The organism is Nocardia sp. NPDC051570 (genome assembly GCF_044454005.1).
GTDB lineage: Bacteria > Actinomycetota > Actinomycetes > Mycobacteriales > Mycobacteriaceae > Nocardia.
This window is the reverse complement of the sequence record NZ_JBITDI010000014.1, coordinates 168,641-213,027: the sequence shown is the minus strand read 5'-3', so window position 1 is coordinate 213,027 and position 44,387 is coordinate 168,641. Positions and strand designations below refer to the sequence as shown.

Here is a 44,387-nt window from a genome sequence, read left to right as displayed (position 1 = left end):
CCTCCGGCGGGCTGCCCTCTTGGCTCGCTCCGCCGCCCCGGCGCCCAGGGCCGCGCGCCGTCGCTCGCCCTGGGGCTCGCTCCCTTGTGGGTGCGATACGACAGACCGTTTTGTTCCGGAGCGGCATTCTGGGGCTGCTTGGGGTGCTCGGGCGTCGACTTGGGGGGCTCGGGGGGCGAAGTGGTTTCGCGGATCGAGGTGATTGCGCGTAGTTCTGCGTTCACGCGGTCTGTGTCTCGGTCGGGGACGTTGCTCGAGCCGAGTAGGGGGAGGGTGAGGTTGTGGCGCAGGAAGACGGCGGGGGCGACCAGGGTGAGGATTATGGCCGCTGCGGCTACCAGGAGGAGCAGGGAAGTGGTCATGGCGGTAAGTTTGCGCTCATCTACTTACAGACAACAGTGGCAGCTCTGACATTGTTCGTCGATATTCGGCCACGTAGACTTTGGGCATGCTCTCGAAGGTTGCGGTCGTGCTCAATGACCGGCTTGCCATGTTCGAATTCGGTGTCGTCTGTGAGGTATTCGGGCTCGACCGCAGTGAGGACGGGCTGCCGACGTTCGATTTCCGGGTGTGCGGGGCCGAGCCGGGGAAGGCGCTGAGTTCGTCGACGCCGGGGATTTCGGTGACTCCCGAATACGATCTGACCGAGCTGCGGGACGCGGATCTGGTGGCCATTCCGGCCTTTCCGGCGGGGGATCGGGCGAGTATCGACTCCCGGGTGGTCGAGGCGGTGCGGGATGCGGCGGCTCGGGGGGCGACCGTGCTGACGGTGTGCTCGGGTGTGTTTCTCGCGGGGGCCGCGGGGCTGCTCGACGGGCGCAGATGCACGACGCACTGGCGTTATGCGGACGCCCTCGCCGCGATGTATCCAGCCGCGATCGTCGATGCCGATGTGCTGTTCGTCGACGAGGGTTCGCTGATCACCAGCGCGGGCACCGCGGCGGGTATCGATGCCTGTTTACATCTGGTCCGGCGGGAGCTGGGCAGTGCGGTCGCCAACAAGCTCGCCCGGCGCATGGTGGTGCCGCCGCAGCGCGACGGCGGGCAGCGCCAGTTCATCGAACAGCCCGTCCCGGAATGCAATTCCGACAGCCTGCGCAGCACGCTGGAATGGATGAACGAACATCTGGACTTCCCGCATTCGGTGGAGGATCTGGCCGCCCGCGCGGCCATGTCGACTCGTACCTTCGCCCGGCGCTTCGTCGCCGAGACGGGGACGACGCCGGTCAAATGGCTGACCAATCAGCGCATCCTGCTGGCAAAGCAGCTGCTCGAGGACACCGGCCTCGACCTCGAGACCATCGCGGGGCGCTGCGGCTTCGGATCGGGCGCGCTGCTGCGCCATCACTTCCAGCGGGTGGTCGGCATCGCCCCTACCGAATACCGGCGTCGGTTCGGCCAGCAGATCGCTACAGCGATCGCGCCATGACGATGTCGTCGACGTAGCGGCCCGCGATCCGGAACTCGTTGCGCAGCACGCCCTCCACGACGAAACCCTCCCGCTCGTAGAGGCGGCGCGCGGTGGCGTTGGTGGACAGCACCCGCAGCGTGAGCCGGGTGCCGCCCTGGCGTCGCGCCTCGGCGCACGCCTCGTCCAGCAGGGCGCGGGCGATCCCGCGCCTGCGCACGGTCTCATCGACCGCCAGGCCCTGGATCTGGCGCACATGGGCGCCGCTGGGCAGCGGAATCGGTTGTACCAGCCGCAGATAGCCGACCACGCGAGCGTCGAGCTCGGCGACCAGATAGAACTCGGCGTCGGCCGGATCGGCGAAGAAGGTGGCCTCCGGCGCTGGACGCGGGATGACATCGGAGATCGGGGACCAGACGCGCCGGTTCAGATCGGCGAGCGCGGGCTCGTCGGCGGGCACGGCATTGCGGATCGTCACATCACTCACGAGCACCAGTGTGGTCGACGCCGGGACGACCCACAGGTGTGCGGGGATCGGGCGTGAGGTTGGTACCGTGCTGACGTGTTGAACGATGCTGCGAGCGGGCGGGGACTGCGAACGCTGATACTCGGCGGGATCCGGTCGGGGAAATCGGCGTTCGCCGAGGAGCTGGCCGGGCGGGCGGGGGTCGTGCGGTATGTGGCGACGGCCGCGGTGGATCCCGGTGATGCCGATTTCACCGACCGCGTTGCGGCACACCGGGTTCGGCGTCCCGGGCAGTGGACGGTCGTGGAGGGTGATCCGGTGGCGGCGCTGGCCGATCCGGTGCGCATGACCCTGGTCGACGATATCGGGACCTGGCTGACCGGGCGGATCGATGCGCGGGCCGCGTGGGAGGCACCGCGGGGGACGGTCGCGGCCGATACCGATGCGCTGGTGGCGGCGGTGACCGGATATCAGCAGGGGCTGGTGCTGGTGAGCCCGGAGGTCGGGCTGGGCGTGGTGCCCGCGACGCGATCGGGTCGGCTGTTCGCCGATGAGATCGGGGAGCTGAATCAGCGGCTCGCGCGGGTGTGTGACGAGGTGTATCTGGTCGTCGCGGGGGTGGCTACGCGGATCAAGTCCGCGGATGTGGCCGGGCCCGCGGATGTTTCGGCTCCGGCCGACGAGAAGGTCTCCGGCGCGGCCGTTTCCGCCGCGACGGCACCCTCCGGGACCGATCCGGTGGCGACCGGCCTGACGGCCGTGGCCCTCGACAGCGCCGCCGTGCCTACCGATTCGGACTCGCCGGACGCGTCCGTGGGTGACGAAACCGTCCACGACGCACCGATTTTCGCGACGATTCCGGCACTCGATGCTCATATCCGGGCCGAGGCCGAGGCGCGGCAGCTGCGATTGACCAAACCCGCGGGTGCGCTGGGACGGCTGGAGGTGCTGGGGAACTGGGTGGCCGCCTGCCAGGGCGTCTGCCCGCCCAAGCAGTTCGAGCGGGCCCGGGTGGTGATCTTCGCCGGGGATCACGGCGTGGCGCGGCACGGGGTTTCGGCGTATCCGAGTGCGGTGACCGCGCAGATGGTCGCCAACTTCCTGGCCGGTGGCGCCGCGGTGAACGTGTTGGCGCGGTTGGCCGATGCGACCGTGCGGGTGGTGGATATCGCGGTCGACGGCGAGACCGATCCGACCGTCTCCGGCTACAAGATCCGCCGTTCGAGCGGTTCGATCGACCGGGAGGATGCCCTCACCGAAGGACAGGTCAACGCCGCGCTGGCCGCGGGCCGGGCGATCGCCGACGAGGAGATCGACGGCGGCGCGGATCTGCTGATCGCGGGCGATATGGGCATCGGGAATACCACGCCCGCAACGGTTCTCATCGCCTCGCTGACCGATACCGAACCGGTGCTCGCGGTGGGCCGCGGCACCGGGGTCGACGATGCGGGCTGGATGCGCAAGACCGCCGCGGTCCGCGACGCCATGTGGCGCGCCCGTCCGCATCTGAAGGATCCGATCGCGCTGCTGCGCGTGGCCGCGGGCGCGGATCTGGCCGCCGCCGCGGGCTATCTGGCCCAGGCCGCCGCCCGGCGCACCCCGGTCATCCTCGACGGCGTGGTGATCACCGCGGCCGCCCTGCTGGCCGAGATGCTCGCCCCCGGCGCCAAGGACTGGTGGATCCCCGGCCACCGCTCCACCGAACCGGCCCACCAGATGGCCCTCACCAAACTGGGCCTGCAACCCCTCCTGGACCTCGATATGCGCCTCGGCGAGGGCTCGGGAGCGCTGACGGCCCTGCCGATCCTGCGCGCGGCGGTCGCGGCGCTGAGCGAGATGGCGACCTTCGGCGAGGCCGGGGTGAGCACCGCCGAGACCCCGAGCGAGGTCGTCTCCTGACCGCGCCCGGGAGAGTTCGGCGCGGCCCGAAAGTGGCCGGATCCCAGGGGGATTCGGCCCGATGATCCGGTCGCGGTGGTGGGTGCGGCCCGAGGGTGCCCGGCCGCTGTCGGTGTGGTGGCGGCGATGAAGGCTGTGCGACTGGCGTTTTCGTGGTTGAGCGTGTTGCCGGTGCGGGGGCCCGAGGCCATCGATCGGGAGGTGGCGGGGCGGGCGATCGCGTCGGCGCCCCTCGTCGGCCTGGTGCTGGGGTTGGCGGCGGCCGCGTCGATGCGGGTATTCGACGCGGCCGGAACGAGTTCCGCGCTGGGTGGGGTGCTGGTTGTCGGGGGATTGGCGTTGCTCACGCGCGGGATGCATCTGGATGGGCTGGCCGATACCGCGGACGGGCTGGGGTGTTATGGGCCGCCCGAGCGGGCGCGGGAGGTCATGAAGAGTGGTGGGGTCGGGGCGTTCGGGGCCGCGGCCCTGGTGTTCGCCATCGGGGTGCAGGCGTTGTCGTTCGCGGCGCTGGCCGATGCCCATCGGTGGTGGGCGATCGCGGTCGCGGTGACGGTGGGGCGGGTGGCCGTGGTGTGGGCCTGCCGGGGAGCCGCGGCGGCCCCGGGCACGGGATTCGGTGCGTTGGTGGCGGGCACACAGGGCCGTGCGGCGCCCGTCGCCTGGGCGGTATTCGCCGTGGCGGCAGCGTATTTCGCGGCACCGGACCCGTTCTGGCTGGGTCCGGTGGCCGTTGTCCTGGCGTTGGTCGTCACCCGCGTCGTCGTTCGCCACTGCGTCCGCCGTTTCGAGGGGCTGGGCGGTGATGTGCTCGGCGCGGCCGTCGAGATCGCCGTCGCGGTGACGGCCGCGGTGCTGTCGTCGCGTCCCTAGCGATCCGAGCGGGGACGGGTGAGGGTGAAGCTGTCCACGGCCTTCAGCTCGCTGGTGGGGCCGACCAGGGCGTAGTACGTGGCCTTGATCGTGGTGTCACCGCCGGGGTGGCCCGGATCGACGTCGAAGGCGCAGAAGCCGTACGGGTGTTCGGCATCCTTGAAGGCCGACCAGGGTGCCTGCTCCAGGACGTAGACCGGTGTCTTCTTCCCGGTCGCCGGGTCGACGTCGCCGACGGCGGTGATGACGCGGCACTGGTGTCCGGGGAAGAACAGGGCATTGGACGGGGCCGAGGTGCCGCCGCCGCCGATCACCAGATGCACAGTGCCCTTGCTGGTGTCGATCACATCGGTGCGGGTGTCGACCGGTTTGGGGGTGAGGGTGTCGGTGCCGAGGGTGCCGCGCACGGGATGTGAACGCTCGTAATGATGTTCATGCCCGCACAGCACCAGATCGACCTGATACCTGTCGAACAGCGGCAGCCATTCCTCGCGGATGCCACGGTCGGCGCCGTTGAACTTGTCGGCGGAGGAGATCGCGGTCTGGTGCATGAACACCACCACCCAGTCGATGCCGCGGTCGGCGCGCGCGGCCGCCAATTCGGCCTCCAGCCAACGTTTCTGGGCGCCGCCGGAATAGCCGCGCACATAGGTGTTGCCCGCATCCTGATAGCAGATGTCGTCGTTGGCCACCGCGATCACCCGCATACCGCCGACGGTGAACGAGTACCACAGGCCGTGCGACAGCTCCTCGCTGTGATTGTCCGGGACGGTGAAATACGTTTGGAAGGCGTCGTATCCGATCGGGCCGTTACCGAGTTCGTTCTCGTGGTTGCCGGGGGCGGGCATCCACGGCCGGTAGCGGGCCGAGCGAGAGTTGTTGGCCCACCAGTCGTTCCAGGTGCGGATCCGGTCGGTGGACAGGTTGGCGTAGCACAGATCGCCGTTGACGAGGTTGAACAGCGGCGCCAGCCGCTCGATCCCGGCGGTGACGTCCCCGGCGAACGGGGAGCCGAGGTTGTCGTTGACGTACTTGCCGTTGTCGAGCTTGCCGACGGTCGGCGTGCCCTGATCGCCGAAGCTGGTGAACCGGAACGCCGCCCGGCCCGCGGGCGCGGTGCGCAGCGTGCCCAGCTCCGGCGGCGCGCCGTCGTGCCCGGCGGAGTAGACGTAGTCGGTATCGGGGGTGAGCCCGGTCAGCACGGCATGATGGGCCGCAACCTCGATGCCGGACTTGGCATCCCGATAGGTCCGGGTGCGCGCCTGCACGACGGTGCCGAAACCGTCGGTGGCCGTGCCGAATCGGATCTTCGGATCGCTCACCGACCCGACCGTATGCCACGAGATCACCGCCTCCCGCGCGGCATCCGCCCCGAACTGCAGATGAATCCCCGAAACCCGCGGCGCCGCACTGCCATCCGGCCCGGTGATCAGCTCCGCCGACCGCGGCCAGTATTCCTGACCGCCACCGTTGTCCTCGCGCAACGCCGCGGTGGCGCCGGCGCCCACGGCCAGCCCGGCGATAGCAGCCGCCCCGGAAGCTCCGAACAGCCATCGCCTGCTCACACCGCGTTCCGGAGTCGCCTCGGTGCTCTCGGATCCCTCGTGCTCGGTCATGCCCACAGCTAACCTGCCCTCGGTTCTCGGATTGCCACGACACGGCGAACGAGAGGTAAACGACCCCGCCGCCCGGCCTGGCGGCCGGGCGGCGGGGACAGGAGGGCTTGGCGGCCGGGCGGCGGGACAGGAGGGCCTGCGGCGTGCGGCGGGGACGGGAGCGTGCTCCGTTCCCGGCATGCCTTCGGCCGGGAACTACAGCCGCACCGGGTAGGTCGGTTCCTGGATGTCCGGCTTGATGCGGTTCTCCACGAAGATGCCGTGCCAGATCATGAAGATCAGCAGGGTCCACAGGCGGCGGCTGTGGTCGGCGGCGCCGGTGCGGTGGGCGTCGAGCATGGCCTTGATCGCGGACTTGTCCAGCAGGTGGTCGGTCTGGGATTCGGCGATCTGGGTGGCGGCCCAGTCGTAGAGTTCGGGGCCGCGCAGCCAGTGCCGCAAGGGGACCGGGAAGCCCAGTTTGGGGCGATGCAGGACGTGCGGGGGGACGATCGTCTCGAGGGCCCGGCGCAGGGCGTACTTGGTGGTGTCCTTGGTGATCTTCTGGTCGACGGGGATCTGCTCGGCGATCTTGAAGACCTCCGGATCCAGGAACGGCACCCGCAGCTCGAGGGAGTTGGCCATGGTCACCTTGTCGGCCTTGACCAGGATGTCGCCGCGCAGCCAGGTGAACAGGTCCAGATGCTGCATGCGTGCCACCGGATCCCAGCCCCGCGAGCGCGCGTAGATCGGCGCGGTCACGTCCCGATGAGTCCACTCCGGGCGGAAATCGCGCAGCACCGAACGTAATTGGGCATCGTTGAAGCTGCGGGCGTTGCCGTAGTAGCGCTCCTCGAGGGTCAGCGAACCCCGATGCAGCAGGCTTTTGCCGCGCGTACCCTCCGGAATCCGATCCGACAGCTTGCCCGCCAGCGTGCGCACGCCCTGCGGTAGATACTCGAAGGGCTTCAGCGACAACGGCTCCCGGTAGATGGTGTACCCACCGAACAGCTCGTCGGCGCCCTCGCCCGACAGCACCACCTTGACGTGCTTACGGGCCTCCTTGGCCACGAAGTACAGCGGTACCAGCGCCGGATCGGCCACCGGATCGTCGAGATACCAGACGATCTCGGGAATCGCGTTCGCGAAATCCTCCGGGCTCACCATCCGGATGTAATGCTTGGCCCCGATCGCCGCGGCGGTCTCGGCGGCCACATCGGCCTCGGAGTAGCCCTGCCGCTCGAAGGCGGAGGTGAAGGTCAGCAGGTCCGGATTGTGCCGAATGGCCAGCGCCGCGATCGCGGTCGAGTCGATGCCGCCGGACAGGAACGAGCCGACGGTCACATCGGCGCGCATATGCTTGGCGACCGAATCCTCGAGCACCGCGGCGATCTCGCGGTAGCGGCGCTCCGCACCGTTCGGCGCGAACGGCCGCACCCGGAAGGTCGGCTCGAAATACCGCGTGCTGCGGGGCTTTTCACCGGGCGTCAGCGTCGCGTAGCAGCCGGACTCCAGCCGCCGGATGTTCGCGTGCAGCGATTCCGGCTCCGGCACGTACTGCAGCACCGTGTAGTGCTCCAGCGCCCGCATATCCAGCTCGTCCGAAAGCCCCAGCGCCGGAAGCAGTTCCAGCAGGCTCTTCTTCTCGCTGGCATAGGCGGTGCCGTTCGGCCCGGTGGCCAGGAACAGCGGCTTGATGCCGAACGGGTCGCGGGCCAGCGTCATCTGCTTGGTCTCGCTGTCCCAGATGGCGAGGGCGAACATGCCGCGCAGCCGCGCGAACGCCTCGGTGCCCCAATGGTGATAGGCCGCGACGATCGACTCGCCGTCGCCCTCGGTGTGGAACTGCGCGCCGTGCTCGGCGGTCAGCTGCTCACGCAGCTCGAGGTAGTTGTAGATCTCGCCGTTGAACGCCAGTGCATAGCGCTGCGGATTCTCCGGCGGCCCCCAGAACAGCGGCTGATGCGAATGGTCGATATCGATGATCGACAGCCGGTTGAAGCCCAGAATGACGTGTTCGTCGTGCCAGGTGCCGCGCTCGTCGGGGCCCCGGTGCCGCCCGCATTGCAGCGCGTCGTAGACCTGTCGCACGACCTCGTCGGTCGCCACATCGGCGGTCAGAAATCCGAGCAGTCCACACACTGCGGGCAGAACCTCGTTTCCGGATTGGAGGGGTGAGCCGGGAGGCTTCCGAGTATGCCGTAGGCGCGGCTTTCCCGCTGGGCCCGGTGTGTCGAAATCGACCCGGTCACAACACAGCACCCGGTTTGGTCTACGCTGCGTAGTACTCGGGAACTCCCGGGGCGGATCGTGCGTTGCACCCGTCCGCCCGCGAGCGCCCCGAACGTGCTGAGTAGTGCGTCGTCCGTGCACCGGGCGGCGCCGAGTCGGATAGACGACCAGGAAGGCGTTGAGCGTGGCGCACAAGGCGAGCGAAGCGATAGGGGCACGACCCGGCGGAGGCGCAACCTCCGGCCGGGGCCGCATCCTTCGGCGGGCCGGGCTGGCGGTGTCCATGGGGATCACCGTGCTGCTCGTCTCGGGCTGCTCGATCGACAATCCCGTGCTTCGGTTCGGCTGGCCCACGGGTGTGACCCCGCAGGCGACCAAGATGCGGGAACTGTGGACGTGGTCGGTCGTCGCCGCCCTGCTGGTGGGTGTGCTGGTGTGGGGCCTGACCTTCTGGACGGTCGTCTTCCACCGCAAGAAGCCGAACTCCCCGGAGTTCCCCCGCCAGACGGGCTACAACGTGCCGCTGGAGCTGACCTACACGGCGATTCCGTTCGTGATCATCGCGGTGCTGTTCTACTTCACCGTGGTCGTGCAGAACTACGTGCACGAGAAGGTCGGCAATCCGGACGTGGTCGTCGATGTGACCGCCTTCCAGTGGAACTGGAAGTTCGGTTACCAGAAGGCCGTGCTGCCCGGCGGTCAGCTCTACGACGGTGTCGACAAGACCCGCCAGGGCCTCGATCAGCAGATCATCGAGGAGTACAAGGAGCGCAAGTCGCCCAGCGGCCACCCGCAGCCGGGCCCGCTGCACGGTAAGCCCGCCAACGACATCACCTACCTGAACTACGACAAGGTCGAGACGGTCGGCTCCAGCACCGAGATCCCGGTGCTCGTGCTGCCGACCAACAAGATCATCGAGTTCCAGCTGGCCTCGGCCGATGTGATCCACTCCTTCTGGGTGCCGGAGTTCCTGTTCAAGCGGGACGTCATGCCCAATCCGAAGGAGAACCACTCCGACAACATCTTCCAGATCACGAAGATCGAGCGGGAGGGCGCCTTCGTCGGTCGCTGCGCGGAGATGTGCGGTACTTTCCACTCGATGATGAACTTCGAGGTCCGCGCGGTCTCGCCGGAGAAGTTCGAGCAGTATCTGAAGGCCCGCGGGGTCGGTAAGACCAACGCCGAGGCGCTGGCGAGCATCGGCGAGTCCCCGGTGTCGGTCACGACCCACCCGTTCGATACCGCGCGCACCGCCCGCGGCGCGACCGTCGCCGAGAGCAAGTGAGGACTGATCTGACATGAAGGTCGAAGCACGCATCTTCGAGCTGCTCACGGTGTTCTTCATCATCGTGGCGGTCATCTATGCCTTCTTCACCGGCCAGTCGCGCACCGGCGTCGAATGGGCGGGCACCACCGCGATCGTGCTGACCGCGGGGCTGACCCTGATCGTCGGCACCTACTTCCGCTTCGTGGCGCGTCGTCTCGATCTGCGCCCCGAGGACTACGAGGATGCCGAGATCGTGGACGGCGCCGGCGATCTGGGCTTCTTCTCGCCCGGTAGCTTCTGGCCCATCCTGATCGCCGGGTCCGCGTCGGTGACCGCCATCGGCTTCGCGTTCTTCCAGCTGTGGCTGATCGCGATCGGCGTGATCTGCGTTCTGATCACGGTCGGCGGACTGGTGTTCGAGTACCATCTGGGCCCCGAGAAGCACTAGGGTAGCCAACGACGAACGCCCCGGCCGATATCGGCCGGGGCGTTCGTCGTTGTGTCACATGGCGATCGGGTCAGTCGATCGTGTCGTACAGCCGGGCCCGTTCGGCGCGGCAGATGTCGGCGATGCCGGAGTCGATGTCGCGCAACAGATCCGGTGTGCCCGGCTTGCCGGAATAGGTGCCGATGGGGCGCACCCGGCAGGTGAAGGAGATGAATCCGTGGTCCTCGCCGGACAATTCGTGCAGATAGGGCGAGCGCACGCCGTAGGTGAGGGCCGAGATGACGGTGAAGGCGCCGTTGCGTTCGCGGTGCTCGGTGAGCAGATCGTGCAGCTGATGGAAGACCGCGGTGTAGCTGGACAGCGGGGCGAAGACCGCGACCCGGTAGGCCGGTCCGCGCTCGGAGGAGGTGATCACCGTATCGGCGAGGTATTCCGCGTCGCGCAGGGTGAGCACCTTCGGGGCGAACATCAGCGCGCCGGCGGCGGCGTTGCGGACGGGCATCCCGGCCGGGCCCTTGGCGGCCGAGGCGATGGCGCCCAGCGATTTCCGGGCCCGGGCGCCGAGTTCGCGGCGGGCGCGCAGCGAGGGGGTGGCGGCGGTGGGGTGCAGGCTCGACCACTGACCGAAGCGCACGGTGCCCAGCTGGATGTTGCCGGTGCCGACGGGCCGTGAGACGCGCAGCGGCGCGGTGTCGACCCAGCGGCCGACCTGCAGCATGGCGTCACCGGGCTTGACGATCTCGGCGAGCGAATGCTCGACGAAGGTGTCGAAGTCCAGGAAGCGGTGCGCGTCCGAGGTCAGCCAGGTGCGATCCTTGTCGACCTCCACGGCCTCGAGGGTCAGCGCGGTGATGATGCCCGCGCGCCCGCCGCTGCCGAGAATGCGCCGGAACCGGTCGGCGTGATGGGTGCGCCCGCAGGTGCCGAATCTGCCCTCGGGATCGACGTATTCGAGCGAGACGACGTTATCGCTGAACATGCCGTACCGATGCGAGGCCCCGCTGAGCCCGCCCACGGCCGCGAAGCCGCCCGCGGTGATCTCGCGATGGTCCCCGACGATCGGCAGGCCCAGCCCGTGCACGGCCAGGGTGCGGTCGATATCGGACAGCCGCGCGCCGCCCTGCACCCGCACCAGCCGGGCGTCGGCGTCGACGGCCTGCACCCGGTTCATCCGGCGCAGCGACAGCACGACACGCCGGTCCGGCGGGCCGAGCTCATCCTCGGCGGTGGGCTCGCCGCCGTAGACGGTCAGTGTTTGTGGCCGTGAATCGCGAACTGTACGAACGACATCCGCGGTGTCGCGGGGTAGGAATTCCTCCGGCAGTGCGGCCAACGTCGTGCTCATGGCCCCACAGCTAACCACACCCCGGCCACTTCGTCTGCCCCCAATGCGTCGGCTCGACGACGGCCGTGGTGAGGGGCAGTCCGTGGCGCGAAAGCGCCACGTTTCACTTCCACTGGGACAACCAGATTCGGACTTCGGCGGCGGTGCGCAGCCGGATGATCCGCACCCCGGGATGGTCGGCCGCGAGCGCCTCGGTGCGTGCGCGGCGGTGCGCGTGCCGGGCCCAGGCCCAGCGGATGGGATGGTCGGGCGACGGCCAGTTCCGGAAGGATTCGCGATTGCCGTTCCAGAGTTCGCGGCGCAGCAGGGCGCGCAGGAACGAGCGGCGGATCACGCGGAACATCACCGTGCGGCGCGGCAGATCCAGCCAGACGACGGTATCGGCGCGGGTCCACAGCAGATCACCCAGGATCGCCTGGTACTGATCCTCGGTGATCCAGCGAGGGCCGATGCTGAAGCGCTCCACATCGGCCTCGAAGTCCGGGCGCCTGGTCCAGTTCGGCCCGTGATGCAGGGCGTCGAGCTCATGCCGAGGCACTCCGAGCCGATGCGCCAACGCCGTTGCCAGGGTGGTCTTTCCGGCTCCCGATATGCCGGATATCAGGATCCGTTCCACGGTGGCGAGCTTAGTCGGCGATCGCCTCGATATCGGCCCCCGGCGTCAGGGCGATCGTGCCGTGCCCGCGCGGTGATTCCAGCCCTCCCTCGACGCTAGGAGCTCAACTTTGCTCGAGGTCAATTCACGCGGCGGGGAAGTCCGTCGGGCATGGTGTGAGAGAGCGGCACAATGACTGAGACATGCTGTCTGCCAACAGAGTTCAGCCTTGCGTTGGGGCGGTGCGGCGAGGAGGATGGCCGGGAAGAACTACCATTCGGGAGGAATGTCGTGACGGCAACGGATCTCGGCAGTGCCTGGACCTCGATTCCGGGGCCCGACGGCGATGGGCTGGCCGAGATCGCGGCCGCGGGTGGATTGCACAACTATCAGTTGCGCCTGCATGCCGAGTACGGGTCCGTTGTCCGGTTCCCGCTGCCGGGCGTGCCGCGGGCGGTGTCGGTCGCCGATCCGGTGCTGCTCGAGCCGGTCGCGCGGATCGACGCCCGCCCGGACGCGCTGTTCGAATTCCTTGCCCCGCTGCAGGAATCGGGCAATCTGCAGACCATGGACGCCGCCGAACATGTGCCGTGGCGGCGGGTGCTGCTGTCGGTGCTGGCCGGACGGTCCTCGCACGAGCGGCATTTCGCGGAATTCGTGGCGTTGACCGAGGATGTGGCCGATCGCTGGGCGGCCGCGGGCGGCCCGATCGCCCTGCAGCAGGATCTCAGCGAGCTGTCGCTGCGGATGATCTGCGCCTACGCGCTGGGGGCCGGATGGCGATCGGGGGAGCGGGCGGGCCGGGTGGTCGCGGCGTTCGAGGAGGTGCTGACCGAATATCTGGGCCGGCTCTACGAGACCGACAGCGGCGACGGGGCCGGTGGTGTGCGCGCCGAGGGGGCCCTGGCCTATCTGCGCGCGACCGTCGACGACATCCTGGCCGCCCATCGCCGCGACGCGCGGATCCCCGGCGACGACAGCGATCTCATCGCCGCCCTGGCGGCCGCGGGACAGCCGCCCGCGCGTATCCGCGACACCGTGCTGATGATCATGCTGGCCGCGCATCACACCACGGGCGTCGCGGTCTCCTGGACCCTGTATCTGCTGGCGCAGCATCCCGCGATCGCCGACCGGGTGGCCGCCGAACTCGCCGAGGTCCTCGGCGACCGCACCCCCGAATACCGCGACCTCAAACGCCTGACCTATCTGCGCATGGTCCTGCAGGAGTCGATGCGGCTCTACACCCCCGGGCCCTACGGCGCCCGCGAGGCGACCGAGGATATGGCCGTCGGCCGCTACCCGATCCCGGCCGGAACGACGATCTTCCTCCCGTTCCGGGCCATCCACATGAACCCCGAATACTGGCCCGCCCCAGACCGATTCGACCCCGACCGCTTCGCTCCCGAGCCTTCCGCGGCCCGGCACCGCTACGCCTATCTCCCCTTCGGCCTCGGCCCCCGCGGCTGCGAGGGCGCGGCGCTGGCCATGGTGGAGGCGGAACTGGTCCTGGCCGTGCTCATCCGGCGTTTCCGCTTCGAACCCGTTGCGGGGCATCCGGTGACACCGATCGAACGATTCGTGCTGTGGGCGGCCGACGATATCCGGGTACACCTCACGCCCCGCACCCGCTGATTCAGCGAGCCATCTCGACGGCCTTCTCCGTATACACGCGGTAGCCGAAATTCGGTTTGTAGCCGTGGATTTCGGGGGTGTCGAGAGCCCGGATGAAATCCAGGACCGCGCGGCTGAACAGCTGGCCGGGCACCAGCACCGGAAAGCCTGGGGGATAGGGCGTGACGAAGGTCGCCGAGACGACGTCCACTCCGGCGTCCAGCCGTTCGTAAATCTGCTCGCCACTGAGGTATTCGCAGTTGGTGTCGTCATAGGACAGGTAGAACGCCCGGCGGACATCGCCCTCGGGTGTCGGCTCGCTCCCGCCGTGATCCAGGAATGCGGGATCGAAGCCGCCGAAATCGGGCAGAGGGACCGAGCGTTCGGTCAGCCGGTGTACCGCCTGCTCGAAATGCTCGCGCTCACCCAGGCTCATCTCGGAGATGTTCTGGTCGAGCTCGCGCGCGATCTCGACCAGAACCTCCACCAGGAAGGCGACCGAACTGCGCGTGGTGCCGATATTGGTCATGAACAGGACGCTGTTGCGCGAGGTCTTGTTGATCTGAATTCCGTAGCGGTCCATCAACTGCTGGCGTTTGAAGGTGTCGCCGTCATAGCCGGTGCGCCCGATCGACAGCGTGATTCTCGACGGGTCCAGAACGAATTCGTCCTGCCCCCACGCGGCCATCATGGTGCGCAAACCCGAGCGCAGGGGCTGGGCGATGGCCGAGGGCCGGAAGCGCTCCGGGATCAGATCTGAGGTGCGAAGGCAGTTCATGTACTTGCTGAGCAGCGGATGATTATCGATCGCGTCGCGCAGCTGCATGGCGTTCTCGATCTGCCGCTGCACCAGTTCGACGCCCTCCAGCGCCGCCTGGCGGCGACCGAGATCCAGCGATGCGAGGATCTGGTAGTTGGGTGAGGTCGAGGTGTGGGCCATATAGGCCTCGTGGAACGATTCGGCGACCTTCTGGTCGAAATCCTGATCGAAGACGTGGATCATCGATCCCTGCCGCAGTGCGGTCAGCGTCTTGTGCGTGGACTGGGTGGCGTACACCCGCACCCGGGCGCGTGCCGGGTCCGGTATGAGGCGACGGTCCAGAAGGTCGTCGTCGCTGGGTGTTTCGGCGGCGAGAGTCTCCTCGAAGCGGCGTTGGTAGGCCGGGTCCTGCAGTCGTTCGCGCAACGCCCGGGCCGATGCCATCGCGGTGCGGGTCCGATAGACCGGATGGAATCCGGCGAATGCGAACCATGCCTCGTCCCACAGGAATACCAGGTCGGGCTTGATGGCCAGACATTCCTCCATGACGCGCTCGACGTCGTAGACGATTCCATCGAAGGTGCAGTTGGTCAGCGACATCATCTTGACGCGGTCGAGCTTTCCGGCGCGGCGCAGCGCCAGCAGTTTCGACTTGATCTCGCGCAGCGGCACCGCGCCGTACATCGAATACTCGTGGAGCGGATATGCCTCCAGATATACGACATTCGCGCCCGCGAGCATCATCCCGTAATGATGTGACTGATGGCAGTTGCGGTCCAGCAGCACGATATCTCCGGGCGCCACCAGCGCCTGGGTGACGATCTTGTTGGCCGTGGACGTGCCGTTGGTGACGAAGTAGGTGTGGCGCGAGCCGTAGGTCTGCGCCGCGAGTTGTTGTGCCTCACGCAGGGGCCCGGTCGGTTCGAGCAGCGAATCGAGGCCGCCGCAGGTCGCCGAGGTCTCCGCCATGAATACATCCAGGCCGTAGAAGCTCGCCATATCCGTGATCCAGTGCGAGTTGACGATCGACTTGGCCTGCGAAATCGGCAGGGCGTGAAAGACTCCCGTGGGCCGGCGACTGTATTGCTTGAGCGCGCTGAAGAACGGGGTGTGATAGCGCGCCGCGACACCCTGCAGGATCGACAGGTGCAGTTCGAGCATGCCTTCCCGGGCGTGGAACACCCTGCGGAAGTATCGGCCCAGGCGTCCGGCGATCTCCTCCACCTCGATCTCGGTCATGAGGTACAGGTCGAGTTCGGGCCGCAACTTCGCCAGCGAGAGCGCGAGGATCTGTGCGCGTTCCTCGGGCGTCTGATGATCTTCCAATTCGTGGGAAACGTCGCTGTCGACGAACTCCGACAGCGACGACAGATCCCGGGTCGATTGATGCGAGAAGCGCCGCCGGATCACCACGGCCTGCAGATTGACGTTGAGCCGCGCCGCGATGAGGGCCTCGTCTCCGCTGGCCACCACCACCAGCTCGTAGACGAATTCATCGTCCGGGCGACGCCATTTGCGCACCTCGCTGCGCAGCGCGCGTTCCTGATCCTCGGTCATCTTCTCGACAACGAGCACCTCGAAATACGGCCGGTCACGCTGTGCCGCCGATTGCGCGAGCTGCCGCGGATCCGATGGAAACATGTCCAGATCATCGGCGCCCGCGTTCTCCACATCGCCAGACCGATAGGATTCCGTGGTCAGCGCCCGATTGATCCGCCCGACCGCCTGCGCGAACTTGTCATATCCACCGGCGGTGAAAAGCCTTTGCATTCGCGCGAATTGAGGCGCACCGGGATAAGCCCAGTAGGGCTCCAAAGTACTCAGCCGGCCCAGCAATTCCTGACAGGCCCCCGCCCACTTCTCCTTCGATTCCCCGATAGTGGTCGGCCGCGTCAGCCGATCGGAAGCCTCCTCCAATCGACACCACGAGTCACTGCGGACCTGCCACAGACTGTTGTACGCGCGCAAATGTTCCGTCATGGCGGTCCTATCCCGAGTCACCGTGACCCGTCCGTCCGCGCTCAAGGCTGGCAGGCCCGGCCCGCGTAGGGGTGGACGCGAGCCGAACGGGGTGCGTCCGTCATGTGACGGTGGGAACGTGAAACGTGTTGGCTATAAACGGATTTACCGGTCGGTTCGATATCCCGAACCGACCTCGATCACGGCAGCGTCGGATGGGCGATCATCACCGCGGGCACGTCACGCTGTCTTTGTACGTCACGCACATCATGACGACCACCCCGTCGTCATTCTTGACCTCTTGATACCTCGGCTCGGCCCATGGCTGCCAGTAGCCCAGCCCCAGAACCACAAGAGCGGCCGCGACAATCATCAGGGCGAACGCGATGACCCGAGCCGCTCTGATGCGCTCGGTGATCGAGAGCCCGGCGTCTCTGGTGCTGCTCATGGCTCACCTTTCCCTGGTGTCACTCTTCGCCCATTCAGGCTGCGGGGCGGCTCAGCGGGTGGGTTACCAACCTGTCGCTAATCTAACGTGGAACCCGAGCGGGCGCTTGGCAACTCGGCCGAGACCCGCTTGGCGCGTTGATCCGGCCTACAGCGACCCCTCAGCGGTATCTTGCTGAGGGGTCGTCTTGCTCGACGCGGCAACGCTGCCTTGGATGTCCGCTACTTCGCGGGACGCTCATCCAACTGGAATGAGCACACGAAGTTCATCATCGTTTCGGCAACCGAACCTGCCGCTGGCTTGACGAACCTGGAATCCTTCAGAGCGTCGCTGTGGTCAGCCTTGGCACCATTTCCGTCGAGTTCAGCAAAGAGGATTTCTTTCTTCAAACGCAAAGTCTTGTTCTTGCAATCGTATTCCGTGAGATTCTGGTACGACTGGAACGTGGGTAGCTGCGGATCGCCGCCGTCGTTCTTGCGCGGCTCTTTGAAGTTCCACATCGACCATGCTTGACGGATACCCTTGACTTCCTTGATCGAGTCCTGATCGAGTTTCAGCTCACTCGTCTCGGAGGATCCAACACTCTGCCAATCGGCCATGGCTTTGTCCTCCCATCGTCTACATCGGGTGCCTCCACGCGAAGGCTGAAAGAACCACCCCTACAAGTCACTACAGCTCTACACGAGCCCCGGCCTCCTCCAACACCGCCTTCGCCTTATCGGCCGCGTCTTTGGACACCCCTTCGAGGACCTGCGCCGGGACACCGTCGACCACGGCTTTGGCCTCCTTGAGGCTCAAGCCGGTCAGCTCGCGGACGGCTTTGATCACGTTGACTTTCTTCTCACTGGCTTCTATGAGCATCACATTGAACTCGGTTTGCTCCTCGTACATGACGGACCCCTGCTGTCGGCGTGGCACCTCGTTGGCGCACATCGTCCGATCATCATCCCGCCGCGGGGCGGGTTCGCGTGTCCTTTCAACCTGATTGGGGCACTGTTACGTCGCCTGCGCGTTCCTCAGATCGGTTGAGAACGTGGGCATCTCGCATTGGGGAACAGACCCTGGAACAGCCCTGGTCGGCGCGCGCCCGCATGGAGAGCAGCTCTCAATTGCCTTCTGATGCACAAGATCGGCGTTTTCCATACTTCGGGCATACCCTCTGAGTCGGCTATCGAGTCCGTGTTTCCAGCGCCTTACGGATCAACCCGCGTGCAGCATCGCCGGTCGCCGACTGCTCTGCCAGCACATTGAAAGCCCGGCCGTAGAGTGTGACCTCATGAGGCTGCGTTACCGTCAGTTCGGCGGTATGGGCCTCGACCTTCACCATGCGGTTGTCGAACATCATGAAGCTCTCGACCACCACGAGCGCCTCAGCCATGAGTGGGATGATTCCGATCGTGACGCGGGGCATTCCGATGATGGTCTGTAGCCGGTCCAGTTGACCCAGCATCACGCGGTTGTCTCCGACCGTCGTGTACAGCGATGTCTCGCCGATGAGGAAATGGAATCGACGGTCGCGTCGGTAGAGGATCTGTTGCCGCTCCATGCGTTTGGATACCCCAGCATCCAAGTCGTCTGGCAAGCGGTAGAACTCGACTACGCGCCGAAGCTTGGCCTCCGCGTACTCGGCAGTCTGCAGGAGACCGGGAACGATCTGCGGTTCATAGTTCCGGATGAGAGTCGTCTCGGACTCGAGATGCAACGCCAGCTGTTGACCGCGCGTTACCCCCGTGCCGAGCAGTCGCCGCCACTCCAGCCATGCGGAGTCGATGTTGTGGAGACTTGCGAGCAAGTCGGGCAACTGCTCGTTGGCGTTGCAGTGCAGGCAGTAAGCGCGAAGGTCTGCGCTGGATGGCCTCGCTTTGCCATGCTCGATTCGCGACACCTTCGACTCATGCCAGCCCGCGCGCGCGGCAAGCTCTCGGCCTGTAACCCCGGCATCGCGGCGGATCTCCCGGAGCCGCTTGCCAAGAGCTTCCCGTGCCTCATGAACCGAATCCGTCACTACTAACTGTCTACCGGAGATTCCTCGACGTACTCCCTATACGGCGTCGCGAACTGCCAGAGCCGTTGGCGCACAGTCCGGCAGTACGCGGCTATCTCCGGATCAGCCGTGACCGCAACACCCGCAGGCCGCCCAGCCTGATCGACCAGATTGAACGCAACTCGCTGGTCATCGAACAGCCACCAGTCATCGGCAGGGATATCGGCTGGATCGACGAGGTGTCTTGGCAGATAGCGGATATCTTCCCCTGCTTCGATGTTCGCGCCAGTAACCGACAGCAACCACCGCTGGTAGTCGCTGTGCGGCACCGTCACCACCCGGATTCGGCTCACCGCGACGCCCCGCCCCGTCATCTCCCGGATAAGGTCGGTCCAGTCGGACTTGTCGTAGGCCGGTGGTGGTTCACCTTCGAGGAAGCGACGTAGTGGCTCGGACTCACTCGCTACCGCGTAGGTGTCGCGAACCTCCATGTGATAGGCCGACTCCCGGCACTCATCGAACAGATCGTCCCAGTCGTCAGCTCCGCGAAATTCCACCGAAGTAGATCCTCTCAGCTCGCGGCACCTCGATCGCCGCCTCGAAGTCTTCCATCGTGAGCTGCCCCAGTGTTTCGGTATCGCTGACCGGCCGTCCCGAGAGCATGAAACTACCTCTCCCCGTGTCGGTCATCGTTGTGGCGATGTAGCCCTCCTGCCCGGCGAAACCGAGAAGGGCGTGTGGGATCTCGATCGTCTCGGCCCGGTCGGTCTTCCAGCCTTGGACGAGGAAACTTCTCTGATCGGTGGCGTAGAGGGTAGGACAATTCTTCTTGTCGGAGCCGCATTTGCCGAGAAACCGTAAGCGCATGATCCTTGCTCCCATCTAGGTACTTGCGTGTGTTTGGATCTGCAATCCCATCATCCTCGGGCTCGAGGAAACCTGCTAGCAGATAGAGCAATTGGCGCAAGTAGTTGCAAGTTCGTAGACGGTACCGGCAGCGGATTCGTAGCGTCGGTGGTGGCGCTCGGGGCTGGTCGAGCCTGGTTCAAGGTTCCCGGCCCCGAATAGTTCCCAACCACGACGGAACAGGGGCTGGAGATGGACAGACCCACAAGGCTTTACGAGTTCGATGGCGGCGTGTTGGAGGTCTACGACTACGGAGATGACCCCGGCACCGGTCCAGGGGTTTACCTGGCGCTGTTCAACAGTGGGGACTCGACCGAGCCGGATGTTCGCGCTGTCCCAGGCGACATCGATACGGCCGCGTCGTGAGCCTGTACGACTGGGTGGGCTTGGCGGTGGCGATCGGAATCCCGTTGGCGGTGTTCGTGATCGCAGCGTGCGGGGTTCGGCGCATACCGCGAGGGGTTCGTCCAGGCGATCCGGGAACGGGGCGACCGTGAAGGCGCTGAGAGTGATTGAGGCGGGTTCTGTAGATATCCGTGCAGCCGCAGTCCCAGGAAACCGGTGTCCATGCCTGTAGAACTCGTTGATCTTCAGAAAAGTGCTCGCCCACGCGGCCGACCGTACGACCGGGTGACGGCCGAGAAGCCCGCGGGTACCAGACCGCGTCCGCGTGGCCGGTCGAACAGTCGGGTCACCGCGCCCGACAGCCGCGCGAGTCGCGGTGTAGATGTTCGATATCTCGTCGGAAGTCGGTTCTGCTCTGAGCCGAACCCATGGATCCGGCATGGGATCGGTGGTCGGATCGAGTGATGACGCAGGCCGCATACGACGGTATCGCCGGGTGGTACGAGCACACGTTCCTTGCTGGTCAACGATCATCCTCCGGCGGGCGACCGACAGACCCGCTCGGCATAGGGCACGCACTCGATGAGCTCTTAGGTGAGGGATCGGGAGTGTGCCTGGATATCGGTTGTGGTACGGGGATTTTCGCCGAACAGGTACGTGGGCTCGGTTGGGAACCTGTGGGTGTTGATCTGTCGGGCGGGATGCTGCGGTTCGCGGTGAGCCGCTTGCCGGTTGCGCGGGCGGACGCGGATGCTCTGCCGATCCGGGATTCGAGCGTGGCGGCGGCTGTGGCGATCATGGTGCACACCGATATGCCGGACTATGGCTCGGTGGTCGCCGAGGTCGCACGGGCGTTGCGACCTGGAGGGAGTTTCGTGCACGTCGGCGTGCATCCCTGTTTCTGTGGCGGTTTCGCCGACCGCGGCGATCCCGACGCCATCGTGATTCGGCCCGGCTACGCCGACCCACACTGGACCAATCGATCCTGGACCGATCAGGGTTTGCGCGACAAGGTAGGCGCTGCCCATCTACCCCTGCCGCAGTTGCTCGGTACGTTCGTGGAGAACGGACTGATCCTCGATGCCTTCATCGAAGGCGGCAGCCCGACTCCAACCGTGTTGGCGGCGAAGGCGCGTAAGCCGCTCTGAGTCGGCAAAACCCGCCATTCGCCAATTGAGGATGTTCTGCAAGCCAAGATAACTGCAGATCTTGTCGGATCCGATCGAGCGTCACGACAACGGACATGCCCCAGGTCACCTCGAATTTCCAACGGCGATCGACACCGAGCCACCGAGGGCCCTGTGTATTTCGCTCAGGATAGCCCGGTCCTCGCGGGTTGATTGCTGAACTCGACAGGGGACCGCATTCTCGCGCGAAGTCCGCCACCATCCAGCGCTCAGCGGACGCGGCGTCACCCGTTGCGGGTGCCGTCGGGGTTCGCGGCCCACCCCGGCCACGATCTTCAAATCGGTGACCGGCAGGTTGCCGCCGAGCCAGTCCCGAACGAGCACCACACTGGATCTAAACTCTCCCGCTCATCGGTATTTTGGTGCGTTCAGGAGCCGTCGCCACGATCGGCCAGTGCGGCAGATCTGGAACATGTTCTCTCGATGGATCACCCGCTGTCGGTGGTCCACCAACTGGCAACATGGTGGCACAACGGTGGCAAACGACACCCCGCGGGAATGGGACAGCGTACGGACAGCGGAGCGGGGCTGTGAGTTTGGATGTTGAATGAAGAAGACCCGGCGAATGCGATGACCGGAGCCGCCCTGATGCGCTCGGTGATCGAGAGCCCGACGTCTCTGGTGCTGCTGCGGGGCAGGTCAGCGGGTGGGTTACCAGCCTGTCGCTAATCTGATGTGGAACCTGAGCGGGCGCTTGGCAACTCGGCCGAGACCCACTTGGCGCGGTGATCCGGCCTACAGCGGCAACCCGACACTCGCGGCGAGAGACCGTGCTCGGCGGCTGATCAGTGCGCCGCCGCTGTCCACGGTGTCCGCGATTATCTGCCGGGCGGAAGGGGAATAGCAGACCGAATCGTTGGAGATCTGATATGCCTGCTCGAGCCAATGCAGCGTGGCCGGATAATCATGGCGTTGGTGGTAGGCCCGAGCGATTTCGACCCCAAGCCGTCCGCGTCGTTCTCTGCTGGGAATCTCGTCGGGATCGATAGTCTCGGCGTACCTTCGGGCATCCGACGATTTCGACAAGTCGGCCGCCACCGATACGGCGTGCAGCTTCACATTCGACGCCCCGAACATTGTCCATGGGTGGTAATAGGTCGGGCCGAGCCGGTCCGCGACCTCGTGAGCCGTGTCCCAGTACCGCCATGCGTCACCGTCGCGCCCGGCTCGGGCGGTGGTCGTGGCGGCGTGCAGTTGAAGCGCGCCATACATACCGCGTAGCTCGTCGCTACCGCTCTCGAGTCGGGGTGCGAGCAACGCTGCCGCGTCCGTGGCAAGGGTTAGCGCGCCGTCGCTGTCCCCGGCACCGCGTTGCACCATGCCCAGTGTCCAGGCTGCCCCCGCCAACGCCAGCGGGCTATCTGCTTCTTGCGCGGCGATCATGGCGCGGTCGGCGGCCATCCAGACAAGTTCTTGTTCGCTGGCCCACACGATGACGTGTTGTACGAGCGCATAGACGTCTGCCAGAACAGCATTCGCGGTGCGGTGTTCGTCCGCCGTCGCGCTGCGGGCGGCGATACGAGCATCGGTGACGAGCCGGGGGAGTATGCGGCCCACGTCGGTGCGATGTTGTGCGGATTGATGCCACAGGTGCCATGCGTCCGCGGTTCTCGACGACAGCGCCGCGACGTCGATGTCTGCCCGAGGCACCACAAGCAAGGGGTCGCGGACAGCCTCACGAATAGCAGGCACCGCATCGTGCGGAACGCGAGCGAACGACATGACAGGGAGGGATACCGAGCCTCCCAGGTCCATATCAGTCCCTGCCAGCACGACTACGTCACCAACGGCCAATGCCTCGGCGAGCTTCACCAACAGCGGCAGGCGGGGCGGCAATCTGGTACCTCGTTCGATGCCTTTGAGCCACGAGCCGGACATCCCGGCAAGCCCGGCCAACACGGGACGAGACAGGCCCTTGCGCTCGCGCAGGATCTGTATGCGCTCGCCGGTTCTTTTCCCTTCGAGATCATCGAGCATCAGGCAATCCCCTTCAGCCGACCCCTTAATGGGCATGGTCCGCTTACACATCCCCTGCACCACCAGGCAAGAGTGCACCTCTCACGTGAGGTGTCGCATCGCGCCCGGTGATGGTTCCACTCTGGCGCGAGGGTCAACGGACCGCTCTCCCAATTCTCTCTCACGCTACAACGCGCAGAAGGTCATCTCCGGGTCGATCCGATCCAGCATCACACCCAGCCATTCGGAATGCTGGAATTCGTGAGGTAGGGCCGCGACTCCGGCCGCGGCTTCTCGGACGGCTTCGGAGTGGCGGCCCAGCAGCGACAACACTACGCCGCGTTGAACTCCCCAGAACCCGTCCACGTACCAATACCCGTGGTTGAGCTGGTCGAGCCCATCGGTTGATTCCGCTGCTTTGTCGGCCCGGTGGAGCGCCCGTACGGCTCGGACGCGATCTCCGCTCGCTGCAAGCAGTTCCGCTTGTTGATAGCGGTCATATGCGCCGAGGACAGGGTGCGCCTTCGGCACATGGATCGCGGCGTCGGTCACGTCGAACGCGCGGGCCGTGTCCCCCACGTGCCAGGCCGTGTACGCGAGGAACGACAAGGCGTGCTCGAACAGGGAAGCGTCGCCGGACTCTTCGGCGAGTTTCGCCGCATCAGTGAGTGATTTGTCGGCAAGTACGAAGTTGCCCGCTACATGCTCGAGCCACCCCCGATAGGTAGCGACCTCCGATGCCAGGGCCACACCTCCCATGGATGTCAAAGCCCGTGCTGCGCCGTCTATTCCACGGATCGCCGGAATGACCAGAGCCGATCCGATCCGGTCTTCCAGATGGCGAGTGCGTTCGAGAATCACCGCAATGTCTTCCAGCGCTGAGCTTCCTGCCGACGACGGGTCGGCCATCGTTGCGGCCAGCCTGTCGATGTCCAACGTCGGATCGTTACCGAGCGCTTCGCGGTACGCGGCGATCACAGCCGCAGGAACAGGCCGCTTACCGTTCTCGATCTCAGATAGATAGCTAGCGCTGTAGTGGGTCTTTGCGGACATCTGACGCAAGCCGATACCGGCCACCGTGCGCAGTTCGCGTAGCAGATGGCCGGTCACGTCCGATTCTGCGAACACATGCGAACACTAACCCTGTTCTGTGCGGGGCGCATCGAGGTCAGGGTTATTGCAGGCCCCGACGTCGGGAGGAGAGGTCCCCGGCGTCGGGATGCCGACCAATGTCCGGATCGAACGAACGGGGTGGTCGTGGTGCGGTTCGACTGGTGGCGTGGGGATGCCGAGCGGGAGCAGCGGGAGCTGACTGTGCGGGAGCTTCGTGGCCGCCTCCAGCGGGAAGCGCACGCCGAGGAAGCTGGGCTCGGTTGGTGGCACGAGACACCGTCCGTACCGCTGACAATCCCACAGGCGCACAAGATCACACAGCAGCACCGTGGATGTAGCGCCGCTGACTGCCCGCGCAAGAAGGCGGCGTTATTGGTCTTGTTCGAGGCGGGGAAGTTCAAGCCCGACAGCAGCCGAGCCTACTGAAAGATGTTCCGCGCCATCACGATCGACTGGCGCCCGGTTCGTAGCGTTGGCTTCGAGCAAGCTCTTTCAACAATCGAAGGATGGTCGGAGATGGACAGACGTTCAAGGCTTCTGGTGTTTGACGGGGGCATGTTGGAGGTCTTCGCTTATGGAGACCCGTCCGGCGACGACGGTGATCCGGGCGAGGATGTGGACGGCGAGATCGAGGTGGCGTCGTGATCCGGATCGATTGGTATACAGGGATTCTCGTGGTGACCTGTTTGCCAATGTCGATCTTCGCCGTCGCGACGTTCTGGCCTCGGCGTGTGTCGAATAGCAAGGCCGTTCGGGTGATTCGGGCGTGGGTCAGGGGGTGGGGGTGAGGGCTTGGGTGATTCGGTCGGCTGTTTCGCGGACGGCGGTGCCCATGTGGTGCAGGTCCGTTGCGGAGAGACGGGTGTCGGGGCAGGTGACGATGGTGGCGGGGACGGTGTGGGGGGCGGTGAAGATGGGGGCGGCGACGGTGACTACCGCGTTTTCGGGGCCCAGTTCGGTGGGGAGGTAGTCGATGGTGATCAGGTCGGCGATCATGGCGTTGAGGCGGTGGCGCAGGGGGTCGGTGACGGGGGAATTGCGCAGGGCGGCAAGGGCTTCCAGCATGGGGGCGGAATCGTCGGCCAGGCGTTCCACCGAATAGCCGCGGGTGCGGACGGCGTCGAGGACGGCGATCAGGCGGTCGCGGTGGGCGGGGTCGGCGGCGTCGAGCCAGGCGCGGCGCTCGGGTTCTGTTGCCCAGGCGACGAATTCGCGGGCGACGGGGGGTGCCAGCGGCATGCGGCGGCCGGAGCGGATCCAGGGGACCGACGGGGTGCCGAGGACCTCTGTGATGAGGATGGCGCCGTTGTCGCGTTCGGCCAGGAAGACCGGAACACGCAGGCGGGCGGCCAATTCCCGCATGGGTGCGACGGCGAGTCGGCGCAGTGGGAAGGCGGCCTCGGCGCGGCGCGCGACCGTGAGCAGCCCCAGGCCCAGGCCGTATCTGCCGTCGGCGTCGCGCACCGTCCAGCCGTCGGCGGTCAGCTGGGTCAGCACGGCGTGGGCCGTGGCCCGCGACATGCCGGTGTCGCGGACGATCCGGGCGAGGGACAGGTGATCGGCCGGGTGGCGGGCCAGCAGTTCGATCACGCGGACGACGCGCTGGGTGGGCGGGGACGCGACGGCGGGATCGTTTTCTGAAACAGGTTCTTGACCGGCGGGGCGCGGTCGGCCTATCGTCGGTGTCACAATATCGAACGATAGCGTCGAGTATTCGACACTGCAACCTGTGAATCGGGCCGGGTGGTAGGCGAATCTCGGCGCGGTGAGCGGGTGAGTGATGCGGGCGGGATATGAGCTGTCGCATCTGGCGGCCCTGGAGGCCGAGTCGGTGCATATCTTCCGGGAGGTGGCGGCGACCTTCGAGCGGCCGGTGCTGCTGTTCTCCGGGGGCAAGGATTCGGCGGTGATGCTGGAGTTGGCGCGCAAGGCATTCTGGCCCGCGGCGTTGCCGTTTCCGTTGCTGCACATCGACACCGGGCACAACTTCGACGAGGTGATCGAGTTTCGTGATCGCACGGCGGCGCGGGTGGGGGCGCGGCTACTGGTGGCGCGGGTGCAGGACGATATCGATGCCGGTCGGGTGGTCGAGCGGGCGGGTGAGAGCCGGAATCGGTTGCAGACCAGCACATTACTGCGGGCGATCGGCGCGGATCGGTTCGATGCGGTATTCGGTGGGGCGCGGCGCGATGAGGAGAAGGCGCGGGCCAAGGAGCGGGTGTTCAGCTTCCGCGACGAATTCGGCGCATGGGAGCCGCGGGCGCAGCGGCCGGAGATCTGGAACCTCTACAACGGCAGACACCGTGCGGGCGAGCATATTCGGGTGTTCCCGCTGTCGAACTGGACCGAGCTCGACATCTGGGAGTACATCGACCGCGAGGCCGTGGACCTGCCCTCGCTGTACTACGCGCATCGCCGTCATGTGCTGCGCCGCGACGGAATGCTGTTGGCCGCCAATCGCTTTCTCGAACCTCGCCCGGATGAGGAGCCCTTCGAGACGACCGTGCGTTTCCGCACCGTCGGCGATGCCACCTGCACCGGCTGTGTGGAGAGCGAGGCCGCCGATCCCGCGGCCGTCATCGCCGAGACGGCGGTCACCCGGCTGACCGAACGCGGTGCGACCCGAGCCGACGATCGCATCTCGGAATCGGGTATGGAGGATCGCAAGCGAGAGGGCTACTTCTGATGGGCCGCAACCTGTTACGGCTGGCGACGGCGGGCAGCGTCGACGACGGCAAGTCCACTCTGATCGGCCGGCTGCTGTTCGACTCGAAGAATCTGTTCACCGATCAGCTGGCCGCCATCGAGCGGGCCAGTCTCCAACGCGGCGATGCCGCAACGGATTTGGCGCTGGTGACCGACGGCCTGCGCGCGGAGCGCGAACAGGGCATCACGATCGATGTGGCCTACCGCTACTTCGCCACGCCGCGACGCAAGTTCGTGATCGCCGACACCCCGGGGCATGTGCAGTACACCCGCAACATGGTGACCGGCGCCTCGACCGCGGATCTGGCGCTGATCCTGATCGATGCCCGCAAGGGCGTGGTCGAACAGACCCGCCGGCACGCCTTCCTGGCCACGCTGCTGGGCGTCCCGCACGTGGTGGTGTGCGTGAACAAGATGGATCTGGTGGAGTGGTCGCGGGAGCGATTCGAGGAGATCCGCGCCGAATTCGCCGATTTCGCCGCGAAACTGACCGTCGGCGATCTGAGCTTCATCCCGGTGTCGGCGCTGCTCGGCGACAATGTCGTCGACCCTTCGCCGCGGCTGCCCTGGTATGCGGGCCCGCCGCTGCTGCGCCACCTCGAGCAGGTGCATATCGCCTCCGACCGCAACCTGATCGACGCCCGCCTGCCCGTGCAGTACGTCATCCGACCGGGCGACGGACACCGAGCGTATGCGGGAACCGTGGCGGGCGGCATCTTCAAACCCGGTGACGAGGTGGTGGTGCTGCCCTCGGGCCGCACGACCCGGGTGGCGCGGGTCTGGGGACCGGGCGGGACGAAGGTGGACGAGGCGTTCACCGGGATGGCGGTCTCACTGACCCTCGACGACGATATCGATGTCGGGCGCGGAGATATGTTGGCGCGCCCGGGAAATCGGCCGCATCTGGATCGCGATCTGGATGCGATGGTGTGCTGGTTCGCCGACGATGCCACACTGCGGCCCGGCGCCGACTACACCATCCGCACCGCCGCGCAGAGCATCGGCGTCCGCGTGCGGGCCCTGGACTACCGCCTCGACGTCAACACCCTGCATCGCGAGACCGGCGCGGAAAGCCTGGGCCTCAACGATATCGCGCGCCTGACGCTGCGCTGCCGAACGCCGCTGATGTTCGATCCCTATCGCGACAACCGCCGCACCGGCAGCTTCATCCTCATCGATCACACCAGCCACCGGACCGTGGCCGCGGGCATGATCCTGGCGCGCGACACCGGCGGGCGCGAGGTCGTCTGGCACGGCTCGTCGGTCGATCGGGCCGGGCGGGCGCATGCGGGGACGACGATCTGGCTGACCGGCCTGTCGGGATCCGGAAAGTCCACGATCGCAGTCGAATTGGAGCGCTCGCTGGTGGCCGACGGCCGCCCGGCGTATCTGCTCGACGGCGACAATCTGCGGCACGGTCTGAATGCCGATCTGGGTTTCGGCGACGACGATCGGCGCGAGAACATCCGGCGCGTGGCCGAGGTGGCGGCGCTGTTCGCGGATGCCGGTGTGGTGGCGATCGTCTCGCTCATCAGCCCGTTCGCGGCGCAGCGCGAGCAGGCGCGGGTGATCCATGACGGCCGTGCGCTGCCCTTCCACGAGGTGTTCGTGGACACCCCGCTCGAGGTGTGCGAGCGCCGAGATCCCAAGGGTCTCTACGCCCGTGCCCGCGCCGGGACACTGCCGCGGTTCACCGGCATCGATTCCCCGTACGAGCGGCCCGAACATCCGGATCTGGTCGTGACCACCGACCAGGGCACGCCCGCCGAGATCGCCGCGCGCATCCGCCGCGATCTGCGACTGTAGTGAGGACATTCATGGAACAACCCCTGACCGAACCCTTCCTGGCCGCCGTCGCCGAGGCCGAGAAGCTCATCGCCACAGCGGATTTCATCCACGACGATCACGATCTGGCCGAGGGCTACGACTATCTGGCGGGCAGTATCGCCGCCGTGCTGCAGCTTTCGCGGGCGCACGGCACCGCTCACCCGTACTTCGTCACCTCGACCGGGCCGTATACCAAGATGGGCCTGGACAATCCGGACACCCTCTACTATCACGCGAATGTCGAGCCGACCGCGGAGTATCTGATCACCGGAATCCGCGGCAGTACGGTGGATCTGAGTTTCCAAGTGCTCAAGGGCGATTACACCGCCACCGACGTCCCCGGCGGCGACGACGCCTTCGACGACCGGCGCCTGCGGATCGATCCCGACGGCGGGTATCGGCTGAGATTCGGTCCCCCGCGCGACGATCCGGGCCCGAACTACTTCGTGCTCGGCGAGGGCGCGTCCATGCTCGCGGTGCGGGAGGTATACGGCGACTGGGCCCGCGAACGCAAGGGCAGCATCCGGATCGAGCGCGTGGACACCGTCGGCACCGCGCCCGCCGAGCCGGATGTCGACCAGCTGCGCAAGCGCTATCGCGCGGCCGGGCGGATGCTGGTGCAGCGCGTGCACACCTGGTTCAACTTCCCGAAGTGGTTCTATCTGGATCTGCCGGTCAATACGCTCACCGAACCTCGGCTCACCCCGGGCGGTTTGAGCACGCAGTATTCCTCGGTCGGGCATTTCGATCTCGCCGAGGATCAGGCGCTGGTCATCGCGGTGCCGAAATCCGATGCGCCGTATCAGGGTTTCCAGCTGGGTAGCCGCTGGTATATCTCGCTGGACTACGTCAACCATCAGACCAGCCTCAACAGCGTTCAGGCACAGTCGGATCCGGATGGGGTGATCCGCATGGTCGTGTCGGCGCGCGATCCCGGCATCGCCAACTGGGTCGAGACCACCGGTCGCCGCTGCGGCATCCTGCAGTTCCGCTGGCAGCGCACCGATCGCGCGATCACGCCCGCCGACGGGCCGACCGTGGCGCTGGTGCCGGTCGACGACGTGGCCGCACACCTGCCCTACTACGACAGCAATCGGATCGATGAGAACGGGTGGCGGGCACGGATCGCCGAACGGCAGCGCGCCTTCGCGGGAAGGATGTTGGCATGAAGGTGCTGGCGGACAAGGTGGTGGTCGTCAGTGGGGTCGGGCCCGGGCTGGGGCGCTCGATCTGCACGGAGGCCGCCGCGGCGGGGGCGAAGGTGGTGCTGGCGGCTCGTACCGAATCGCGATTGCACGAGGTGGCCGCGGAGATCGCGGCCGCGGGCGGGCAGACGCTGAGCGTGGCCACCGATATCACCGACGATGCGGCCGTGGCGAATCTGCTGGAACGCACCGTGGAGACCTTCGGGCGAGTGGATGCCCTGGTGAACAACGCTTTCTCGGTGCCGTCGATGAAGTCGCTGGAGCGCACCGACTTTCAGCAGATCCGCGACAGTCTGGATCTGACCGTGCTGGGTGGACTCCGGATGACCAAGGCGTTCGCCGAGGAGCTGGCCGACTCCAAAGGCGCGGTGGTGATGATCAATTCGGCTGCCATCCGTCACTCCGAACCCCGCTACGGCAGTTACAAACTGGCCAAGGCCGCGCTGCTCGCCATGTCCCAGACCTTGGCAACGGAGCTGGGCCCGAGGGGGATTCGGGTCAACACCATAGCCCCGGGCTATATCTGGAGCGATCAGCTGAAGTGGTACTTCGGCAAGGTCGCCGAGAAGTACGCCATCACCATCGAGCAGGTCTACGAACAGACCGCCGCCCGCTCGGATCTCAAACGCCTGCCCGAACCCGACGAAATCGCCCGCGCCGTGGTGTTTCTGGCGTCGGACTGGTCCAGCGCGATCACCGGCCAGACCCTCGACGTCAACTGCGGCGAGTATCACGCATAGGAACCGATCATGACCGTACGCACCGATGTGGGCACCGTCGAGGATCTGCACGCCTCGGCGACGAAGGCCTGCGGCCTCACCGATTTCGGCTCCGACGACTATCTCGAGGCACTCGGCGTGCTGCTCGAGTCCTATCGCCGCGACGCCGACCTCACCGAACTCGGCTCGAAGATGAACCGCTACTTCCTGCGCGGCGCGCTGGTGGCGCGGGCGCTGAGCGAGGCGTCCTGGCAGGCGCATCCCGGATACGCCGAGACGCCGATCACCCGGCCGATCTTCGTGACCGGTCTGCCGCGTACCGGCACCACCGCCCTGCACCGGTTGCTGGCGGCCGATCCCCGGCATCAGGCGCTCCAGATGTGGCTCACCGAATTCCCGCAGCCGCGCCCGCCGCGCGAGACATGGGCGGACAATCCGATCTACCAGCGCATCGACGCCGGATTCGCGCGGCATCACATCGAGAATCCGGAGTTCATGGGTCTGCACTTCATGAATGCGGCCGAGGTGGAGGAATGCTGGCAGCTGCTGCGGCAGACGGTGAAATCCGTATCCTACGAATGCCTTTCGTATCTGCCGACCTATTCGCGATGGCTGCGGGGCCGGGACTGGACCGACGCCTACGCTCGGCACCACAGGAATCTGCGGCTGATCGGGCTCGGCGACCGGCGCCGCTGGATTCTGAAGAACCCCAGTCATCTGTTCGCGCTCGACGCGCTCATGGCCGTATACCCCGATGCGCTGGTGATCCAGACCCATCGCGATCCGGCGACGGTTCTCGCCTCGGTATGCAGCCTGTCCGATCATGCGGCGCGCGGCTGGTCGAATACCTTCTCCGGCACCGTGATCGGTGCGACGCAGCTCGAGCTGTGGTCGCGGGGACTGCGCGAATTCACCACCGCGCGTGGGCGATACGATCCGGCGCAGTTCGTCGATGTCGACTTCGCCGAGCTGCGCACCGATCCGCTCGGCACCGTCGAGGCCGTCTATCGCGCATTCGGGATCGAGTTCACCGAGCAGGCGCGTGCGGCGATGACGGCGCTGGACCAGGAGAGCCGGACCGGGGACCGCAGGCCGGTGCACCGGTACTCGCTGGCCGATTACGGGCTGAGCGAGGCACAGGTCAGGGAGTGTTTCCAGATGGTCGGATGATCGGCTCATTCCGGACGTCTATGGTTGGCATCGCCTGACCGACAGGCCGACGGAAGGGATCGGGTGTGAACGGATGCCGGAATCTGCTGCGCGTCTCGGCGCTGGGGGCTGCGCTGCTGCTGGCCGGGGCCTGCTCGAGGCCCGCGCCGCCCACCGACGTCAAGGCGCTCGACGGTAACCATTACACGCAGACCAACCTGGCGGCGAACAGGGGCGAGTACAAGGCGCAGTTCGTCTTCGCCGATATGGTGGACGCGTGGGGGCTGGCCGATCGGCCCAAGGGCGCGGGCGGGCACTTCTGGGTCGGGGGTGGCGGTAAGTCCTTCCAATTCGTCGGTGATGTCACCGGATCGGCGGATCCCAAGTACCGGAAGCTGTTTCAGGATCCGCTGAAGTTCGTCACCGTGCCCGGCGCGGACTCGATCTGGGATGAGGACGGCAACGAGAGCGAGGGCAAGATCACCGGCGTGCTGTTCAACCCGGCGCCGATCACCTCGGATCTGTTCGTGGTGCGCGATCAGCCGGTCGGCTACGACGGCAGGGATGACAAGCTCACCGGTTCGGCGCGATTCATCTTCGCCGCCGACTCCGGCAAGATCTCGGCCTGGACCGAACAGGGCGCGGACGGCACGATCGTGCGGCACGACGGCCCGGCCGTCCTCGAATACGACGGCACCGCGGCGGGTATGCGGTTCAAGGGCATCGCGCTGTCCCCGGACGGCGCCAGGCTGCTGGCCGCCGACTTCGGTACCGAACCGCAGATCCGGACCTTCGACACGGCGTGGAAGCCGGTGCCCACCAAAGGATTCGCCAATCCGTTCGCCACCGGGGATCCGGTCGACCCGGCCGATCCGGCGAAGGGGCGCAAGGCCAAGGTCGGGGATCCCGGGCCGTTCAACGTGACGACCATCGGCAACCGGATCTTCGTCTCCTACGCCAGTACCAAGAGCGGGGGCCTGGACCCGGCCACATTCGATGCGGGCCAGGAAGACAGGCTCGACCGGGATCAGGAGGCCAAGGCCAACGGCAAGGTGGATAAGGGCAGGGTCGCCGAATTCGACGGGAACGGCACCCTCGTGCGCACCCTCGACGGCGGCGGCCGGTTCAACGCGCCGTGGGCGGTGACGGTGGCGCCCAACGGCTTCGGGCCGCTGTCGGGCAAGCTGCTGATCGGCAACTTCGGCGGCGCGGGGCATATCCTGGCCTTCGACGATGCCCGCGGTACGTTCGTCGACTATCTGCGCGACGAGGACGGCAAGCCGGTCGGTATCGATGGGTTGTGGGCGTTGATGTTCGGCAACGGGGAGAGCCTCGGCGATGCCGACGCGCTGTACTTCACCGCGGGGCCCGAGGACGAGAAGGATGGACTGTTCGGCAGCCTGCGCCACAAGTCGTAGCTACGCTCGCTGATATGACGCATTTCGCCGACTTCGAGGCGCTGCGGGGCGCCGTGGGAACCGAGATCGGTATCAGCGAGTGGCTGACCATCGATCAGGACCGGATCGATAGGTTCGCCGACGCCACCGACGATCATCAGTGGATTCACGTCGATCCGGAGCGGGCCGCGCGGGGACCGTTCAAGGGGACCATCGCGCACGGATTCCTCACCCTGTCGCTGACCGTGCCGATGGTCGACGAGGCCACCTCGGTCGGCGGTATCCGGATGGGAATCAACTACGGGCTCAACAAGGTTCGCTTCATCACGCCGGTACCCGTGGGTGGGCGCATCCGCGCCCGCGTGAGGCTGGACTCGGTCACCGACATCCCCGGCGGGGTGCAGGCGCAGCGCACCGTCACCGTCGAACTCGACGGTGCGGCCAAGCCCGCCTGCGTCGCCGAAGGCATCGTGCGGTACCTGAGTTAGCGTACTGCTCTCGAATTCACCTGGGCCCGAAGGGAAGTGCCGACGATGGCGCCTGATCGGGGGTCAGCGTGGCCACCACGCGGATGCCCGCGGCGACGAAATCGCCCTCGGCGCGCCGGAGATGGTCCGACGAGGTGACCAGGACGGCGTCGACCGCGCCGATCGCGCGCATCAGCTGGGCGGAGTACTCGGCGTTCTGCACGGTGGATTCGGCGCGGTCTTCGATATGGACGCGGGCGGGGGAGATGCCGTGTGCGACATACCAATCCGCCATCGCCTGGGCCTCGGTGACGCCGTTCTCCGGATTGCCGCCGGTGACGATGATCGGGGTTTGCGGGCACAGTTGCGCCTGTACGTAGCCGGCCGAGAGGCGCGCGAGCAGCTCGGGGCGCATATCGCCGTCGGGCAGCAGGCCGTAGCCCAGGACCACCACGGCGGTCTCGGGGCCGAGCCCGACGGCCAGCGGCAGTGAGACCTCGGCGTGCGCGGGGGCCATGACGGCTGCCGTTGCGGCCAGGAGTGCCACGGTGGCAGCGGTTTTCGCGAGAAATGCGGTGGGACGGATCTGCTCGAACATCGGACCTCCCGAGGCGGCGCGCCGGACCACCGGCGCGACGGTCAGCACATCGCACTCATGGTGACCCGAAAGAAACTGGTGCGCCGGTATTTTCGCCCAGGGTTCATCCGGCGATCGGGCGACGACCCCTATCGATGCCCCTACCGATACCGGAAGTCAGCTGATCGGAACGAATTTCAGGATCGGGATCGCCCGGTCGGTCTTGTCGGCGTATTGGCGATAGCGCGGTTGTTCGGCCACGATCCGCTCCCACGCCGCCGTCCGCGCCGCACCCTCGAGCTGATGCGCCCGTACCGGGAACTTCCGCCCGCCGACCTCGACCCACACCCGGTCCGGATGCGCGGCGATGTTGTGATACCAGGCCGGATTCTCGCGTGCCCCACGCATCGACGCCACCACCAGCCAGCCGTCCTCGGCCGCGAACCGGGTGAGGCTGACCTGACGCTCCTGCCCGGACTTCGCGCCGACGGTCGTCAGATACAGCAGATCCATCCCCTGGAACCGATCCCCGCGCATTCGGTGATACCGCTGCATGATTCGTATCACGAACCGCACGAACGCATTCGACGGCGGGGCGCCTCGCCCGTGGGAACCCGCCGGAACCTTCTGGAAGCTCATGTCCCATTCTAGGAATGCGGGCGAGGATTTCGGGTCAATCCGTGCCGAGCTGATTGCTCACCGTCACCCAGCGATCCAGCAGCTCCGACGCGGCGCCGCTGTCGACCGCGTGGGCGACGCGTTCGAGGCCCAGGGCCAGGGCCTCGTGCAGATCGCTGTCGGCGGTCTCGGGGCGCAGGTCGCGGGCGGCGAGGGCGGCGGCCGAATTCAGCAGTACCGCATCGCGGACCGGGCCCGGGGCGCCGCCGAGCATATTGCGGGCAATGACCGCGTTGGTCTCCGCCTCGCCGCCGCGCAATGCCTCCGGGCGGACCCGCTCGATGCCCAGGCGGGTCGGATCGATCGTGGTGTGGGTCAGATGGCCGCCGGTCACGACCCATGCCTCGGTGGTGTCGGCGGTGGTGATCTCGTCCAGGCCATCGTTGCCGCGCACCACCAGCGCGTTGACACCGCGCTCGGCGAACGCCCCGGCGATGACCGGCAACAGGTTGGCGAATGCGCAGCCGATCAAGCCCGCGCGCGGCTGGGCCGGATTGGTCAGCGGGCCCAGCACATTGAAGACGGTCGGGATGCCGACATCCTTGCGCGCGGCGGCGGCGAACCGCAGCGCCGGATGGAACAGCGGCGCGAAGCAGAATCCGATGCCCACCTCGGTCACGCACTGGGCGACGGCCTTGGGACCCAAGGCGATTCGAACCCCTAGCGCCTCCAGCACATCCGCGCCGCCGCTCTTGGACGACGCCGCGCGGTTGCCGTGCTTGATCACCGGGATCCCGGCCGCGGCGACCACGATCGAGGACATGGTCGAGATGTTGACCGTGCCCGAGCGGTCGCCGCCGGTGCCGACGATGTCGATCGCGTTCACATCCAGCGACACCCGCCGCGCATGGCCGAGCATGCCCTGGGCCAGTCCGCTCAGCTCGGTCGCCGTGGGGCCCTTCATCTTCATGGCCACGCCGAAGGCGGCGATCTGGGCGGGGGAGGCATTGTCGGAGAAGATCTCGTCGATGACCCACGTCGCCTCCTCCGCGGTCAGATCGACCCCGTCGGTGAGGGCACCGAGGATCTCGGGCCAGCTGCGCGCGCTCATGACCAACTTCTCCTGTCGCTGTGGATCTGGCGTAAGCCTAGTGCGGTTCGGCAACTTCTTTGCCGTCCGGCTGCAGAGCGTCCCAGCCCCGCGCGACGCCGTCGTGGCGCTGGGCCAGGCCCGCCATGCGCGAGCGTTCCTGCGAGCAGTGCAGGGCGTCGAGGAGCTGGACGCGGCGCAGCACCAATTCCACGGTGTCGCCGCGGGATTCGGTGTGGCCGGGCGAGTAGCCGTCCTGGGCGGCGATGGCGATCGTCTGTTCCACGCGCTCGGCGGGCAGCCGCAGATGATGACGCAGGACCGCGGGGGAGTCCGCGGTCCATGCCGTGGCGCGAGCCAGGGCCGCCGAGCAGGCCTCGGCGTCGTCGAAACTGGCGGCGACCACCACCAGATCCGTCCGGTCCGGATCCAATTCCGGCGGGCCGCCGCGCCCGGTCAGACGCTGCCAGGCCGATCGCAATCCCATGTCCACTCCTTCGTCGTCGGGGCCCGAAGAAAACTTTTGTAGATCCGGGAACTCGGGGCCGCGAACATCCGACTTCTCACAATAGAAACCCCCGTCGCACGCCCCGAACTGCGCGTTCGTATGACACGCCGATGCCCCGGTGAGACCCGGTCTCGCCGTGCGGTTTCCGACACGGAACATCAAGATTCGTACCCGAGTAGGCCTGTCGTACTACGACGAGTCATACTTACCGGCGTGACGACCGCAGTAGGGACCCCAGGATCGGCCATTACTCAGCGTGTGCACTCGCTGAACCGGCCCAACATGGTCAGCGTCGGAACCATCATCTGGCTGTCGAGCGAGCTGATGTTCTTCGCCGGCCTCTTCGCCATGTACTTTGTCGCGCGCGCACAGGCGCACGGGAACTGGCCGCCGGAGCCGACCGAGCTGAACCTGTTTCTGGCCGTGCCGGTCACGATCGTGCTCGTCCTGAGCTCGTTCACCTGCCAGATGGGCGTGTTCGCCGCGGAGAAGGGCGACGTGTTCGGCCTGCGACGCTGGTACGTGCTCACCTTCCTGATGGGCCTGTTCTTCGTCATCGGCCAGGGCACCGAGTACCACGCGCTCTACAGCGAGGGCACCTCGATCTCGAGCAGCATCTACGGCTCGGTGTTCTTCATCACCACCGGCTTCCACGGTCTGCACGTCATCGGCGGTCTCATCGCATTCGTCTTCCTGCTGATCCGCACCAAGGTCAGCAAGTTCACTCCGGCGCAGGCCACGGCGGCGATCGTCGTCTCCTACTACTGGCATTTCGTCGACATCGTCTGGATCGGGTTGTTCGCCACGATCTACTTCGTCCGCTGAAGCAGGACTAGCAGCCACCGTCGGTTCCGTCTACTCCAAAAGGGACACAGATGAGTTCATCTCCCCCGTCAGCGCCGGACCCCATCAGCCCCGGGGTCGACAGCGCGAAGAACGATCAGGCCACCAAGACCCGTAAGCAGCGCCGGATGCGGCGCCGGCTCGCGGGCGGTCTGGTGCTGCTGATGGGCCTCGTGGGAGCCGGCTTCGCGGCGTCGGCTCTTACTCCGCACGCACAGGTCGCCACGGCGGACGAGGATCAGTCCGCGCTGATCCGCGAGGGCAAGCAGATCTACGACACCTCCTGCATCACCTGCCATGGTGCGAATCTGCAGGGTGTCCAGGATCGCGGCCCGAGCCTGATCGGTGTCGGCGAGGCGGCCGTCTACTTCCAGGTCTCCACCGGCCGCATGCCGGCCGCGGCCAACGGCGCGCAGATCCAGCGCAAGGACCCCAAGTTCGACGAGCACATGACCGATGCCCTGGGCGCGTACATCGCTTCGAACGGCGGCGGTCCCACGGTCGTGCGCGATCCCGACGGCAAGGTCGCCGAGGATTCGCTCATCAAGAACGCCGATATCGCCCGCGGCGGTGAGCTGTTCCGGATGAACTGCGCGTCGTGCCACAACTTCACCGGTAAGGGCGGCGCGCTGTCCTCGGGTAAGTTCGCCCCGGCGCTGACCGAGGCGAATGAACAGCAGATCTACACCGCGATGCTGACCGGTCCGCAGAACATGCCGAAGTTCTCCGACCGGCAGCTGACGCCGGAGGAGAAGCGCGACATCGTCGCCTACGTCAAGAACCGCACGGAGTCGCATCCCGAGGGCGGATACGGCCTCGGCGGCTTCGGCCCCGCGACCGAGGGCCTGGCCATCTGGGTGGTCGGGATCGTGATCCTGGTCGGCTCGGCGATGTGGATTGGATCTCGCTCATGAGTGGACAGGAGCCCAAGGAGATGGACCCGACCGACGATCAGCTCGACGCGATGTCGCGCGACGATCTGGTCAAGCTCGGCACCGAACGCGACGGCGTCGACGTCGCCTATCGCGCCCCGCGCTGGCCGGTTCCGGGCACGCGCGCGGAGAAGCGGGCCGAACGGCAGGTGGCGCTGTGGTTCGTCATCTCCGCACTGTCGGGCGTGGCGCTGATCGGTGTGTTCCTGTTCTGGCCATGGCAGTACAAGAGCCGCGACCAGGACGGCGCGGGCATGTACTCGCTGACCACGCCGCTGTACGGTCTGCTGCTCGGTGTCGCGGTGCTGGCCATCGGCATCGCCGCGGTGATCATCCGTAAGAAGTTCATCCCCGCCGAGATCTCCATCCAGGACCGCCACGACGGCAAGTCCGCCGAGGTCGACCGGCGCACGCTGGTCGCCGAGCTGACCGATGCGCTGGAGACCTCCACGCTGGGCCGGCGCAAGCTGATCACCCGCACCGCGGGCCTGGGCGTGGGCGTGCTGGGTATCGGCGCGCTGTTCATGTTCGTCGGCGGTCTGGTCAAGAATCCGTGGGCCAAGGGCGACAAGTCCCCGCTGTGGGTGTCGGGCTGGACCCCGGACTACCCGGGCCAGACCATCTACATCCGCAAGGACACCGGTCGCCCGGAGGACATCGTGCTGGTGCGTCCGGAGGATCTGGACGCCGGCGGCATGGAGACCGTCTTCCCGTGGAAGGAAGAGTGGCGCGGTAACGAGGAGGAGACCCTCCAGTCGCTGCGCGGAATCCGCAACGCGGTCATGCTGATTCGCCTGCGCACCGAGGACGCGCAGAAGGCGATCAAGCGTAAGGGCCAGGAGAGCTTCAACTACGGCGACTACTTCGCCTATTCGAAGATCTGCACCCACTTGGGCTGCCCCACTTCGCTGTTCGAGCAGCAGACCAACCGGATCCTGTGCCCCTGCCACCAGTCGCAGTTCTCGGCCACCGAGTGGGGTAAGCCGGTCTTCGGCCCCGCCGCCCGGGCTTTGCCGCAGCTGCCGATCACCGTCAACACCGAGGGCTACCTGGTCGCCAACGGCGACTTCATCGAGCCGCTCGGCCCGGCTTACTGGGAGCGTCGTTCATGAGTCCTAGCAAAGCGGCCGCACAGGCCAATGAGATGGATGAGCGCTACCACATGGCGGCGTTCGTCAAGCGGTCGATCAACAAGGTCTTCCCGACCCATTGGTCGTTCCTGCTCGGCGAGATCGCGCTGTACGCGTTCATCATTCTGATCCTGTCGGGTATCTACCTGACCCTGTTCTTCGATCCGTCGATGAGCGAGGTCGTCTACAACGGCTCGTACCAGCCGCTGCGTGGTGTGACCATGTCGCGGGCCTACGAGACGGCGCTGAACATCACCTTCGAGGTGCGTGGCGGTCTGTTCGTGCGGCAGGTGCACCACTGGGCGGCACTGCTGTTCGCGGCGTCGATCATCATCCATCTGTTCCGGATCTTCTTCACCGGCGCGTTCCGTAAGCCGCGCGAGGCGAACTGGGTGATCGGCTCGCTGCTGCTGCTGTTGGCGATGTTCGAGGGCTTCTTCGGCTACTCGCTGCCCGACGATCTGCTGTCGGGTACCGGTCTGCGGGCCGCGTTCGGTGGTATCACGATGGGTATCCCGGTCATCGGTACCTGGATGCATTGGCTGATCTTCGGTGGTGATTTCCCGGGCACGATCATCATTCCGCGGTTGTTCATCGCGCATGTGCTGCTATTCCCGGGCATCATGCTGGCGTTGGTCGCGGCGCATGTGGCGCTGGTGTGGTACCAGAAGCACACCCAGTTCCCCGGACCCGGTCGCAAGGAGACCAACGTCGTGGGCGCCCGCATCGTGCCGGTGTTCGCCGCCGATCAGGGTGCGTTCTTCATGTTCACCCTCGGCGTGGTCGCCCTCATGGGTGGTGTCCTGCAGATCAACCCGATCTGGAACCTGGGCCCCTACAACCCCTCCCAGGTGTCGGCGGGTTCTCAGCCGGACTTCTACATGATGTGGACCGACGGTATGGCACGACTGATGCCGCCGTGGGAGCTGTACCTGGGCCGCTACACGGTGCCCGCCCCGTTCTGGGTGGCGCTGATCATGGGTCTGGTGTTCACGGTCCTGTTCGCGTATCCGTGGATCGAGAAGCGGCTGACCGGTGACGATGCGCGCCACAATCTGCTGCAGCGGCCGCGAGATGTGCCGGTGCGCACGGCGATCGGCGCTATGGCCATCGCGTTCTATCTGGTGCTGACTTTGGCGTGTGTCAACGACATCATCTCGCTGAAGTTCGATGTCTCCTTGAACGCGACGACGTGGTTCTTCCGGATCGCGTTGCTGGTCGCGCCGCCGCTGGCCTACTTCGTGGCGTATCGGATGTGTCTGGGTCTGCAGCGCAGTGACCGCGCGGTGCTCGAGCACGGCATCGAGACCGGTGTGATCAAGCGTCTGCCGCATGGCGAGTACATCGAGGTGCATCAGCCGCTGGGTCCGGTCGACGAGCACGGCCACCCGATCCCGCTGGAATATCAGGGTGCCCCGGTGCCCAAGAAGATGAACAAGCTCGGCTGGGCCGGCAAGCCCGGTATCGGCTCGCTGCTGAGCGCCGATCCGGCCCAGCAGGCCGACGCGCTCGTCGAATACGAGCACGAGCAGGAGCGCAAGCAGCTCGCGGTTCTGGCCGAACACCAGAATCGCGACGACAGCGGCAAGCACTGAGCTGTCCGATAGCTGAGCGAAAGCCCCCGAGCCGAATCTGGCTCGGGGGCTTTCGCCTTTGTTCGCGGTGGTGGTTTACAGTTCGGGGCGTGAGACGGAAGGTTCTCGTGGTGTCGGGCGTATTCGCGGCCGCGGCGGTGTTGTTGGCGGCGCCCGCGCAGGCCGCGCCGGGGATGTTCCGCGTCGACGGGCGGGATTACGCGACCTCGCCCGGCTGCGTGACGGTGCGGACGGTCCCCTACCGACTGAATATCGTCAACGACAGTGCGACCCGGGCCCGCGTATACCTGCTGCCCGGCTGCCGCGGCGGGGTCACCAGAGTGGTCGACGCGGGGCGCCAGGCGCACCCGTTCGGCGCCTCCGTACTCCTCGGCTGAGCCGGGCGCTCATTCGCCGATCGAGAATCCGGCCTCGAGTTCGGCCCGCGAATACGACTTGAACGCGATGTGGGTGTCGGTCCGCAGCACACCGGGCGTCTTGTTGATCCGCCCGGTCACCACCTCGGCGATCTGCCCGTGATCGCGCACCCGCACCAGCGCGATGAGGTCGACATCGCCCGCGCACGAATACACCTCGGCCACGCCTTCGAGATCGGCCAGCGCCTGCGCGGTCTCGGGAATGCGGGCGACCTCGGCATGGATCAATACGATCGCGGTAATCATGGCGCTGAGTCTATTGATCCGCCCGGCCCGCCCGCGCGCGACTGCGGCGCAATGTCGGTATGGGCGGCGGATTCGGCGCGCTGGGCCCAGGACAGCCAGGGGCCCGCGCCGAACCGGGGTTCGTGATAACCGTCGGTGGTGCGGACGATGCGGGTGCCGGGCTGAGTGAGCCAGCGAATGATGACGGCCGTTTCCTCCGGGGGCGCGCCGCGCAGGGGCGGGTGCGGATCGGGCGGAATGACGGTTTCGGCTGCGGCGACGAGTTTCTCGACGACGGCCATCGGCGCGATGCCGCGCGCGGCGGTGCCCGCGGCGGCGAGGCGGCCGTAGCGGACGACGGCGAATTCCCAGCCGCCCGCGCCGTCGGAACGGGCGGCGATCAATTCGGCGAGGCGGGCCAGGGCCGCGAGGCGCTGGGTGCGGCGCAACGCGCGGACGACGGTGACCATGCGATCGCGCAGGCGGGCCGCGGCCTCGAAACTCTCCGCGGCGGCAAGGGTTTCGATGCGGTCCCGCATGGTGCGCAGGGGCGCGTCGCCCGCGCCGGTGAACAGGTCGCGGACCAAGCGGGGCGCATTCGCGTATTCGGTCGTATCCAGCAGTCGTCCCGAGGCGCTCGCGGGGCAGCCGCCGACCACGGCCGGCGGGCAGTCGGCGCCGTGCCGCCCGCCGCGGGGGATGCGCGCGGCACAGGTGCGCAGGCCGCAGTGTTCGGCGACGATGGCGGCGACCTCGGCGGCATCGGCGCGGGAGTTGAACGGGCCCAGCGCATCCGGGGCGGGGGTGCGGGTGACGGCGAAGCGGGGGAACGGCTCGTCGGTGAGGGTGAGCCACCAGACCCGCTTCGGGAACTTCGAGCGGCGGTTGTAGGGCGGGGTGTGCGCGATCAGCAGTCGCAGTTCCCGCACGCCCGCCTCGAGGCCGTGCGCGCAGGGCACATGATCGACCCGGGTCGCCAGGGCCACCATTTCCCGCATGCGGGTTCGGGTTTCGGAGCCGGTGAAGTAGTTGCGCACGCGGCGGCGCAGATTCACGGCCGTCCCTATATATAGGACCTCCTCGGAGGGGCCGCGGAACAGATAGACGCCGGGGCCGGTCGGCAGGTCGGCGGCCAGGAAGCGTTTGGAGCGCTGGCGTCTGCTCACCTCGGGGAGATAGTCGACGAGTTCGGTGAGGCTGTGCACGCCCTGATTGCCGACCCGCTCGATCAGCGCGTGCAGCACGTCGACGGTGGCGCGGGCGTCGTCGAGGGCGCGGTGGGTGGGCGTGGTGCGCGCGCCGAGAATCCGTGCCAGAGCGGACAGCCGTACGGTCGGCGTCTCGTCGCGGGGCAGGATGCGCCGGGCCAGCCGCACGGTGCACAGCACCTGGAAGGTGGGCCAGGCGATCTCGCAGCGGGCCGCGGCGGCCGCGAGGAAGCCGGTGTCGAAGCGGGCGTTGTGGGCGACCAGCACCGCGCCCGCGGCGAATTCGACGAATCCCGGCAGCACCGCCTCGATGCGCGGTGCGTCTCGGACCATCGCGGTGGTGATGCCGGTGATCTGGACGATCTGCGGCGGGATCGGGCGGCCGGGATCGACGAGCGTGGCGAATTCGCCGATCACCTCGCCCCCGCGCACCTTCACCGCGCCGATCTCGGTGATCGCATCGCCGTCGGGACTGCCGCCCGTGGTTTCCAGGTCGACCACGACGAAGGTGGTGTCGTAGAGCGGGGTGTCGAGCTCGTCGAAGGCCAGCTGGGCCGCCGTGGTCTGGGGCACGCCGAGCAGCGTAGGGGGAGGGTCCGACAAGTTACGGCCGTGGCATTAACGGGTGCGGCTGTCCGAATTACACACAAATGTGTCCAGGGTCACATTGATTCATTTTCCGGATCAATCCGGGGGTTCGGCCGTCCGGCGGTCTCGTGGGAGTCACCGCCGCGACCGTGATCGTTAACAAGATGGAAACTGATCGGTCGTTTCCGTGCCGGAAGGCTCGTGCCCACGTGCCGATTTCCCGTTAAGTCGCACCTTCAAACACTCGCGGGCCGCCCGGGTTGACGCCTCGGTGTTCGCCGGGAAACCCCCAGGTCGGAGCCCTTCGTTATTTATTCGTGATCGCTGTGAGATATGTCGCAAGTTGGAAGGGTGGCGGATGTCGGCGGACCCGTTTTTGATGTCCGCCGCTTTACAACACACCGTTATGCGCTCGTAATCTTTTCGAGACCTCACGGAGTTCGACGCACCACCGGGTGCGGCGTCGTGAGGCAGATGAGGAGTACCGCATCATGGCGATCAAGCGACAGGTCCTGGGGCTGCATCGCACCGCCCATCGGGCCGTTGCGGCGGGAGCCGTTGGAGCCGCCACCCTCAGCGCCCTACTGCTGCCGGCCGCGCCCGCCTCGGCGGCACCGGTCACCGTTCCGGGCATCGGGAACTTCGAGGTGCCCGATCAGATCCTGGCCCAGATTCCGCCGGGCGCCATCCCGGCCGACATCCTGCCCCCGGGCTTCCAGATCCCGGGCGTCACTCCGCCGGCCGCGCCGATCGAGACCGTCGGCAAGCGGGCCGTGGACGCCGCGATGAG

The 44,387-nt window shown here is 66.7% G+C and carries 43 protein-coding genes and 1 pseudogene (1 of these 44 cut by a window edge); 22 read left to right on the top strand and 22 right to left on the bottom strand.

The window, feature by feature from the left end; all coding sequences use genetic code 11:
* The coding region (locus ACIA76_RS31270; protein WP_397156996.1) for a hypothetical protein at positions 1-362 on the bottom strand (362 nt) is incomplete at its 3' end.
* Positions 363-448: 86 nt separating this feature from the next.
* Here ACIA76_RS31270 and ACIA76_RS31265 point away from each other — a divergent pair.
* Positions 449-1,429, top strand: a complete 981-nt coding sequence (locus ACIA76_RS31265) for a helix-turn-helix domain-containing protein (protein ID WP_397156993.1) — start codon at positions 449-451, stop codon at positions 1,427-1,429.
* Here the strand turns inward: ACIA76_RS31265 and ACIA76_RS31260 are convergent.
* On the bottom strand, positions 1,410-1,895 hold the full coding sequence (locus tag ACIA76_RS31260) for a GNAT family N-acetyltransferase (RefSeq protein WP_397156990.1): 486 nt from the start codon (positions 1,893-1,895) through the stop codon (positions 1,410-1,412). The genes ACIA76_RS31265 and ACIA76_RS31260 overlap by 20 nt on opposite strands.
* A 75-nt stretch (positions 1,896-1,970) precedes the next feature.
* Between ACIA76_RS31260 and cobT the strand changes: the two genes are divergently transcribed.
* Positions 1,971-3,773, top strand: a complete 1,803-nt coding sequence (cobT, locus tag ACIA76_RS31255) for a nicotinate-nucleotide--dimethylbenzimidazole phosphoribosyltransferase (RefSeq protein ID WP_397156987.1) — start codon at positions 1,971-1,973, stop codon at positions 3,771-3,773.
* Positions 3,774-3,899: 126 nt separating this feature from the next.
* Complete coding sequence (locus tag ACIA76_RS31250) at positions 3,900-4,646, top strand: adenosylcobinamide-GDP ribazoletransferase (protein WP_397156985.1); 747 nt, start codon at positions 3,900-3,902, stop codon at positions 4,644-4,646.
* Here the strand turns inward: ACIA76_RS31250 and ACIA76_RS31245 are convergent.
* Entirely contained in the window at positions 4,643-6,262 is a 1,620-nt protein-coding gene (locus ACIA76_RS31245; protein ID WP_397156983.1) for a purple acid phosphatase family protein, read from the bottom strand. The genes ACIA76_RS31250 and ACIA76_RS31245 overlap by 4 nt on opposite strands.
* Before the next feature lie 195 nt (positions 6,263-6,457).
* Positions 6,458-8,383 carry an asparagine synthase (glutamine-hydrolyzing) gene (gene asnB / locus ACIA76_RS31240; protein WP_397156980.1) on the bottom strand — a complete coding sequence of 642 codons (1,926 nt, stop codon included), beginning with the start codon at positions 8,381-8,383 and terminating at the stop codon, positions 6,458-6,460.
* A 373-nt stretch (positions 8,384-8,756) separates the two neighbouring features.
* Here asnB and ACIA76_RS31235 point away from each other — a divergent pair, with 373 nt between their 5' ends.
* On the top strand, positions 8,757-9,758 hold the full coding sequence (locus tag ACIA76_RS31235; protein ID WP_397157017.1) for a cytochrome c oxidase subunit II: 1,002 nt from the start codon (positions 8,757-8,759) through the stop codon (positions 9,756-9,758).
* 13 nt (positions 9,759-9,771) lie between these two features.
* Positions 9,772-10,188, top strand: a complete 417-nt coding sequence (locus tag ACIA76_RS31230) for a cytochrome c oxidase subunit 4 (RefSeq protein WP_397156978.1) — start codon at positions 9,772-9,774, stop codon at positions 10,186-10,188.
* 70 nt (positions 10,189-10,258) lie between these two features.
* On the opposite strand, the gene ACIA76_RS31225 is transcribed toward ACIA76_RS31230, so the two are convergent.
* Together ACIA76_RS31225 and ACIA76_RS31220 are read right to left on the bottom strand one after the other, a co-directional pair.
* A complete protein-coding gene (locus ACIA76_RS31225) occupies positions 10,259-11,533 on the bottom strand; it encodes an FAD-binding oxidoreductase (protein ID WP_397156976.1) in 1,275 nt (424 codons plus the stop codon).
* A gap of 103 nt (positions 11,534-11,636) precedes the next feature.
* The gene (locus ACIA76_RS31220) at positions 11,637-12,149 is read right to left on the bottom strand and encodes an AAA family ATPase (RefSeq protein WP_397156973.1); all 513 of its coding nucleotides are present in this window, start codon (positions 12,147-12,149) and stop codon (positions 11,637-11,639) included.
* 270 nt (positions 12,150-12,419) lie between these two features.
* Here ACIA76_RS31220 and ACIA76_RS31215 point away from each other — a divergent pair, with 270 nt between their 5' ends.
* Positions 12,420-13,760, top strand: a complete 1,341-nt coding sequence (locus ACIA76_RS31215) for a cytochrome P450 (protein WP_397156971.1) — start codon at positions 12,420-12,422, stop codon at positions 13,758-13,760.
* Between the two features lies 1 nt (position 13,761).
* Here the strand turns inward: ACIA76_RS31215 and ACIA76_RS31210 are convergent, their stop codons facing one another.
* From ACIA76_RS31210 to ACIA76_RS31180, 7 genes and pseudogenes are all read right to left on the bottom strand, one after another.
* Complete coding sequence (locus tag ACIA76_RS31210) at positions 13,762-16,479, bottom strand: aminotransferase class I/II-fold pyridoxal phosphate-dependent enzyme (protein ID WP_397156968.1); 2,718 nt, start codon at positions 16,477-16,479, stop codon at positions 13,762-13,764.
* 205 nt (positions 16,480-16,684) lie between these two features.
* Positions 16,685-16,906, bottom strand: coding sequence for a hypothetical protein (locus tag ACIA76_RS31205; protein ID WP_397156965.1), 222 nt, complete (start codon positions 16,904-16,906; stop codon positions 16,685-16,687).
* Positions 16,907-17,127: 221 nt separating this feature from the next.
* A complete protein-coding gene (locus tag ACIA76_RS31200; protein ID WP_397156963.1) occupies positions 17,128-17,505 on the bottom strand; it encodes a surface-adhesin E family protein in 378 nt (125 codons plus the stop codon).
* Between the two features lie 70 nt (positions 17,506-17,575).
* Positions 17,576-17,803 (bottom strand): annotated as a pseudogene (rplL, locus tag ACIA76_RS31195) (50S ribosomal protein L7/L12); the annotation flags it as partial.
* Positions 17,804-18,074: 271 nt separating this feature from the next.
* The gene (locus ACIA76_RS31190; protein ID WP_397156961.1) at positions 18,075-18,911 is read right to left on the bottom strand and encodes a helix-turn-helix domain-containing protein; all 837 of its coding nucleotides are present in this window, start codon (positions 18,909-18,911) and stop codon (positions 18,075-18,077) included.
* 2 nt (positions 18,912-18,913) lie between these two features.
* The gene (locus ACIA76_RS31185) at positions 18,914-19,447 is read right to left on the bottom strand and encodes a DUF6879 family protein (RefSeq protein WP_397156959.1); all 534 of its coding nucleotides are present in this window, start codon (positions 19,445-19,447) and stop codon (positions 18,914-18,916) included.
* Positions 19,428-19,757 carry a hypothetical protein gene (locus ACIA76_RS31180; RefSeq protein WP_397156956.1) on the bottom strand — a complete coding sequence of 110 codons (330 nt, stop codon included), beginning with the start codon at positions 19,755-19,757 and terminating at the stop codon, positions 19,428-19,430. The genes ACIA76_RS31185 and ACIA76_RS31180 overlap by 20 nt, the downstream gene beginning before the upstream one ends.
* A gap of 231 nt (positions 19,758-19,988) precedes the next feature.
* Here ACIA76_RS31180 and ACIA76_RS31175 point away from each other — a divergent pair, with 231 nt between their 5' ends.
* Both ACIA76_RS31175 and ACIA76_RS31170 read left to right on the top strand, forming a co-directional pair.
* Positions 19,989-20,162, top strand: coding sequence for a hypothetical protein (locus ACIA76_RS31175; protein WP_397156954.1), 174 nt, complete (start codon positions 19,989-19,991; stop codon positions 20,160-20,162).
* A 443-nt stretch (positions 20,163-20,605) separates the two neighbouring features.
* On the top strand, positions 20,606-21,289 hold the full coding sequence (locus ACIA76_RS31170) for a class I SAM-dependent methyltransferase (RefSeq protein WP_397157015.1): 684 nt from the start codon (positions 20,606-20,608) through the stop codon (positions 21,287-21,289).
* 774 nt (positions 21,290-22,063) lie between these two features.
* On the opposite strand, the gene ACIA76_RS31165 is transcribed toward ACIA76_RS31170, so the two are convergent.
* On the bottom strand, positions 22,064-23,305 hold the full coding sequence (locus ACIA76_RS31165; protein WP_397156952.1) for a helix-turn-helix domain-containing protein: 1,242 nt from the start codon (positions 23,303-23,305) through the stop codon (positions 22,064-22,066).
* 165 nt (positions 23,306-23,470) lie between these two features.
* Entirely contained in the window at positions 23,471-24,412 is a 942-nt protein-coding gene (locus ACIA76_RS31160; RefSeq protein WP_397156950.1) for a helix-turn-helix domain-containing protein, read from the bottom strand.
* 414 nt (positions 24,413-24,826) lie between these two features.
* On the opposite strand from ACIA76_RS31160, the gene ACIA76_RS31155 reads away from it, so the two are divergent.
* On the top strand, positions 24,827-25,042 hold the full coding sequence (locus ACIA76_RS31155; RefSeq protein ID WP_397156948.1) for a hypothetical protein: 216 nt from the start codon (positions 24,827-24,829) through the stop codon (positions 25,040-25,042).
* 126 nt (positions 25,043-25,168) lie between these two features.
* Here the strand turns inward: ACIA76_RS31155 and ACIA76_RS31150 are convergent, their stop codons facing one another.
* Positions 25,169-26,086: an IclR family transcriptional regulator gene (locus tag ACIA76_RS31150; RefSeq protein WP_397156946.1), complete on the bottom strand. Its 918-nt coding sequence runs from the start codon at positions 26,084-26,086 to the stop codon at positions 25,169-25,171.
* Positions 26,087-26,177: 91 nt separating this feature from the next.
* Here ACIA76_RS31150 and cysD point away from each other — a divergent pair, with 91 nt between their 5' ends.
* The 7 genes from cysD (at position 26,178) to ACIA76_RS31115 (ending at position 33,888) form a co-directional block, all read left to right on the top strand.
* A complete protein-coding gene (cysD, locus tag ACIA76_RS31145) occupies positions 26,178-27,083 on the top strand; it encodes a sulfate adenylyltransferase subunit CysD (protein WP_397157013.1) in 906 nt (301 codons plus the stop codon).
* Positions 27,083-28,909, top strand: coding sequence for an adenylyl-sulfate kinase (gene cysC, locus ACIA76_RS31140; protein WP_397156944.1), 1,827 nt, complete (start codon positions 27,083-27,085; stop codon positions 28,907-28,909). Before cysD ends, cysC begins: the two co-directional genes overlap by 1 nt.
* A gap of 11 nt (positions 28,910-28,920) precedes the next feature.
* A complete protein-coding gene (locus ACIA76_RS31135; RefSeq protein ID WP_397156943.1) occupies positions 28,921-30,099 on the top strand; it encodes a hypothetical protein in 1,179 nt (392 codons plus the stop codon).
* Positions 30,096-30,875 (top strand): SDR family oxidoreductase, encoded by a 780-nt coding sequence (locus tag ACIA76_RS31130; RefSeq protein ID WP_397156941.1) that lies wholly within the window; start codon positions 30,096-30,098, stop codon positions 30,873-30,875. The genes ACIA76_RS31135 and ACIA76_RS31130 overlap by 4 nt, the downstream gene beginning before the upstream one ends.
* A gap of 9 nt (positions 30,876-30,884) precedes the next feature.
* Positions 30,885-32,024 carry a sulfotransferase family protein gene (locus ACIA76_RS31125; RefSeq protein WP_397156939.1) on the top strand — a complete coding sequence of 380 codons (1,140 nt, stop codon included), beginning with the start codon at positions 30,885-30,887 and terminating at the stop codon, positions 32,022-32,024.
* Between the two features lie 65 nt (positions 32,025-32,089).
* Positions 32,090-33,421, top strand: a complete 1,332-nt coding sequence (locus ACIA76_RS31120) for a TIGR03118 family protein (protein ID WP_397156937.1) — start codon at positions 32,090-32,092, stop codon at positions 33,419-33,421.
* A 14-nt stretch (positions 33,422-33,435) separates the two neighbouring features.
* Complete coding sequence (locus ACIA76_RS31115) at positions 33,436-33,888, top strand: MaoC family dehydratase (RefSeq protein WP_397156935.1); 453 nt, start codon at positions 33,436-33,438, stop codon at positions 33,886-33,888.
* A 16-nt stretch (positions 33,889-33,904) separates the two neighbouring features.
* On the opposite strand, the gene ACIA76_RS31110 is transcribed toward ACIA76_RS31115, so the two are convergent.
* The 4 genes from ACIA76_RS31110 to ACIA76_RS31095 form a co-directional block, all read right to left on the bottom strand.
* Positions 33,905-34,513, bottom strand: a complete 609-nt coding sequence (locus tag ACIA76_RS31110; RefSeq protein WP_397156933.1) for a YdcF family protein — start codon at positions 34,511-34,513, stop codon at positions 33,905-33,907.
* A gap of 108 nt (positions 34,514-34,621) precedes the next feature.
* Positions 34,622-35,083: a nitroreductase/quinone reductase family protein gene (locus ACIA76_RS31105; RefSeq protein WP_397156931.1), complete on the bottom strand. Its 462-nt coding sequence runs from the start codon at positions 35,081-35,083 to the stop codon at positions 34,622-34,624.
* 34 nt (positions 35,084-35,117) lie between these two features.
* Positions 35,118-36,173 carry an anthranilate phosphoribosyltransferase gene (gene trpD / locus ACIA76_RS31100; RefSeq protein WP_397156929.1) on the bottom strand — a complete coding sequence of 352 codons (1,056 nt, stop codon included), beginning with the start codon at positions 36,171-36,173 and terminating at the stop codon, positions 35,118-35,120.
* A 37-nt stretch (positions 36,174-36,210) separates the two neighbouring features.
* A complete protein-coding gene (locus ACIA76_RS31095) occupies positions 36,211-36,639 on the bottom strand; it encodes a hypothetical protein (protein WP_397156927.1) in 429 nt (142 codons plus the stop codon).
* A 234-nt stretch (positions 36,640-36,873) separates the two neighbouring features.
* Between ACIA76_RS31095 and ACIA76_RS31090 the strand changes: the two genes are divergently transcribed.
* The 5 genes from ACIA76_RS31090 to ACIA76_RS31070 all read left to right on the top strand — a co-directional run bounded on the left by ACIA76_RS31090 (position 36,874) and on the right by ACIA76_RS31070 (position 41,537).
* Entirely contained in the window at positions 36,874-37,485 is a 612-nt protein-coding gene (locus ACIA76_RS31090; protein ID WP_397156925.1) for a heme-copper oxidase subunit III, read from the top strand.
* Positions 37,486-37,535: 50 nt separating this feature from the next.
* A complete protein-coding gene (locus ACIA76_RS31085; RefSeq protein ID WP_397156923.1) occupies positions 37,536-38,417 on the top strand; it encodes a c-type cytochrome in 882 nt (293 codons plus the stop codon).
* On the top strand, positions 38,414-39,547 hold the full coding sequence (locus tag ACIA76_RS31080; RefSeq protein WP_397156921.1) for a ubiquinol-cytochrome c reductase iron-sulfur subunit: 1,134 nt from the start codon (positions 38,414-38,416) through the stop codon (positions 39,545-39,547). Before ACIA76_RS31085 ends, ACIA76_RS31080 begins: the two co-directional genes overlap by 4 nt.
* Positions 39,544-41,160 (top strand): cytochrome bc complex cytochrome b subunit, encoded by a 1,617-nt coding sequence (locus ACIA76_RS31075; protein WP_397156919.1) that lies wholly within the window; start codon positions 39,544-39,546, stop codon positions 41,158-41,160. Before ACIA76_RS31080 ends, ACIA76_RS31075 begins: the two co-directional genes overlap by 4 nt.
* An 89-nt stretch (positions 41,161-41,249) precedes the next feature.
* Positions 41,250-41,537 (top strand): hypothetical protein, encoded by a 288-nt coding sequence (locus ACIA76_RS31070; protein ID WP_397156917.1) that lies wholly within the window; start codon positions 41,250-41,252, stop codon positions 41,535-41,537.
* Positions 41,538-41,546: 9 nt separating this feature from the next.
* Here the strand turns inward: ACIA76_RS31070 and ACIA76_RS31065 are convergent, their stop codons facing one another.
* Both ACIA76_RS31065 and ACIA76_RS31060 read right to left on the bottom strand, forming a co-directional pair.
* On the bottom strand, positions 41,547-41,822 hold the full coding sequence (locus ACIA76_RS31065) for an Lrp/AsnC family transcriptional regulator (protein ID WP_397156915.1): 276 nt from the start codon (positions 41,820-41,822) through the stop codon (positions 41,547-41,549).
* Positions 41,819-43,582, bottom strand: a complete 1,764-nt coding sequence (locus ACIA76_RS31060; protein ID WP_397156914.1) for a DEDD exonuclease domain-containing protein — start codon at positions 43,580-43,582, stop codon at positions 41,819-41,821. The genes ACIA76_RS31065 and ACIA76_RS31060 overlap by 4 nt, the downstream gene beginning before the upstream one ends.
* 506 nt (positions 43,583-44,088) lie before the next feature.
* On the opposite strand from ACIA76_RS31060, the gene ACIA76_RS31055 reads away from it, so the two are divergent.
* A protein-coding gene (locus ACIA76_RS31055; protein ID WP_397156912.1) for a C40 family peptidase crosses the window boundary here: on the top strand, positions 44,089-44,387 show its 5' portion. Its footprint extends 307 nt past the window's final position; only the first 299 of its 606 coding nucleotides appear in the window; its start codon is at positions 44,089-44,091; its stop codon lies off the right edge, out of view.

Bases quoted from the DNA above. Each gene is read 5' to 3' on its own strand.
- ACIA76_RS31265 (WP_397156993.1), top strand. From the start codon at position 449: ATGCTCTCGAAGGTTGCGGTCGTGCTCAATGACCGGCTTGCCATGTTC.
- ACIA76_RS31250 (WP_397156985.1), top strand. From the start codon at position 3,900: ATGAAGGCTGTGCGACTGGCGTTTTCGTGGTTGAGCGTGTTGCCGGTG.
- ACIA76_RS31245 (WP_397156983.1), bottom strand. From the start codon at position 6,262: ATGACCGAGCACGAGGGATCCGAGAGCACCGAGGCGACTCCGGAACGC.
- ACIA76_RS31235 (WP_397157017.1), top strand. From the start codon at position 8,757: ATGGGGATCACCGTGCTGCTCGTCTCGGGCTGCTCGATCGACAATCCC.
- ACIA76_RS31230 (WP_397156978.1), top strand. From the start codon at position 9,772: ATGAAGGTCGAAGCACGCATCTTCGAGCTGCTCACGGTGTTCTTCATC.
- ACIA76_RS31225 (WP_397156976.1), bottom strand. From the start codon at position 11,533: ATGAGCACGACGTTGGCCGCACTGCCGGAGGAATTCCTACCCCGCGAC.
- ACIA76_RS31210 (WP_397156968.1), bottom strand. From the start codon at position 16,479: ATGACGGAACATTTGCGCGCGTACAACAGTCTGTGGCAGGTCCGCAGT.
- ACIA76_RS31205 (WP_397156965.1), bottom strand. From the start codon at position 16,906: ATGAGCAGCACCAGAGACGCCGGGCTCTCGATCACCGAGCGCATCAGA.
- ACIA76_RS31200 (WP_397156963.1), bottom strand. From the start codon at position 17,505: ATGGCCGATTGGCAGAGTGTTGGATCCTCCGAGACGAGTGAGCTGAAA.
- ACIA76_RS31180 (WP_397156956.1), bottom strand. From the start codon at position 19,757: ATGCGCTTACGGTTTCTCGGCAAATGCGGCTCCGACAAGAAGAATTGT.
- ACIA76_RS31175 (WP_397156954.1), top strand. From the start codon at position 19,989: ATGGACAGACCCACAAGGCTTTACGAGTTCGATGGCGGCGTGTTGGAG.
- ACIA76_RS31170 (WP_397157015.1), top strand. From the start codon at position 20,606: ATGACGCAGGCCGCATACGACGGTATCGCCGGGTGGTACGAGCACACG.
- ACIA76_RS31165 (WP_397156952.1), bottom strand. From the start codon at position 23,305: ATGCTCGATGATCTCGAAGGGAAAAGAACCGGCGAGCGCATACAGATC.
- ACIA76_RS31155 (WP_397156948.1), top strand. From the start codon at position 24,827: ATGTTCCGCGCCATCACGATCGACTGGCGCCCGGTTCGTAGCGTTGGC.
- cysD (WP_397157013.1), top strand. From the start codon at position 26,178: ATGCGGGCGGGATATGAGCTGTCGCATCTGGCGGCCCTGGAGGCCGAG.
- cysC (WP_397156944.1), top strand. From the start codon at position 27,083: ATGGGCCGCAACCTGTTACGGCTGGCGACGGCGGGCAGCGTCGACGAC.
- ACIA76_RS31135 (WP_397156943.1), top strand. From the start codon at position 28,921: ATGGAACAACCCCTGACCGAACCCTTCCTGGCCGCCGTCGCCGAGGCC.
- ACIA76_RS31130 (WP_397156941.1), top strand. From the start codon at position 30,096: ATGAAGGTGCTGGCGGACAAGGTGGTGGTCGTCAGTGGGGTCGGGCCC.
- ACIA76_RS31125 (WP_397156939.1), top strand. From the start codon at position 30,885: ATGACCGTACGCACCGATGTGGGCACCGTCGAGGATCTGCACGCCTCG.
- ACIA76_RS31115 (WP_397156935.1), top strand. From the start codon at position 33,436: ATGACGCATTTCGCCGACTTCGAGGCGCTGCGGGGCGCCGTGGGAACC.
- ACIA76_RS31105 (WP_397156931.1), bottom strand. From the start codon at position 35,083: ATGAGCTTCCAGAAGGTTCCGGCGGGTTCCCACGGGCGAGGCGCCCCG.
- trpD (WP_397156929.1), bottom strand. From the start codon at position 36,173: ATGAGCGCGCGCAGCTGGCCCGAGATCCTCGGTGCCCTCACCGACGGG.
- ACIA76_RS31095 (WP_397156927.1), bottom strand. From the start codon at position 36,639: ATGGGATTGCGATCGGCCTGGCAGCGTCTGACCGGGCGCGGCGGCCCG.
- ACIA76_RS31085 (WP_397156923.1), top strand. From the start codon at position 37,536: ATGAGTTCATCTCCCCCGTCAGCGCCGGACCCCATCAGCCCCGGGGTC.
- ACIA76_RS31080 (WP_397156921.1), top strand. From the start codon at position 38,414: ATGAGTGGACAGGAGCCCAAGGAGATGGACCCGACCGACGATCAGCTC.
- ACIA76_RS31075 (WP_397156919.1), top strand. From the start codon at position 39,544: ATGAGTCCTAGCAAAGCGGCCGCACAGGCCAATGAGATGGATGAGCGC.
- ACIA76_RS31065 (WP_397156915.1), bottom strand. From the start codon at position 41,822: ATGATTACCGCGATCGTATTGATCCATGCCGAGGTCGCCCGCATTCCC.